The following is a 57,671-nucleotide window of genomic DNA, read 5'->3' as shown; positions in this document are numbered from 1 at the left end:
AGCATCACGACTGAAGTCGCTCCTATAAAAAAGCAAACGCCAAAAGGCCGGGAGCGACAACCAGAAGGCTCAGCGCAGCGCCCACTCGGCGATGATGCGATGGATCGCATCCAGCCCGTCGAACAGTGCCGCCGGTCCCGGCTGCAGGATGATCGGCGACTTGATCTCGTACAGATCGCCGTTGCGCACCGCCGGGATCGTGTCCCAACCGGGCCGCGCAGCCACGCGTTCGGGCCGGAAGCGCTTGCCGCACCAGGAACCGAGGATGATGTCCGGCGCACGCCGCACCACTTCGTCGCCGTTTGGCAGAATGCGCTGTTTCGCCAGAGGTTCGCGCGCCAGCTCGGGGAAGCAGTCGCCGCCGCCGGCGATGCCGATGATCTCGGCGACCCAGCGGATGCCGGTGATGATCGGCTCGTCCCATTCCTCGAAATATACCTTCGGCCGCCGCGGCAGCTGCGCGACCGCAGCGCGGATATCGGCGATGTGCTGTTCGGCGCGCTGGGCATAGGCCTCGGCTTTTTCGTGGGCGCCGACCATCGCGCCCAGCCGGCGGATATAGGCGAGGATGCCGCCGACGCTGCGGTGATTGCTGATCCACACCTCGACGCCGGCCTTGATCAGTTCGCGTGCGATGTCGGCCTGGATGTCGGAGAAACCGATCGCCAGGTCGGGTTCGAGTTTCAGGATCTCGCCGATCTTCGCGCTGGTGAACGCCGAGACCTTCGGCTTCTCCTTGCGCGCCCGCGGCGGCCGCACGGTGAAGCCGGAGATGCCGACGATGCGGCGGTCCTCGCCCAGCGCGTACAACACCTCGGTCGGCTCTTCGGTGAGGCAGACGATGCGTTGCGGAAAATGATCCGCCGAACGAGTTTCCTGCCCGTTCATGCGCTCAATGCCCCAGCACGGTCACCGTGACCTTGCGCTGGTGCGGATCGAGACGATGCTCCCACAGGTAGACGCCTTGCCACGTGCCCAGCAGCAACTTGCCGGCATGGACGGGTACCGTGAGGCTCACGCCGGTGAGGATCGAACGGACATGCGCCGGCATGTCGTCGGGACCTTCCGCATCGTGTTCGAAGATCGGATCGCCGTCGGGCACCGCGCGTGCGAACCAGCGTTCGAGGTCGTCGCGCACGCTGGGGTCGGCGTTCTCGCCGAGCAGCAGCGAGCAACTGGTATGGGCCGTGAAGATGTTCGCGATGCCGGCCTGCACATGGCTGCTGGCCACTGCGTCGGCCACCTGTGCAGTGATGTCGCTGAAGCCGCGGCCGCGCGTGTGCACGGCGAAGCCGCCCTGCGCCACGTGTTCCGCGGGCAGCGGCCTGCTCATGGATACAGCAGCCGGCTGGTCCAGGTCTGGCCGTGGCGATCCCAGCGCACCCGTTCGTGCAGGCGGAACTCGGCGCCGTACCAGAACTCCAGCATGTCCGCTTCGACCACGTAGCCACCCCAGTGCGGCGGCCGGGTCACTTCGCGGCCATCGAACTGCTGCTCGTAGCGCGCCACCCGCTGCTCGAAGGCTTCACGATCGGGCAGCGTCTGCGACTGCAGCGACGCCCACGCGCCGATCTGGCTCTGGCGCGGGCGGCTGGCGAAGTACGCGTCCGATTCCTCGTCCTGCAGTTTGCGTGCGACGCCTTCCACCCGTACCTGTACGCCGTCGCGCAGCTGCTTCCAGTGGAAACACAACGCAACCTGCGGGTGCGCCTCGATCTGGCCGCCCTTGTCGCTGTCGTAGTTGGTGTAGAAGCGGAAGCCGCGCTCGTCGGCACCCTTGAGCAGCACGATGCGCGAGGCGACCCGGCCGGAGCCGTCGACGGTGGCCACGTTCATCGCCGTCGGCTCGCGATCGCCGCTGGCCTTGGCCTCGTCCAGCAGCCGCAGGAAGGTGTCCAGAATCTCGGGTTTGAGCATGGCGTTGAAACTTTCCTTTTGCATCGTGGCTGACACGCGCCATCATGGCGCAAATGAACCCGACCGATCATAGTGCAATGCCCCACTCGCCCAGTACCACTTCCGCTTGGTGGACAGCGTCATGTCCCGCCGTGAAATGTGAAGACGGTCGCGCGCCGGCTGGCGGGACAGGCCGTCGCCGCTATCCGCCGGCGGCGGAACTACCTCCCGGAACCGGGAGGACGGCCCGCGGATGAGGATGTCTCACGCCGATATGCAGAACGAGGCCCTCGCCGGCCATCTGCTCGACCAGTACGCGGGCCGCATCGCCCGCTCGCGGCGCCCGTACATCCTCGGCCTGTCCGGGCTGCAGGGCAGCGGCAAGAGCACGCTGGCGCGGGTGATGAAAGCCCAGGCCGAGGCCCGCGGCTGGGCCACCGAAGTGCTTTCGCTCGACGATTTCTACTACGCCCGCAGCGATCGCGAAGCGCTGGCGCGCGACGTACACCCCCTGTTGCGCAGCCGCGGCGTGCCGGGCACCCACGAGATCGAACTGCTGCTGTCGGTACTTGCCGCGTTGCCGTACGCCTCGGAGAAGCTGCCGGTGACGCATCCGCGCTTCGACAAGGGCCGCGACACGCGCTTTTCGCCATCGCGCTGGCCGCGAACCACACGGCCGCCGCAGCTGGTGATCGTGGAAGGCTGGGCACTGGGTATCCGCCCGCAGCTGCAGGCCGCACTGACCAGGCCGGTCAACGAACTGGAGCGCAAGGAAGACCCCGACGGCAGCTGGCGGCACTGGGTCAACAAGCAGTTGCGCGGCTACCAGCCGCTATGGCGCAAGTTCGACGCGCTGATCGTGCTGCAGGCGCCGAGCTGGGAGATCGTGCGCCGCTGGCGCGGCGAGCAGGAACAGTATCTGCTGGCGCGACATGCGCCGCTGGCGATGGATGAGGCGGCGATGGAGCGTTTCCTGGCGCACTTCGAGCGGCTCAGCCGGCACGCGCTGGCCACCTTGCCTGCGCTGGCCGACACCTGCGTGGAGTATGACGACGATCGTCACGTGACCGGCCTCAGCCACGGCTGAATTGGGCGAACAGAAGGGGGGAGCGGTCACTCCGCAGCCCCCGCCGCTGTCAGCTCACTCGACGATGAAGTTCGCCTTCAGGTCGACGCCTCGACCTGCACCGCCGTGCCGTACGCCAGCACCTCGGTGACGCCCTGGGCCACTTCGTTGGCGTCGTAGCGCATCGCCACCACGCCGTTCGCCCCCATCGCGCCGGCGTGCTGCAGCATCAGCTCGTAGGCCTCCTCGCGTGCCTTCTCGCACAGTTCGGTATAGATCGAGATATTGCCGCCGACGATCGTCTGCAGCGCCGCGCCGAGATTGCCGACCACGCTGCGCGAGCGCACCGTGATACCCCGCACGATGCCCAGCGAACGCATGATGCGGCAGCCGGGAATCTCGTTGCCGGTGCTGACCTGGTGATGAGGAACGGTGTTGGCCATGCGGGTTCTCCCTGGTGAGTGACTGAATGATTCACTGATCGAACAAGGCGGCGTAACCATCGCGCGCATCCGGCCATTGCGGCTTGAAGCCGCTGGCGCACAGCCGCGCATTGCTGAGCCGCTTGCTGCCGATGCCGACCGGTGCCGGACCGTCGTCGGCCGGCGGCGCGCCGATCAAGCCGGTCAGGTGGTCGTACAACACATCGAGCGGCAGCGGCGTGCTGTCCACGCCAAGATACAGCGGCAACGGATCGCCCAGTTGCAGCAGGTGCGCGACCGCCGCCGCGGCGTCGTCGACATGGATGCGATTGGCCCAGTGCGGCAGCATGCGCGGCGCCACGACCTGCCCGGCGCGCAGACGCTCCAGCCATTGCATGCGCCCGGGGCCATACAGGCCGGCCAGCCGCAACACGATCGAAGCCGGCGACTGCGCGGCCAGCCACTGTTCCGCCTCCAGCAGCACCGCGCCATTGAATCCCGGCGGTGCCGGCGGCGTGTCTTCATCCACCCAGTCGCCGCCGTGCTCGCCATAGACCGCGCTGGAAGAAACCAGCAACACGCGCTGCAGGCTGTGACGCCCCAGCGCGTCGAGCAGATCGCGCAAGCCGTCCACGAAAGTGGCGCGATAAGCGGCGGCATCGCGCCGGTCCGGCGTCGGCAGATACACCAGCTGGGTGATATCCGGCGGCCACCCGTGCAGGGTTTCCGGCAAGGTCAGATCGCCGCGCAACCAGTGGATGCCATCGCCATCGTGAGTCGGCGGCCGGCGCCGCAGCGCCCATACTTCATCGCCGCGCGCCAGCAGGCGCTGCGCCACGCGCAGTCCAAGGTCGCCACAACCGGCCAACAATACCCGCTCGCTCACCACAGTCCCCGCGGCTGCCCTGTTAGCATTTGTCCATGAATCCGTCGTGCAACCTGTTCATCATCGGCCCGACCGGCGCCGGCAAGACGTCGATCGGACGCCGGCTTGCCGTGCATTATGGACTGCCGTTCGTCGATCTGGACCAGGAGATCGAGCGGCATTGCGGCGTGGACGTGAACACGGTGTTCGAGATCGAGGGCGAAGCCGGCTTCCGCCAGCGCGAAAGCGCCCTGCTCGACGAATGCAGCCGACGCCAGGGCGTGCTGCTGGCCACCGGCGCTGGCGCCGTGCTCGCCACGCAGAATCGGGACTGTCTCGGCGAACGCGGCTTTGTGATATGGCTGCAGACCACCGTCGAGCAGCAACTGGAACGGCTGGAGCACGATCATCGCCGCCCGCTGCTAGCCGTGCCGAACCGGCACGAGCAGCTGCAGGCGATGGCGCAGATCCGCGAACCGATCTACCGCGAGCTCGCCGACCTGGCCGTACCCGGCCAGCACGGCAGCGTCGCCACCGCCAGCGAGCGCTGCATCGCGCTGATCGATCACCACTGGCAGCGTCAATCCACCGCATGGCCCCGGCAGAACGCATGAACGACCCCGCATTCCAGACCATCACCGTCGCACTCGGCCAGCGCAGCTATCCGGTATGGATCGGCAGCGGCCTGCTCGCCGACCATGCGCGTTGGCGCGCCATGCTGCGCGGCCGCCACGCGCTGGTGATCAGCAACACCACGGTGGCGCCGCTGTACCTGCCGCGCATCGAACAGGGACTGCACGGCGTGAAGTGGTCGTCGTTCCTGCTCGACGACGGCGAGGCGCACAAGAGCTTCGCCAACGTCGGCCGCGCGCTGGAAGCGCTGGGCCAGCTCGGCGCCACCCGCGACGCCTGCGTCATCGCGCTCGGCGGCGGCGTGGTCGGCGACCTGGCCGGTTTCAGCGCGGCATGCTGGATGCGCGGCATCGACTTCATCCAGATGCCGACCACCTTGCTGGCGATGGTCGACTCCTCGGTCGGCGGCAAGACCGGCGTCAACCTGCCGATCGGCAAGAATCTCGCCGGCGCATTCCATCAGCCGCGCGCAGTGATCGCCGATATCGACACGCTGGCGACCCTTCCCGTGCGCGAATACCGCGCCGGCCTCGCCGAAGTGATCAAGGGCGCGGCGATCGGCGACGAGCCGTTCTTCGCCTGGCTGGAGCAGCACGCCGATGCGCTAGCCGCCCGCGACTCCGCCGCGATACTGGAGGCGATCGCACGCAAGGTTCGGTACAAGGCCGGCGTGGTCGCCCGGGACGAGACCGAGCAAGGTGAACGCGCCCTGCTCAACCTCGGCCATACCTTCGGCCACGCGCTGGAAACTGCCGGCCACTACACCACCTTGCTGCACGGCGAAGGCGTGGCGGTCGGCATGCTGCTGGCGGCGCAGTTGTCCGAACGGCTCGGCATGAGCGGCGTCGCCGATACCACCCGCCTGCGAGACCTGCTCGAAAAACTTGGCCTGCCCACCGCGATTCCGCCAGGCATGGAGGCGCAGCAACTGCTGGCACTGATGCGGCTGGACAAGAAGAACACCGCCGGCGTGCTGCGGCTGATCCTGTGGCACGGGGTCGGTCGCGCCGAGATCGTCGCGGGTGTCGCCGAAGCCGACGTGCTCGCCATACTGCAAGCCGCCACCGAATCCCGGTAGGAGCCCGCTGACGGGCTCCTACAAACCGGTGATCACTCCTATAAACTGTGTTGTCCGGCTACGCGGCCGTTCGTGCCCCACCACTGGAACCCATGCGCCTCTATCTGCAAACCGTGCCCGGCAGCGCCGAGGCACCACGCTACGTCCAGATCACGCTGGAGCAGGATCTGCTGGGCGGCTGGACGCTGTACCGCGAATCCGGCACCCAGGGTGGTCGCGCCACGATGAAGCGCGAGCAGTTCCTCGAGCGCGACGAGGCGGTCAGTGCGTTCGAGAAAGCGCGCGATGCCCAGCTCAAGCGCGGTTTCCGCCTGATGTTTGCCCAGGGCCTCGAAGGTCCGTACGGACGTTGAAATGACCGAATTGAAGAACGACCGCTTCCTGCGTGCGCTGCGCCGGGAACCCACCGACACCACACCGATTTGGGTGATGCGCCAGGCCGGCCGCTACCTGCCGGAATACCGCACCACGCGCGAGCGCGCCGGCAGCTTCATGGGCCTGGCGCAGAACCCCGAGTACGCCTGCGAGGTGACCTTGCAGCCGCTGGAACGCTTCGAGCTCGATGCGGCGATCCTGTTCTCCGACATCCTCACCATTCCCGACGCGATGGGGCTCGGCCTGTCGTTCGCGCAGGGCGAAGGCCCGCAGTTCGCACACCCGGTACGCACGGCTGCCGACATCGCGAAACTCGCCGTGCCCGACATGGACGGCGAGCTGCGCTACGTGATGGACGCGGTGCGGCTGATCCGCCGGGAACTGCATGGCCGCGTGCCGCTGATCGGGTTCTCCGGCAGCCCATGGACGCTGGCCTGCTACATGGTCGAAGGCCAGGGCTCGAAGGATTTCGCCACGCTCAAGGCGATGTGCTGGAACGAACCGAAGCTCGCCCACCAGCTGCTCGACACGCTGGCGCGCGCCGTCACCGCCTACCTGATCGCCCAGGCCGCCGCCGGCGCCCAGGCGCTGATGATCTTCGACACCTGGGGCGGCCTGCTGGGACCCGCCCCGTTCCGCGAGTTCTCGCTGCGCTACATGGCGCAGATCGTCGCCGCGCTGAAGGCCGACCCGCACGCCCGCGATCTCCCGGTGACCTTGTTCTCCAAGGGCGCCGGCCAGCACCTCGCCGACATGGCCGACTCCGGCTGCAGCGCACTCGGCGTCGACTGGACCATGGATCTGGCCGATGCCCGTCGCGCCGTCGCCGGCAAGGTCGCCGTGCAAGGCAACCTCGATCCTGCGGTGATGCGCGCCCATCCCGACGTGATCCGCCGCGAGGCCCGCGCCGTGCTGGACAGCTACGGCAACCACCCCGGCCACGTGTTCAACCTCGGCCACGGCATCACGCCGGAAGTCGATCCGGAGCATGTCAAGGTGCTGGTCGACGAGGTGCACCGCTACGGTCGCGAGCTGCGCTCGCGCTGAGTCGCCGCGCCGTCGTCGCTGGCCTTTGCCGCACGCCTCACGTAGCCTGCGCCGGGTATCCCCGAGGAGCCGCGCCATGCACGTCATGCCCCCTGCCCGCCTCATCCGCTGGACCTGCCTGATCCTGCTGTGCCTGCCCGCCCTCGCGCTGGCCGACGAACCACTGACCCTGCACACCAGCGACGGCGTGGCCGTCTACGGCACGCTCAGCCAGGCGCAGCCGCACGACCGCGGCATCGCCTTGCTGTTCCACCAGGCCCGTGCGAACCGGCACGAGTACGACAGCGTGGTGCCGACGCTGCAGAAACTGGGCTTCGACACCCTCGCGATCGACCAACGCTCCGGCGGCGACCTGTTCGGCGGCCACAACGAAACCGTGGCGAAGCTCGGCGCCTCGGCGGATTACCCGGCCGCCCTGCCCGATCTCGAAGCCGCCCTGGCCTGGGCCCGCGCGCAGCACTACGCGCGCATCGTCGCGGTGGGCAGTTCCTACAGTTCATCGCTGGTGATCGTGCTGGCCGCGAAACGCCCGCAAGGCCTGAGCGCCATTGCCAGCTTCTCGCCGGGCGAATACTTCGACGACAAGAACCAGATCAAGCAGGCAGCCGCCCAGGTGACCCTGCCGTTCTACATCACCACCGACCCGAACGAGGCCAGCAACGTCGCCGAAGTGCTGCGCGACGCCCACGGCGCCAACATCGTGCACTACCAGCCCAAGATCGGCGTACACGGCGCCTCGACCCTGGTCGCGGCGCGCGATCCCGGCGGCTGGCAAGCCAACCTGGCTAGCTTCACCGCCTTTTTGCGCAGTCTCCCCGCACCACCTGCTCACTGACGACTGGCGCCCGCCCATAGGCCTCTCCTCGCGGGGTGTTGGCGCTGCGTCAGAGTTTTCTCTCCGGCGGGATATGGGAGCGACTTCAGTCGCGATGTTCTTGCCGCTTCGCTGCCGAATCAGAACCAAGCGCCTTCACCTACCGAACGACTCCATCCCAAGACTTGTTGTAGGAGCCCGCTGGCGGGCGATGCTCTTGCTCTTGTTCTTTGGTTGGTTGATTTGAAGCAAAGAGCTTTCGTGCGTCTCGCCTCTGGCGCCCGAAAGCTCTTTGCTTCAAATCCATCAACCCAGAGCCAAGGCATCGCCCGCCAGCGGGCTCCTACAAGGATCCGGGAGACCAAATAACTTGGTGGTCGAAGACAGACGAAAAGCCCTTCGCTACAAACCGACCACCAGGCGCAAAGCATGGCGACTGAAGTCGCCTACATCGAGTTGGGACAGGGCTGGGGCGATGGCCAGCGCCAGCACCCCGCAAGCCCCGAACCCTCACCCCAACCCTCTCCCGGAGGGAGAGGGGCGAAAGCCGGCCCAGGCGGCGTCGGGCCATTTTTGGCAGCCCAGCCCCCTCCCCGTACAATGACCCGCTTTAACCCACGACAAAGCGCGCGCCCTGCGCGCGCCACCGAGCGCAATCCCGATGGAAAAGAGTTTCGAGCCCGCCCAGATCGAATCGAAGTGGTACGAGCGCTGGGAAGCCAGCGGCGCGTTCCAGCCATCGGGCCAGGGCGAGCCGTATTGCATTCTGCTGCCGCCGCCGAACGTCACCGGCACGCTGCACATGGGGCACGCGTTCCAGCAGACCGTGATGGACATGCTGGTGCGCTACCAGCGCATGCGCGGCATGAACACGCTGTGGCAGGTCGGCACCGACCACGCGGGCATCGCCACCCAGAAGATCGTGGAGAACCAGCTCGCGATCGAGGACAAGACGCGGCACGACCTGGGCCGCGATGCGTTCGTCGAGCGCGTATGGAAGTGGAAGGAGGAGTCCGGCTCCACCATCACCAACCAGATGCGCCGCATCGGCGCCGCCGCGGACTGGTCGCGCGAGCGCTTCACCATGGACGAGGGACTCTCGGCCGCGGTGCGCAAGGTGTTCATCGACTGGTATCGCGCAGGCTTGATCTACCGCGGCAACCGGCTGGTGAACTGGGACCCGGTGCTGGGTACCGCCGTTTCCGATCTGGAAGTGAACAACGTCGAGCGCGACGGGCATATGTGGTCGATCCGCTATCCCGTCATGGGCAGCGACGAAAGTGTGGTGGTCGCCACCACGCGTCCTGAAACCATGCTGGGCGACGTCGCCGTGGCGGTGCATCCGGAGGACGAGCGCTACGCGCATCTGGTCGGCAGGACGCTGAAGCTGCCGCTAACGGATCGCGAGATTCCCGTCATCGCCGACGACTACGTCGACAAGGATTTCGGCACCGGCTGCGTCAAGATCACGCCGGCGCACGACTTCAACGACTACGCGATCGGCCAGCGGCACAAGCTCAAGCCAATCACTATCTTCTCGCTCGATGCGAAGATCATCACAGCGACGTCGAACTCAAAGCGCATTCACCAGAACGCGCAATCGGACTTTGTGGTTGGTTCGGACGAAATCTTCGCAGACAAGCTCATTCCTCTGAAGTATCAGGGACTGGACCGCTACGAAGCGCGCAAAGCGATTGTTGCCGATCTGGACGCCATCGGCCTGCTGGTCGAAACCAAACCGCACAAGCTGCAGGTGCCGGTGAGCGACCGCTCGGACGCGGTGATCGAGCCGATGCTGACCGACCAGTGGTTCGTCGACCTCACCTCCGACACGCTGGCCGATGGACGTCCGGGCGGCCGCCAGGCGATCACCCGGCCGGCTCTCGACGCCGTGCGCAACGGCGACATCAAATTCGTGCCGGAGAACTGGGCCACCACCTACACGCAGTGGCTGGACAACATCCAGGACTGGTGCATCAGCCGCCAGCTGTGGTGGGGCCATCGTATTCCGGCGTGGTACGACGAGGCCGGCAACATCTTCGTGGGCGAGGACGAGGCGGACGCGCGCGCCAGCGCCACCACCGCGCCGGTCGGCACGCTGCGCCAGGACGAGGACGTGCTCGACACCTGGTTCAGCTCGGCGCTGTGGCCATTCTCCACGCTGGGCTGGCCCGCGAATGGTCCGGTGAAGAACGAGCGCGGCGGAGTCGTGGCGAATTGGGCGCAGGACAAGATTTTCCTGCCCAGCGCCGTGCTGGTCACCGGCTTCGACATCATCTTCTTCTGGGTCGCCCGCATGGTGATGGCGACCAGGTACTTCATTGGCCAGGTACCATTCCGCGAGGTCTACATCAACGCCATCGTGCGTGACGCGGAAGGCCAGAAGATGTCCAAGTCCAAGGGCAACACGCTGGATCCGCTGGACCTGATCGACGGCATCGAGCTGGAGCCGCTGGTGGCGAAGTCCATCAAGTCCTTGCTGATTCCGCAGGTGCGCGAGAAGGTCGAGAAGCGTGTCCGCAAGGATTACCCCGCCGGCATTCCGGCGATCGGCACCGATGCGCTGCGCTTCACTTTCGCCGCGCTGGCCAGCTACAGCCGCACGATCAACTTCGACATCAAGCGCGCCGAAGGCTACAAGGCGTTCTGCAACAAGCTGTGGAACGCGGCGCGGTTTGTGCTCAGCAATCTGGGCGCAGAAAACTTACAGATCACTACTGGCGACCACAACTTAAACAAGTATTGGCCTCCGTTTGAGCCATCCTCTGCCGAGCATTGGATTCTTTCGCGCCTAGTCCAAACGATTCAAGAAGCAGAGGCACACTTCGCAACATATCGCTTTGATTTGCTTGCGCAGGTTCTTTACGAGTTTGTCTGGAATGACTTCTGTGATTGGTTCTTGGAACTATGCAAGCCAACTATCCAAAACGGCAGTAAAGAAGAAAAAATTCAAGCTCGATACACGTTGCTTTACGTGCTTGAGTCTGTTCTTCGGTTGTTGCATCCGGTGATTCCGTTCATCACAGAAGAAATTTGGCAGGCTATCGCGCCGCAGCTTGGCATCACGGACAACAGCATCATGCTGCGACCATGGCCAGGAGCCAGCGGGATCATCGCGGATGAGGCAGCCGCAGCCGAAATCGAGTGGTTCAAGAGCGTGCTCAGCGGCGTCCGCAGGATCCGCTCGGAGATGAACATCTCGCCCGCCAAGACCATTCCGCTGCTGCTCGCCGACGGCGACGCCGGCGATCGCGCTCGCGTGGCGAAGTTCGCCGCCCAGATCGCCTTCCTCGCCCGCACCGAAACACCGCAGTGGATCGAGGCCGGCGCCGACGAACCGGCCGCCGCCGCGGCCGTGGTCGGTACGCTGCGCGTGATGATCCCGCTCGCCGGCCTGATCGATCTCGGCGCCGAGAAAACCCGCCTGGCCAAGGAAATCACCCGCATCGAAGTCGAGATCAGGAAGTGCGAAGGCAAACTCGGCAACGCCAACTTCGTGGCCAACGCCCCCGCCGAAGTCGTCGTCCAGGAACGCCAGCGCATCGCCGACTGGAACACCACGCTGACGGCCTTGCGCGAGCAGGCCCGGAAGCTGGGCTGACACGCGAGCGGCCCTACCGCCTCGTGTATGTGTGTATGTGTAGGAGCCCGCTAGCGGGCGATGCTCTTGCTTTGATGTTTCCTACCTGGCATCAGAGCAAGAGCATCGCCCGCTAGCGGGCTCCTACACATACACACGCACACACGCACACACATACACACGCACACACGCACACAGCGGGGCGCGCAGAACTACGACGGCAGCAAATCCAGCGCCATCACGATCGCATCCTCGCGCCCATCGTGCGCCGGGTAATAGCGCGGCCGCCGGCCGATCTCGTTGAATCCCACCGACTCGTACAGCGACTTAGCCAGCGGATTCGACGGCCGTACTTCCAGGAACACCCGTTCCGCGCCATTCCAGCGCGCGATGTCCAGCAACCGCCCGAGCAGATGGCGGCCCAGCCCGCGGCCGCGGAAATCCGGCCCGATGCAGATGTTCAGCACGTGCGCTTCGCCTGCGCCCATCGACAAGATGCCGTAGCCGGCGATGTCCGCATCCACGCACAGCACCCAGCACGGATGCCCGGCTTTCACGCAGTCGGCGAAGACGCCGGCCGACCACGGGAAGTCGTAGGAGATGTTTTCCATGGCACTGACCGTGGCCAGGTCCTCGGCGCGCATGGCGCGTACCTGGATCACCGGTTTGATGACCGCGACCATCGCGGCTAGCTTCCCGCTGTGGCCAGCGCGCGGCGCAGACTGCGCAGCGCGCTCCACAGCCGTCGCTTGGCCCCGGCGCTGGTCAGCACTAGGGCCGGCTCATCGGCCAGCACGATCTGCGCCTGATGCATCGCCACTGCCGACAAGGTGCGCCCCAGCGCATGCGCCTGCGCCTCGCCGAACACCAGATACGCCCTCGCCTCGGGCAGGTCCCCTGCGAGCTGGCCGCCCCGTACCATGACGCGCGCGGCACGGGCAAGCGCCGCGCCGCAGGCATTGAGCGCGCGGCCCAGCAGGTCGAGTTCGCGCGTGCTGCAACCCTCCGGCAGCACTATCACGCAGGCGACCCCGGCGGCCGTATCGGCCATCGGCGGATTCGGCTCGATGGCACCGACCTGCAGCTCCCGCGCGGTTCGCCGCACCCACGGCGTCACGCCCAGCGCGCGCAACACGCGGTCGCGATGGCCGGCAACTGCGTGCTGGCGCGGGCTTGCGTTCATGCCGGATTGCGCCGGGTGCGGCGCCGATGCGTGGTCAGGCCCCAGATCGTCCATACCGGTCCGGACAGCAGATAAACCGCGAAACCGGCAAACAGCACCCGCGGCGTATCCAGGATCAGCAGCGCGATCAGCAGCACGGCCCCGACCATCCAGCCGAACGGCACGCGCTGGCGTTCGCCCAGCGGCAGCGACTTGAAGCTGAAATAACGGAACCGGCTGACCATCAGCAGGCCCACCACCACCGCGATCACCGGCGTGATGAAGCAGAACTCGCTGCCGGACAGGCCGAACTTGTCCACGCTCCACACGAATGACATGCACACCGCCGCCGCCGCCGGACTGGCCAGCCCCTGGAAATAGCGCTTGTCGGCCACGCCGACCTGGGTGTTGAAGCGGGCCAGCCGCAACGCGGCGCAGGCGGCATAGATGAACGCCGCAGCCCAGCCCAGCTTGCCCCACAGCGGGCCGAAATCGCGCAACGCCGACAGCGACCATGTATACATCACCAGCGCCGGTGCCAGCCCGAAGCTGACCAGGTCGGACAGCGAGTCGTACTGCACGCCGAACTCGGTCTGGGTGCCGGTCATGCGCGCGACGCGCCCGTCCATGCCGTCCAGCACGGCGGCAATGAATACCGCCACCGCCGCCTCGGTGTAACGACCGCCGATACTGGCGATAATCGCGTAGAAACCCGCGAACATCGCCCCGGTAGTGAACAGGTTCGGCAGCAGGTAAATGCCCCGGTGGCGGGGCGGGCGTATGGGTGCGGTCTCGCTCATGAATCAATCCGTGACAGGATGCGCGCAGTGTAAACCATCGGCTGCTTGAGTCCGGGCCGCCACAGTGATAACAAGGCAGTTGCGATTTTCTCATGAAATTGCGACTTCCCATGATTATGGAGAACAACATGCACCGTTCGCTGATCGCCGTGGCGCTGCTGTTGCTGGCTCCGCTGGCCACCGCCCAGGTCTACAAGTGGACAGACGCCGGCGGCACCGTGCATTACTCGGAAACGCCACCACCGCAGGGCACGAAGTTCTCCAAGGTGACCACCACCGGCACGGTGCAGCCGCTGGCCGCGCCGGCGGCGGCCGCAAGCACGGCCGGCAGCAGCGAGCCCGCCGCCGCACCGGCCCAGCCGGTGGCGGACAACCCGCAAAACCGCGCCAAGCTGTGCAATTCGCTGAAAACCAACATCGCCGCGTTGCAGGGAAGCGCCCCGGTGGTCATGCAGCAGAACGGCAAGACCGTGGCGCTCGACGCCGACCAGCGCAAACAGCAGACCACGGCCGCCCAGAGCCAATACGACTTGTATTGCCAATCCAGGTAATTGCCCGATTCGCGGCGACGATGGCGGCAGCCCGCTACAATGGGCGTCTTCATTCACGCCGGAATGCCTCGCATGCGCCTCAGCCAATTCCATCTGGCCACCGTCAAGGAAGTCCCCGCCGACGCCGAAATCGCCAGCCATCGGCTGATGCTGCGAGCCGGCATGATCCGTCGGCTCGCGTCGGGGCTGTACACCTGGAGTCCGCTGGGCCTGCGCGTGCTGCGCAAGGTGGAACACATCGTGCGCGAGGAAATGAACCGCGCCGGCGCGATCGAAATGCTGATGCCGTCGATTCAGCCGAAGGAACTTTGGGAAGAAACCGGCCGCTGGGAAAAATTCGGTGGCCAGCTGCTGAAAATCAAGGACCGCAAGCAGCAGGAATACTGCTACGGCCCGACCCATGAGGAAGTGATTACCGACTTCGCCCGCAACGAGCTGAAAAGCTACAAGCAGCTGCCGGTCAACTTCTACCAGATCCAGACCAAGTTCCGCGATGAAATCCGCCCGCGTTTCGGTGTGATGCGCGCGCGCGAATTCCTGATGAAGGACGCGTATTCGTTTCACCTGACCCAGGAGTCGCTGGCCGAAACGTATGCCGTGATGTACCAGGCTTATGTGCGCATTTTCACCCGGCTCGGACTGACCTTCCGCGCGGTGCAGGCCGATACCGGTGCGATCGGCGGCAATGCCAGCCATGAATTCCAGGTCCTGGCCGATTCCGGTGAAGATGCGATCGCGTTTTCCGACGGTTCCGATTACGCCGCGAATCTGGAGAAAGCCGAGGCACTGGCGCCGACCGGCGCGCGTCCGGCTCCGTCGGCGCCGCTGCAGCGGGTCGATACCCCGACCCGGAAGACCATCGCCGAGGTCAGCAGCTTCCTCAAGGTATCGCCGCAGCAATGCATCAAGACCTTGCTGGTGCGCGGCCGCGACGGTCTGGTCGCACTGTGCCTGCGCGGCGACCACGAGATCAACGAGGTCAAGGCCGGCAAGCTGGCCGAATTGCCGGATCAGTCGGTGCTTGCCGGCGAGGAGGAAATCTTCGCCGCCACCGGCGCCCGCCCCGGCTTCATCGGCCCGGTCGGCCTGCCCGACTCGATTCCCGTCATCGTCGACCGCGATGCGGCCGTGCTCGCCGATTTCGTCTGCGGCGGCATGGCCGACGCGAGCCATTACACCGGCGCGAACTGGGAACGCGATGCGCGCATCACGCGCATCGCCGATCTGCGCAACGTGGTCGAGGGCGACCTCTCGCCCGACGGCCATGGCGTGCTGCATATCGCCCGCGGCATCGAGGTCGGCCATGTGTTCCAGCTAGGCCAGAAATATGCCGAGGTACTCAAGGCCAGCGTGATCGACGAGACCGGCAGACCCCAGGTGATGACCATGGGCTGCTATGGCATTGGCGTCAGCCGCATCGTCGCCGCCGCGATCGAGCAGCGCCACGATGACGCCGGCATCCTGTGGCCCGAGGCGATGGCGCCGTGGCGGGTGGCGGTGTGCGTGATCAATCCGAAGAACCTGCCCGAAGTGGCTGCGGCCGCCGAGGCGTTGTACCAGTCGCTGGTCCAGCATGGCATCGAGACGGTGCTGGACGATCGCGGCCTGCGTCCGGGCGGCATGTTCGCCGACATGGAGCTGATCGGCATTCCGCATCGCGTGGTGGTCAGCGAACGCGGGCTGGCCGCCGGCACGCTGGAATATCGGGCCCGCGGCGAGAGCGAGAGTCGCGCACTCGGGCAGGATGAGCTGTTTGCCCTGCTCGCCTGAATGTCGAGGCTGAATTCGGGTGATAACCCGGAATTAACCAAAAAAACGGCCGCTCTGAACGGCCGTTTGCGCATTCGACACAACGAAATCCCGAATATCGGTTATTCAAATCGACAGTGGCGCCATTAATCGGGATTAATGTGAATAAGTGCTTCCCGGGATGAATGGCGCTTTACAACTATTCCGCCAATCAGCGACAATCCGGACTGCTTCAACTTTCCAAGCGTCCGGCTCCGTCCCCGATAATAATCAGACACCGGCCAGTACGCTAATTGTCGACACTCACCCCCGGAGTTCACCATGGCCGTCGATATCAAGAATCTCAATCACACCCAGCTGAATGATCTGATCAGCAAGGCGCAGGTTCGCCAGAACGAATTGCGCAAGGAAAAAGTCGTCAAGCTGCGCGAGAAGGTGCACGCGCTGATCAAGGCCGAGGGATATACCTTCGAAGACATTTTCGGCAGTACCCGCGGCAAGGCCAAGCGCACCACCGGCACGGTCGCCCCGAAATACCGCAATCCCGCTAATCCGGCACAGACCTGGTCCGGTCGCGGCAAGCGCCCGCACTGGTACAGCGACGCGCTGAAGGCCGGCAAGAAGGAAAAGGATCTGGCGATCTGATCGTCTTCCTGATCAGGATCGCCGCATCGGGAATACCGTATCGGTAAATCCGCGCGCGATCCCCATGAATGATCCCGATGAAAGCGCCGGCCTGAAAGCCGGCGTTTTTGTTTTCGCTTCAAAGCGACCGGCGCGGCGACACCAGCAGATCGCCGAACATCAGTCCGGCCACCAGCGATACCAGCAAGGTCAGCAGCAGCAGACCGGTATCCAGGCCCAGCGAAGTATCGCGCTCGAGCAGAAACGACATGCTGCGGAAACCGACGCTGCCCGGCACCAGCAACAGAATGCCGGGCTCGCGGACGACCGCACCGGGCCGACGTGCGAATCGCGCGTAGATATTCGACATGGCGCCGAGCAGAAATCCGCCGAGGAAGACGCCAAACGGCGCTCCCGGCAAGGAGCCGGAAATCGCGCCGCCCCAGCGCGTGGCCAGGTAACCCACGATCACCGCCACGATCACCACCGGCCAGTCGCGCCTGGCCGCGCGGAACAGGATGGCGAACGCGATCGCCGCCACCAGCAACGCCGGGTAATCGGTCCAGGTCGGCAACGCGGGCAGGGCGAAATCGCGGGCGGCGATGCCCAGCGCGCCGCACAGCTGGGTCGCCGCCAGCGTGCCGAAGGTGAGCTTGAGCAGGGTCGACATCGCCCCGCCCATGCGCGCCATGCCGGAGACCAGATGCTGGCTGGAGATCTCGCGCACCGCGGTGGTCAGCGACATGCCCGGGATCAGGATGATCAGGCTGGCCAGCACCACCGACTTGATTGCCAGCGGCACCACGAATGCGCTCACCACGATCGTCACCGCCGTGGCCACCAGCGCGCAGATCGCATCGCTGGCCACCGCCAGTCGCGGCCGGCTGGCCGCCAGCATGCTGATGCCGCCGATGATCACGCCGATCACGCCGGCCACCAGCAGATCCACCCACGAGCTGTGCAGGAACAGCGCCGCAATGCTGGCGGCGGACAGGCCATAACTGGCGATCAGGCCGATTTTGTCGCGACGCGTGTCCGGCCGGCCCAGCGCGCGCAGCAGGCGAAAGCCCTCGCGCAGATCCAGCTCGCCGGCGATCGCGCGGTCGGCGATGTCGTCGGCCTCGCACAGGCGCTCCAGATTCACTTCGCCCGGCGCCAGCCGCATCACCTGGGTGGTCTGCGCCACGCCGTCCTCGCCCTGCGCCATGTCGGCGAAGGAGATGATGATCGCGGTGGGACTGGACCACACATCGGCGGCCAGTCCCAGCCGCTGCGCCGCGCCTCCCACCGCCATTTCCAGCCGCGGCGCCGTGGTGCCGTACTGGTGCAGCCGCCGCGCCAGCTCCAGCACAAACGCGATCCGCGTGGCCGGCGCCGTGGTGGCGAACTGCTGATGGGCCATGGTGTCGCCTGCGCTCATACCGCCGCGCGCACCTGCAAGGTGGTGCCTTCGACGGCCACCACTTCCACCGTGCTGCCAAGCGGCAGGTCCGGCCCGCTGACCAGCCACTGGCCATCGCCGACACGAGCTTTGCCGCGGCCGTTGACGATGGGCTCGACCAGCACGTAGCGCTGGCCGATCATCTGCTCGCCACGACGGTTGAGGCGCTCGTCGCCCGGCGCGCGGCGCTCCAGCCGAGGCCGCAGCCAGCGCGCATAACCGACGCAGAAGGCGAACGCCAGCAACGCGAACAGCACGGCCTGCGCGAGCAGGCCCAGCGTGGGCACAGCCCACAACACCACACCCATCGCGGCCGCGGCCAGACCGATCCATAGCATGAAATAACCCGGCAGCAACACTTCGCCGGCAATCAGCAGCAACGCGAGAATCCACCACAGGTAATGCGCGGAAAGCTCCCACATGGCATCCACCTCAGCGCAGCGGCGGCTGGGCCGCCACCGCCTTCTGCTGCTGGCCCAGCGATTCCTTGGCCAACTCGGCGATACCCGCCAGCGAACCAAGGATGCCGGTGGCCTCGATCGGCAGCAGCAGCATCTTCTGGTTCGGCGACTTCGCCATTTCCTTCAGCGCCTCGACGTAGTTGTTGGCGACGAAGTAGTTCAAGGCGTTGACGTTGCCACCGGAGATCGCGTCGGAGACCATCGTGGTCGCCTTCGCCTCGGCCTCGGCCGAACGCTCGCGCGCCTCGGCAGCGCGGAACGCGGCTTCCTTCTCGCCCTCGGCGGCGAGGATCACCGACTGCTTCTCGCCTTCGGCCTTGAGGATCGCGGCCTGACGGAAGCCCTCGGCATCGAGGATGTTCGCGCGCTTCTCGCGTTCGGCCTTCATCTGCCGCGCCATCGCGTCGATCAGGTCGCGGGGCGGCGCGATGTCCTTGATCTCGATGCGGTTGACCTTGACGCCCCACGGATGGGTCGCCTCGTCGACCACCTTGAGCAGTTTCGCGTTGATCGCATCGCGCTGGCTCAGCGATTCATCCAGGTCCATCGAGCCGAGCACGGTACGGATGTTGGTCATCACCAGCGCCAGCGATGCCTGTTCCAGGTTGGACACCTCATAAGCGGCCTTGGACGCGTCCAGCACCTGGTAGAACACCACGCCGTCGACCCGCACCACCGCGTTGTCCTTGGTGATCACGTCCTGCGAAGGCACGTCCAGCACCTGCTCCATCATGTTGATCTTGCGCCCGACCGCCTGGTAGATCGGGATCAGGAAATGCAGGCCGGGACTGAGCGTGCGGGTGTACTTGCCGAATGTTTCCACCGTCCATTCGAAACCTTGCGGCACGATGCGCACCAGTTTGGCCACACCGACCACCACGACGAACACGATCACCAGCGCGAGAATCTGTCCCAGTCCCATTGCCTGCCCCTTTATCCCTGAAGAAGCCTTGAGTATAGGCGAGCCGGCGCCTGTCACGCCGCGATGGGGGTGCCGTGCTCGCGTGGCCCCGAAATGCCCATCGAGGTCTCCTTTGCGGCGGCCACCTTATGCAACCGCCGCAGCGTTATGCACTGACATCGGGAAAGACCGCCGGGAGCGAGCCCAACCATCGAAGGAAGGGCGCCATAATCAGGGGCGGCGCCGTACGCCGCCCTGCCTTCATTCGCGCGCAAGGCCCCATATCAGACGGGCGTCGACGAGCAGCCGGTAGTAGGAGCGGAGTGCAGCGGTACGTGCGTCCAGGGCCGATTGCATGGCGTCCACCGATTGGCGCCGGGCCAGCAGAAGCGCCTGCAGATCGGCCTCGCCAAGGGCATAGGCGCGCTGTGTCAACTGGGCATTCCGGCGGGTTCTCGACGCCCCCTCTTCCGCTAGTTTCCAGCGGTCGTAGTTGCTCGTCGCATCGGTATAGCTGTCCGCGATTTCCGATTCGAGCTCACGCTGCCGACGATCGCGCGCCGCACGCGCGGCATCCACTTCCGTCAGCGCTTGCCCCAGCCGCTCGGTCCGGTAGCTACCTGGCAAGGGCATCGAGACATTGAAACCAACGATACGCTCGCGGCTGAATGCTTCCGATGCGGCATACAGACCGATCGTGGGATCCGGCAACCGGTCCGCGCGTGCGCGCGAGGCCGTGAGTTCCGCCTGCTCCATGCGCAGTTGTGCCATCCGAAGCGGATCGCTGGCTGCCAGCACCCGATCCTTCCAGACCACCTCGGACTCCTCCAGCTTGACCGGCTGGCCGAGCATGGGCGGCTCGGCATCGGCGGCGCCGGGAAACCGGACGTTGAGTCGTGCCTGTGCCTTGGTTTCGCTGGCCAGTGCCTCGCTCATGCCCTGCTCGACCTCGGCGAGGTCGGCCGCAGCCACATTCACGTCGAGCGCCGCCGCATCGCCTGCCTTGTGGCGCTTCTGCACCGATTGAAGGTTGCTCCTCGCCAGTTGCACCTGCTCCGTCATGAAGGCGCGCGCCTGACGTGCGCTCAGGCGTCCCATCCAGAGATCGACCAACCCACGCGCGGCCTCTTGAATGGCTTCACCGAGTTGCGCGTCAGCCAGCGCGATACCGGTATCGCCTAGCTGTCGGTCCAGCCTCTTCTTGCCAGGCAGCCGCACGGTGCGCTCGAATCCCGCCGTCCATTCCCGCGAGGCTGGACCGCTGGTGTAATTCCTGCGCTGTGCGGAGCCTTTCACGATCCACTCATTGGGAGAAGCTGCAAGCATCCCCGCCGCATGCCCCGCACCCATCCGCGCACTCTGCGCCTCGACCACCGCCGGATCCTGTGCGATCCAGGTTTTCGCCGCGATGGCCGACGGCAGGTCCGCTGGCGCGGGAACTTCCTCCGTGGCGTGGCCCACCGTGCAAAGCCCCATCAGCAATACGAACAGGATGGTCCTCATGCGACTTCTCCTTCGAGGGTAAGCGGTATAGCCCAGTAGCGGATGCCCGTACCCGCGAAGTCATCCGCCAGCAGAGTCAGCAGTGTCTGCATTTCAGGATCGCTCACCAGGATCTGCACCAGAACCGAACGGCTGCGCCCCATGACCTGCTCGGCAGGGCTCAGCCGCCCCATCGCGGTGCCATGGCTGCAGGTGGGCGTGCTGGTGAAGACCTCCTCGTTGAAAGCGGCCAACAGGGCGTCCAGAAGTTTTTCCTCCACGTCTGGCACGCAGACCAGCGAGAAACAGTACTTATCCATGGCGCACCTCCACGCGTGCGTGCGCGAAGCGCAGATAGAGAATGGGCAAAAGGAAGAGTGTCAGCGCAGTCGCCGTGACCAGGCCACCGATAACCACGATCGCCAGAGGCCGCTGCACCTCCGATCCCGGCCCGCTGGCAAACAGCAACGGGACCGGGCCGAAGGCGGTGATCGAGGCAGTCATCAGCACCGGTCGCAAGCGGCGATGGGCACCCTGCATCACGCAGGCGACCGGGTCGAAGCCTTCGGCGTGGAGCTTGTTGAAATAACTCACCAGCACCACGCCGTTGAGCACCGCGATGCCGAGCAAGGCGATGAAGCCCGCCGAGGCCGGTACGGAGAGGTATTCGCCGGTGATCCACAGCGCGACGATGCCACCGACGAGCGCGAAGGGAATATTGCTGAGGACCAGCAGCGACTGGCGCACCGAGCCGAAGGTGGAGAACAGGATCAGGAAGATCAGTCCCAGCGCCAGCGGAACCACCAGCGAGAGCCTTGCCGCGGCCCGTTGCTGATTCTCGAACTGTCCACCCCAGCTGATCCGATAGCCTGTCGGCAGCTTCACGGCCTGGGCGATCTTCGCCTTCGCCTCGGTCACGAAACCGACCAGATCGCGACCGGCGACGTTGGCGATGACGACGCTGTAGCGACTACCCATCTCGCGTTCGATCTTTACCGGACCGCTGTCGCGCTGCAGGTGCGCGACGGTTTCCAGCGGCACGCTGGCACCGTCGGCGGTGGTGATGCGCAGCGCGGCGAACTCGGCGGGGGATACCTTCACGCTGTCCGGACCGCGCACGATGATCGGTACGCGCTTGTTCCCTTCGATCACCGTACCCACGCGCAGGCCCTCGATCTGTGCGCGCAGCGCATCCTGCACGTCTTCCACCGACAGGCCGAAGCGTCCGCTGGCCAGGCGATCGACGATGACCCGCAGGTACTGCACGCCGTCGTTCTGGACGGTATAGACGTCCTGGTTGCCTGGTACGGTTTTCACCAACGCCTCGATCCGACCGGCGAGCTGGTTGAGGATCGCCAGATCCGGCCCGAAGACCTTGATCGCCAGATCGCCGCGCACCCCGATGATCATCTCCTGCACACGCATGTCGATCGGCTGGGTAAAGCTGTACTTGATGCCTGGCAGCTGATCGAGCACGCCCCGGATTCTGTCGATCAGCGCGTCCTTGTTCTTTACGGCCCAGTCCGCCCGCGGCTTCAGCACCAGAAACGTATCCGTCTGGTTCAGACCCATCGGATCCAGTCCGATCTCATCCGAACCGGCGCGGGCCACAACGCCGGTGATCTCCGGAATCTGTGCCATCAGTGCCTGCTGGATCTTCAGATCCAGCGCGGCGGTCTCCTCCAGGCTGACCGAGGGCAGCTTCTCGATACCGACGATGATGTCGCCCTCATCCATGGTCGGCATGAAGGTCTTGCCGACCATGGCGTACACGCCACCGGCGAACACCAGCATGACGACCGCCGCGATGATCACGATGCGCTGGTGGGCCATTGTCCATGCCAGTGCCGGCTGGTATCGACGCAGCAGCTGGCGCGGCAACCACGGCTCCTGGTGAGGCACTTTCTGCAGCAGGAACGATGCGAGGACCGGAATGACCGTCAGCGAAAGCACCAGCGAACTGGCCAGCGCGAACACGATGGTCAGTGCGACGGGCACGAACAGCTTGCCTTCCAGACCTTCCAGGGTAAGCAACGGCAGAAAGACCGTGATGATGATCAGCACGCCGGCGGCAACCGGCACGGCAACCTCACGCAGTGCGCGAAACACGATGTGCAGTCGGGGCAGCTTGCTGCGGACCTGATCGCGCCCCAGATGCTGCACCACGTTCTCGACGACCACGATCGCCGCGTCCACCAGCATGCCGATCGCAATGGCGAGTCCACCGAGGCTCATCAGGTTGGCCGACATTCCCGCGACGCGCATCAGGATGAAGGTGGCCAGCGCCGATAGCGGCAACACGACCGCCACCGTGACGGCCGCGCGAAGATTGCCCAGAAACGCACCCAGCAGGATCAGCACCAGCACGGTGGCTTCGATCAGGGCTTTCGCCACCGTTCCCACGGCGTTGTCGACGAGCTGGGCGCGATTGTAGAAGACCTTCAACGCGACGCCGGGAGGAAGGCTGGGCTTGAGCTCATCGAGTTTCGTGGTGACGCCTTCCACGACGTCACGGGCGTTCGCGCCGGCCAGGCCAAGCACCAGCCCTTCGACGGCTTCGCCGCGCCCGTCCTTGGTCACCACGCCGTAGCGCGTCAGCGCACCCATGCCCACTTGCGCCACATCGCCCAGGCGAATCGGTGCAGTGCCTTTGCGCCCCAGCACGATGGCGCGCAAGTCATCCATGGTTTGCACGTTGCCCTCGCTGCGCACCAGCAGCACCTCGCCGCCTTCGCCGAGCCGACCGGCACCATCGTTGCGATTGTTCGCCTCGATGGCGCGCTGGATGTCCGCCGTGGACAACCCCACGGCCGCCAGCCGGGTGGCATCGGGAACGACTTCGAAACTGCGCACCGCGCCGCCGAGCGCATTGACATCGGCCACACCGGGAACCGCGCGCAGCGCGGGCCGGATCACCCAGTCGAGCAGGCTGCGACGTTCGTCCAGCGAAAGCCCGCCGCCCTCCACGGTGAACATGAACATTTCGCCGAGCGGCGTGGTGACCGGTGCCATGCCGCCGCTGATGCCGGGCGGCAGATCGCCGGCAATCCCGCCCAGACGCTCGGCGACTTGCTGGCGTGCCCAGTAGATGTCCGTGCCATCCAGGAAGTCGATAGTGACGTCGACCAGGCCGTACTTGGAGACCGAGCGCAGTATCCGCTGGTGCGGAATGCCGAGCATCTCCACTTCGATCGGCAGGGCGATCCGGCTCTCGACCTCTTCCGGCGTCATGCCGGGAGCCTTCATGATGATCTTGACCTGCGTGCTGGATACGTCGGGGAAGGCATCGATCGGCAAATGGCGGAAGGCATACCAACCTGCGCCAGCGAGCAACACGGCCGACAAAAGGATGAAGAGGCGCTGCGCCAGCGCGAATTGAATCAGGCGATCAAGCATCTCATTCGCCTCCGCTTTCGCCGAGCCAGGCCGCTTTCAGCGCAATCACGCTGCTGATCGCGATCTGGTCGCCGGCCTTCAGCGGCCCCGCCACGCTGACCAATGGCCCCGAGCTGGCAACCACCTCGACCGGCTGTGCCACAAACCCCTGCGCGGTGCGAACGAATACGTGGGCCTGCTCACCTTGGCGCGCCACCGCCGCAAGCGGCAGCGTCCATGCACCCTGGGTGCCGGCGAGCGGCACCTGCGCCTGCACGAATTCGCCGGGCCGCAATTGATCGGCGCCGGCAGTCACCTCGGCCCGCAAGGTGAGAACCTGGCCTTCGCCGACTACCGCACCCAGGCTCAGCGGTTTGGCCGTTGCCCTGCGGCCGACCACGACGATCTGCCCATTCCTGGCCCATGCGTTCGCACGCTCGGCCGGGATCTGGATGTCCAGCCAGAGCCGACTCATGTCCGCCACCCGTATGAGTGGATCCGCAGCAGCTACCCGTTGGCCCGGCTTGGCCTCGATGCTGACCACCACGCCGGCGCCCTTGCTGTGCAGTACCAGGGCGTCCTTGAGCACCCCGCTCTGGATCAGCTGGGTTATGGCAGCGCCGTCCACGCCAGCCAGCCGCAACGCCCCGCTGGCCTGCCGCAATCTGGCCTGCGCATCGCTGGCGGCCGCTTCGGCCTCGAACACCCGTCGCTGCGGAATGATGCCCTCGGCAAACAGCTTGCGCTCGCGCACCACGGCCGCTTGTGCGAGCCGACTCTTGCTGGCTGCCTCCAGCGCACTGAGCTGCTGTTCTCCATACTCGGGGCTATTCAGGTGCAGCAGCGGCTGGCCGCGGGAAATGGTCTGGTGTTCGTCCACCAGCAGCTGATCGACCAGGCCTGCCATCGGTGCACTGATGACCTGCTCCTGCTGCAACGGCAGCACCACGCGCGCCGGATAGATCGGGCCGCGGATGTCGACGGGACGGTCCAGGCGCTGCACGGTTATCCCGAGCGCTTTCATCTGCGCGGCGGTGACCGGAAAGGTATCAGCCGCATATACGGCTGAACCTGAGGCAAGACAAAGCAGGGCAAACGCGCCGAGCGCGCGCCGGATAGAAAAATTCATGAAAAAGCTCCCGGAAAAAGGCTCAGCTTCGTGATGCATCGATTGACATCAGCGCTCCCCGTAGACACGGAGATGCGCATAGAGCCGGAATCAGCCTGGATGGCCCGCATGTCTGGGCTGGCTTCCCGGATGCGGCGCAGCGCGTCCCGCAACGGGGACGATGCGGGTAGCGCAATTGCCGTTGGCGATGGATCGGAAGGAGGTACGGCGGTGGGCACCGTCGCATACAGCAGACACACGGCGCCGATCGGCACCGAACATGGAACAGACATGAAGCCATCTCCTGAAAAACGGTCACGAGGCGACGAACCGCACCGGCGGTTTCATCGCGGAACGGAGCGGTTTCAGGCGATAGGAGGGCGCAGCAACGAGCCGATCGTCGCCCGGATCATGCCCGCGGAGAGGCGGAAAGATTCCGTACCCGTCTCGATGGGCGCGACGGAGAGCGTCACGCTGGTCGCCAAGGTCAGCGCATGGGCACACGCGCAATGGCAGCCACCGGCTTCACCCAGCAGGCATGCGTTGTCGTCCGGCGTAGCGGAGGTCGCCGAGTCCATGGTGGCGAGCACGCTGGTGGTCGCCTGCGCATCGGCCAGCGCCGCTGCGGCGGGGCTGTCGCCCAGGCAGATCGAGCCCGCGGCAAGCTTGATCAGCAACACCGCGACAGCCAGCAACCACAGGCCGCGGTGGCGGCGCAGACGGGTCAGCAGGAGCGGTGTGGCACGGATCATTCAATCATCGTAAGCAAACATCGAAGTGTTAGACAATTGCATTGCCGGCCGGAGCTACCCATCGGCCGCGTAAGATGCGCTCATGAAACTCGCGAATCCCGACCACGCCCACGGCATTCTCCAGGCGCTCGCTGCGGCAGCGCTGTTTGGCATCAGCACGCCGCTTGCCAAGATGCTGCTGGGCAGCATGCCGCCGCTGCCGCTGGCGGGTTTGCTCTACGCAGGATCGGGCATCGGTTTGTCAGTGTGGATGCTGCTGCGCCGCCTGCGCGGACAGGCGATCACCGAGGCGGCATTGACGCGACGGGATGCGCCATGGCTGGCCGGTGCCGTGCTGTTCGGCGGTGTGCTCGGCCCCATCCTGCTGATGCTGGGCCTGGCGTACACCGCGGCCTCGACGGCAACGCTGTTGCTCAATCTGGAAAGCGTGCTCACCGCCGTGCTGGCCTGGGTGGTGTTTCGCGAAAATGTGGATCGGCGCGTGTTCCTGGGCATGCTGGCGATTGTCGCCGGCGCCGTGCTGCTGTCGTGGCAGCGGCAGAGTGCGCACACCGTGCCGTGGGGAACGCTGGCGATAGCGGGCGCCTGCCTGTGCTGGGCGATCGACAACAATCTGACCCGCCCGGTGGCCGGCGGCGACCCGGTGCAGATCGCGGCGATCAAGGGCGGCGTGGCCGGCACGATCAACATCGCCATCGCGCTCGCCATCGGCTACCGTTTTCCCCACGTCGGGCCCTTGCTGGCCACCGGCGTGCTCGGCTTTTTCGGTTACGGCCTGAGTCTGGTGCTGTTCGTGCTGGCCTTGCGCAATCTGGGTACGGCGCGAACCGGCGCCTACTTTTCCACGGCGCCTTTTCTGGGTGCCGCGCTCTCGCTGATGTTGTTTGCCGAACACGCCGGCCCTGCCTTCTGGCTGGCGGGCGTCTTGATGGCCATCGGGGTATGGCTGCACGTGAGCGAGCGCCACGAGCATGAGCACGCGCATGAAGCGCTGGCGCACGACCATCGCCATCGCCACGACGCCCATCATCAGCACACGCACGATTTTCCATGGGACGGCGAGGAGCCGCACACGCATCCCCATGTCCACGAGCCCCTGATCCACAGTCATCCGCACTATCCGGACATGCATCACCGCCATGGGCACTGAGGAGGGCGTCGCATGAATCGCCAACAACACTGGGAAACCGTCTACACGACCAAGGCCGCCGACGCGGTCAGCTGGTACCGACCGCACCTGGACAGGTCGCTGGCCTTGATCGAGCGTGTCGCTCCCGATCATGGCGCCGCGGTGCTCGATGTCGGCGGCGGCGCGTCGACCCTGGTCGATGATCTGCTCGCACGCGGCTATCGCGACCTCAGCGTCCTCGATATTTCCGCGGAGGCCTTGAGTGTTGCCCGGAAGCGCCTCGGCGAATCGGCGCATGCGGCGACCTGGCTTGCGGTCGATCTTCTCGATGCGCCGCTGCAAGAGGCCCGCTACGACGTATGGCACGACCGCGCCGTCTTCCACTTTCTGACCGGGACCGCACAGCGCGCGAACTACGTGCGGCACCTGACCCATGCGCTCAAGCCGGGTGGCCATGCCGTGCTGGCCACGTTCGGACCGGACGGCCCGATGAAGTGCAGCGGACTGGATACGATGCGTTATGACGCCGAGGGCCTGGCGCGCGCGCTCGGCGATGGCTTCACGCTGATCGACAGCACGCTGGAAATGCATGCAACGCCGGCCGGCGCCACTCAGCAATTTCTTCAGGCCTTGTTCCGGCAGACTGGATGACCAAGCCAGGCAGGCTAGTCGTGGCCCGAGAACGGGTACGAGCGCGTGCTACAGGATCGCCATCTGCGGCAGGCGCAGGCTCACCCGCAAACCGCCGCCTTCGCGATTGGCCAGCAGCACGCGACCGCCGTGCGCCTCGGTGATCTCGCGTGCCAGTGCCAGGCCAAGGCCGGTGCCGGAACGCTTGGTCGAATAGAACGGCAGCAGCGCCTGGGCCAGCACCGTCTCGCTCATGCCGGGACCGCGGTCGGCCACCTCGATGCGCAGCTCGTTGCCGACCTCCAGGATCGACAAGGTGACTTCTTCTTCGTCGCCGCCCGCCTCATGCGCGTTCTTGATCAGGTTGATCAACACCTGCTCGATCTGTACCGCGTCGAACACGCCCGGCTGTTCCGGCGGCGGTACCGCCAGCCGGTAGCGGCAGTGCAGCGCCAGCCCCTCGAGGAACCGCGGCCATTCGATCCGCACCGGCTGCGGCGTAGGCAGCTTGGCGAAACTCGCGTAACCGGAGATGAAACCGTGGAGGTGCAGCGCCCGCTCACTGATGGTGGCGAACACGCCGGGCAGCCGGTCGAGCTGGCCACGCCGCGCCAGCTCGGCGCCGGAATGCGCCAGCGAGGAGATCGGCGCCAGCGAATTGTTGAGCTCGTGGCTGATCACCCGGATCACCCGCTTCCAGGTCGCCACTTCCTGCCGCGACAGCTCGCGCGTCATGCGCCGGAACAGCTGCAGCCGATGCGGCCGACCCTGTAGGCGGAAGGCGCGTTGCGACAGGTGGAAGGTTTCCTCGCTGCCGTCCATCTCCACACTGAGCAGCGCGTCCTCGCCGCTTTCCACCGCCTTGCGCAACGCCTCGGGCGCATCGGCCAGCAGCTCGGCGAAATCCAGTCCAACCAGGTTGCGCCCTTCGTTGAACAGATGGCGCGAGGCGATGTTGGCGTACGCGACGCGGCCGATCGCGTCGGTCAGCACCAGCGCCACCGGCGTGTTCTGCACCACCGTGTCGAGCAGCAGCTCGCGCTGCACCAGATGCTGGCGCTGCTCGCGCAAGGTCTGCCCCAGCGCGTTGTGCATGCGGATCAGCTCGCCCAGCTCGTCACGCCGGTTGATCGCGATCGAGAAACTGAAATCGCCGTCGCGGTAGCTTGCTACCGCACCCTCGAGCGCACGCAGCAGACGGCTGACCGGCGACATCGCGCGGCCGGCCAGCCAGAACGCCAGCAGCAACAGCAGCACGGCGCAGACGCCCAGGCCGCCGTAGACGCCCAGATGAAGCTCGGGCTGCGCCTCGATCGCCGCCGTCGCCGTCGCGGGCTTCGGCGTCAGCGCGGTTTGCAGCCACAACAACAGCTGCGGCAGCGGCCACTGCGTGACACCGGCATAGATCAGTGCGCCGGCGACACTGGCAAAACCCAGCAGCAGCGTCAGCCGACCCTGCAGGGAATTCAAACGATGCCACATCGGCCGCACTCCACGACGGGGGAAACTCGCCTCGACGGCACCTGCAGTTCATCGATGTCCATGAATGCGGCCATCTTTCGACGCCATCCGGATATCGGCAAGCACCGCAGTCCGATCCGGATCAAGCTGGCGCCGCCAGGCCGTAGCGCTCCATTCTCCGATACAGCGCCTGCCGCGACAGGCCCAGATGCTGCGCCGCGCGGCTGACTACGCCATCGGCCTTGTGCAGCGCCGCCTCCACCGCTTCACGGCTGGGCTCATCGAGATTGCGCGCCGCGGTTGCCGCATGCTGCGGCAGGTTGAGCAGTTCAGGGGTGATCGGCCCCTCGCCGGCCAGCAGCGCGGCGCGCTCGATCGCATTCTTCAATTCGCGCACATTGCCCGGCCACGGATAACCCAGCAAGGCCTCGCGCGCGGCATCGCCGAGTTCGGCGCGGCCGTCCAGGAAGAATTCGGCCAGCGGCAGGATGTCGTCGCTGCGCTCGGTCAGCGGCGGCAGGTTCACTTCGATCACGTTGAGGCGGTAGTACAGGTCCTCGCGGAACGTGCCGGTACGGATCATCGCCTTCAGGTCGGCATTGGTGGCGCTCAGCACGCGCACCTTGACCTGGCGCGTGCGGCCGGAACCGAGCCGTTCGAACTGGCCGGTCTCCAGCACCCGCAGCAGTTTCATCTGGCCCGGCAATGGCAGGTTGCCGATCTCGTCCAGGAACAAGGTACCGCCGTCGGCCAGCTCGAAACGGCCCTCGCGCGCCTTGTTCGCGCCAGTGTAGGCGCCGGCGTCCGCACCGAACAGTTCGGCTTCGATCAACTCGCCCGGCAGCGCACCGCAGTTCACCGCAATGAACGGGCCGCGCTTCACCGAAGAATTCGCATGCATGATCGAGGCGATGCGTTCCTTGCCGGTTCCGTTGGGTCCGGTGATCAGCACCGAGACATCCGAGCGGGCGATCTGGCAGGCCAGGTCCAGCGTGCGCGCCATCGCCTCGGAAGCGAACACCAGCCCGTCCAGGTCGTATTTCTTCTGCAGCTGCTCGCGCCGCTGGCGCCGCTCGCGCCGGCTGCGTGTCATCTCGCGGGTGGATTCGGACAGCTCCAGCAGGTTCTCCACCGTGGTCAGCAGCTTGTTGTCGTCCCACGGCTTGGCCAGGTAATCCGACGCGCCGGCCTTGACCAGCTCCACCGCGGTCTCCAGGTGCGTCCACGCGGTGAGCAGAATGACCGGCAAGTCCGCATGGCGCTCGCGGATCGCCCGAAACAGCGCCACGCCCTCCTCGCCCGAGGTGGTATCGGTGGTGAAGTTCATGTCCTGGATCACCACGTCGACCGCTTCGTGCTCCAGCGACGCCATGCCTTCCTCGGGCGTCAGCGCGGTGAGCGGGCGGATCTCGTGCAACGACAGCGCCAGCGAGAGCGCCTCGCCCACGGCCGGGTTGTCGTCGATGATCAGTACGGTTCGCATCTTTCTTCTGCACATGCGGCAATGGATGCCGCTCCGGACGCAAAGGTTGCCATGACTGATGGCAGGCGTACACCGCCGCGTCGCAGAACCGCCGATTCGGTGGGAGCGACCTCGGCCGCGATGCCCCTGGCGCCATGGTGGCGAAAGCAGAAGCATCGCGACCGAGGTCGCTCCTACCAAAGGCGGCGGCCGCCCGGCAATTTACTCCGCCACCGGATGCACCGGCGCCTTGCCGGCCTTCACCGCGGCAATCCAGTCGTTGACGCGGGTATCCAGCACGTCCAGCGGCAGTGCGCCGCCGCTGAGGATCTCGTCATGAAACGCACGGATATCGAACCGGTCACCCAGCTCATTCTTCGCGCGCGCGCGCAGCTCGAGAATCTTCAGCTCGCCCATCTTGTAAGCCAGCGCCTGGCCCGGCCAGGTGACGTAGCGGTCGGTCTCGGCCTGCACATCCGGCTCGTCCTCGCTGGAATGTGCGTGGAAGAAGTCCACCATCTGCTGGCGCGTCCAGTGCTTGTAATGCACGCCGGTATCGAGCACCAGGCGGTCGGCGCGCAGCAGCTCGTCGCTGAGATGGCCGTAGTAGGACAGCGGATCCTTGTAGAAACCGATTTCCCTGCCCAGCTGCTCGGCATACAGCGCCCAGCCCTCGATGTAGGCGGTGTAGCCGGCCTGCTGGCGGAACGGCGGCAGCAAGGGCAGCGTCTGTGCGATCGAGATCTGCATGTGATGGCCGGGAATGCCCTCGTGGTACGCGGTCGATTCGATGTCCAGCACATTGCGGTGCGCGAAGTCGCCGGTGTTGACGAAGATCTGTCCCGGGCGCGAGCCGTCCGGCGTGCCCTGATGGTATTCGGCGCCGGGTGCCTCCTTCTCGCGGAACGGTTCCACCGGCATCACCACCACCCTGGTCTTCGGCAGCAGGCCGAACAGCTTGGGCAGCTCCGGCTGCATCTGCGCCAGATAGCCGCGATAGCGGTTGAGGATGTCCTCGCGCGAGGTGGCGAAGACCTTCGGATTCTTCTTCAGCGCTGCGCGGAAACTGGCCAGGTCGGGATAGCCCTGCGTCTTGGCGATCCGGGTCATCTCGCCCTCGATGCGCTTGACCTCGGCCAGCCCCAGCTGGTGGATCTGCTCGGGCGTCTGGTCGGTGGTGGTCATCTGCTCCACGTCGAAACGGTAGATCGCGTCGCCGTTCGGCAGCGCCCAGATGCCCGGCTCGGCTCGCCCGTGCGGCGCGTAGTCCTTCGCCACGAATTCGCCCAGCTTGCGGTAGGCCGGCCGCACGTCCTGGTCGATCGCGGCGAGGATCGCGTCACGCAGGCGCTTCTGGTCCGCCGGCGACACCGACTTCGGGAAATGCTTCAGCGGTTCGGCGAACACGCTGTCCAGGCCGGCCGGCTTCTCTATGCTGGCGATCTGTGTGACGACTTTTTCCAGCAGGTATTTCGGCGGCATCATCTTGTCCGCCATGCCCTGCCGCGCCACGCCGATGACCTGGTCGAAACTTTTCGGCACCGCCTTCAGACGTGCGAGGTAATCCTCGTACTCCTTCGTGTTGTCGAACGGGATCGAGCTGACGAAACCGGCCAGCTGCAGGTGGATGCCGCTCATCTGGTCCAGCGGCATCTCGTTCAGCTTAAGGTCGTAAGCCTTCAGGCTGTCCTTCAGCTGGCGCACCATCAGCTGCTGGTTGAGCTTGTCGGTGTCGGAGAACCCGCGGGTATCGATCGCCTCGAAACGCTTCAGGAAATCCGCCGTCACCTTGTTCTCGGCCGCCGCATGCGCCAGCGAGAAGTCGCTCCAGCGATCGTTGTAACGCAGGTCGCCCAGAATCGTGGCGAACTCGGGACTGTTCTGCAGCGTGTGCTGCCATTGCTCGGCCAGCAGCGCATTGAGCGCCTTCACCCGGCTCGCCACGTCCGTCTGCGCGGCCTGCGCCGCCGGGGCCGCGGCCTGCACAGGCGAAGCCATGGTCGATGAAATCACGGTCACCGAGCCCAGCAGGCTCGCACAGATCAGCAACGGCAAGGTCTTCATCAGGATCATTCTCCGAGGCATGTTCAAGGGCTAATGAACGTTCATTGTGGCTTGTATGAAACGCGATATCCCGTGCCGGATAGCATGGTTCTCACACCGACCGCGTCGCCACCACCGGCGGCACGGCCGCGGCGCGCAGCGCCGGACCGAGTACGGCGAGCTGGCCGAGCAGCCATAGCGCGATCGCGCTGCAAGGCAGGTAATACCAGGGCATGCGGCTCATCTCGTAATGCGTCATCAAGTACAAGTTGATGCCGAACGCCAACGCCATGCCCGCGAGCACACCGGCCGTGCTGAGCAGGAAATTCTCGGTGCGGAAGTAGCTGAGGATATGACCCCGCGTGGCACCCACGGCACGGCGTATGCCGATCTGGCGGCGCCGCTGCTGAACCCAGAAACTGGTCAGGCCGACGATGCCGAAAACAGTCACCGCCAGCATCACCACGCACACCAGCACCAGCATCCACACCATGCTGCTGGTATCGGCGAAATAGTCTTCGCGCATCGCCGTGTAGGTTTTCCCTCCCACCACGCCACTCGGCTCCAGCTTGCCCAGCACTTGCACCGCTTCGCGCACGATCCGATCGCGATCCCGCGGCGCGCTGCGCAATACGTAGTCGTTCAGCGCAACCTGTGGGCGCAGCGGAAAGAAAACGCTGGAGTAGCGACCGTCACCGCCACTGAACGCGGGTTCCTGTGCCAGCACGTCGGCTACCACACCGACTACGGTCCAGCTGGCGTTGTCGCTGTAAAGCAGCTTGCCCAGCGCGCTCTGTCCTGGCCATAACCGCTGCGCATCGCTCAGGGTGATCAGCATCGCGTGACCGGTGGACTGGAAGCCCTTCAGATCGCTGTTCGCGTATTCGTCGGTGTTGAAATAGCGCCCCTGCAACAGATGCAGTCCCAGTGCCTGTTCGCCACCGCTCCCGAGGAAATACTCCGCTGTGTTAACGTTGCTTTTCCCTTCCGACGTGGTCGTAAAGCCCATCAGCGCCGCATTCGTGTCCAGCGGCATACCGGTGGTCACCGCCACCGCCGTAACGCCCGCGACGCCGCGCAGTGCTGCAAGATTGCGCGGAATGTCGCTGCCGGCGCGTGCCGGATCGGCGCCGTTCAGGCTGATCACCGAAATGCCCTGCTCGTCGATGGCATTGCGCATGTGGATGTCGGCCACACGCTGGCCGATCATGAACACCGCATTGCACAGGACCGCACAGGCCAGCGCGATCTCCAGCACGATCAGCAGGGCGGGAATGCGGTGCCTGCGCAGGCTGGCGAGTATCGGTCGGATTTCCATGGTCGTTCCTCTCAGGCCGCTTTCAGTTGGGGAGCGGGCGCCAGCACGCTGGCGCGCCAGGCAGGCAACAAGCCAGCTATGAGACTGGCCACCAGCGCCACGACGAAGGTGAACAGGAACATCCCGATATCAAGATGCGCGAGGCTGGCGTACTCGGCCGGCTGGTGGCGGATGCCCCACAGACCCATTTCGGCGAAGAACAGGCCGAGCATCCCGCCCGCGAGGCCGACGATCCCGGCCTCGATCATGAACTGCGCGAAGATCGCCCCGCGCGAGGCGCCCAGTGCGCGGCGCACTCCGATCTCGCGCGATCTGCGCAGGCACTTGGCCAGCAGCAGGCCCACGGTATTGACCACACAGATCAGCAGGAAACCGAACGCCAGCCCGACCTGCAAACGCACGTCGTCGGGCACCACCCGTTGGTCGCCCAGCCATTGCATCAGGCCGGACAAGGCCACTCTGGATCGCTGAAATCGTCCCAGCACTACCTGCTGCTCCGCGTAATGAGTCAGGAACGTCCGGTAGGCCGAGGCATCGGCAACACCAGACAGTTGCACCCATACGCCCAGCCATGTGCTTGGCGCGATTTCCAGATTCACTCCGCCGGACGGCCCAAAGGAAAGGCTGATCTGCGGCGTCATGCCATCGGCGCGTGCTGTCTGCAACGGCATGAACACCGCATCGCCACTACCGTAATCGTGACCGCCCAGGCGCAGTCCGTAGAAGCGCGGCTGCGGCGCCCAATGCCTGAGCACACCGATGATGCGAAAGTCATGCTCGTTGATGCGGATGCTGCGTCCCACGCTGTTGGTACCGGCGAACAATTTGTCGTTGAGGAAATCGGCGATCACCACCACCGACGCGCGGCTGTCATCGTCCGCCGCACCCCAGCCTGCGCCATACCGGAAAGGCGCATCGAACATCGCGAAAAAATCCGAGGTTGTCATCACGCCGTCGCTGAAGAACGGCTTCTGGCCGTGCTCAGGTGTCACCTTGGTTTGCGTCATGGCCATCGCCGTCTGCCGCTCGGCCTTGCGCGCACGCACCAAGTTCATCGCGTCGACGTAGGTCATCAGCCACGGCATTTTCCCGCTGCGCGAGAAAGGCTGGTCCCTCGGATAGGGATCAAGCTGCGGATAGAACAGCTGCGCGCTCCTCTGCGGCAACGGATCGCCCGACAGCAGCCGGAACACGGTCAGCGTCGTGATGCTGGCGCCGATGCCCAGCGCCAGCGACAGCACCATCAGCGCGGTCAGCACCTTGTTGCGCTTCAGGCTGCGCAGTGCCAGATCAAGGTAGTAGCCGAACATCCCGTCACTCCATTCACGCCAAATTACGATGCCGCCCGTAGGAGCCCGCTGGCGGGCGATGCTCTTGTTCTGATCTTTCCTGGCCCGCCATCAAGGCAAGAGCATCGCCCGCCAGCGGGCTCCTACACGATTTCATTATTTTCGAGTCATGTTCATCACGCCGACCTCGTCGCTACCACCGGCGGCACCGCGGCCGCACGCAGCGCCGGACCAAGTACCGCCAGCTGGCCCAGGACCCACAAAACCAGTGCGCCGATCGGCAGGTAGTACAGCGGCAACCGCGGCAATTCGTAGTGCGTCATCAACACGAGGTTCAGCGCGAACGCCAGCACCATGCCAAGCACGATGCCGCCGCTGACGATCAGGAAGTTCTCGATCTGGAAATAGTGCAGGATGTCGCTGCGCGTGGCGCCAAGCGCACGGCGCACACCGATCTGCTTGCGCCGCTGGCCGACCCAGAAACTGGTCAGCCCGGCAATGCCGGCGGCAGTCACCACCACCAGGATGAGGCAGACGACGCCCATCACCAGCGCCATACCGCGATCGGCGCGGTAGATCTTGTCGCGTATCTGGGACAGCGACTGGACGCCCCAGGTATCCGGCATCACGCGCAACGGATCGACCGCGAGCAAAGCCTTGCGCGCTTCGCGCATCGCCGCCGCCTCGCGGCCCGGCCGCGCGCGCACCGCGTAGCTGGCCGAAGCGCCGTCCACGCGCACCGGCTCCAGCACCGAGTTGTAGTCCCAGGCACTGCCCCACTTCGCGGTGGTCGGCGTCTGCAGGCGCTCGACGATGCCGACGATGGTCGCCGGCTTGCCGTCCTGGTACACCGTCTTGCCCAGCGCGCCGCCATCGGGAAACAGCCGGTCGGCCACCGGTTTGCTGACGATGACGACCGGCGAAGCGGCATCGCTGGCGAGCGTGTGATGGAGGATTTCGTCGGCCTTGAAATCGCGGCCGGCAATCAGGCGCAGGCCCAGCGTGGAGCGCAGACGCTCATCGCCGTAGTAGTAAGCGGCGCTCGCCGCCACGCCTGTCTGCTGCGGGTTCAACGTGAGCGTTCCGCTGTAGATCATGCCTTGCAGCGGCATGCTGGTGGAGGCGGCCACGTCCAGCACGTCGGGCAAGTTGCGCAGCGTGGCCAGATCCGTGCGCTGCAGCGCGTCGAGCTTTTCCACGGTCGCGGCATCGCCGCCGGCCGGCGCGCCGAACCAGGTCTGCGATATGCGGATCAGGCCATCCTCGACGGCACCGGTGGGGCGGCCCACTCGCTCGATGCGCTGGCCGATCACGAAGATGGCGTTGCACACGATCGCCAGGGTCAGCGCGATCTGCAGCACGATCAACGACACGCCGGCCTTGTGCTGTCGCAGGGCTGCCAGGATGGGATGCGGTTTCATCGATGCATCCTCAGTTCGTCTTCAATTGCCATGCGGGCTGCACACGCGCTGCACGAAAGGCGGGATAAGCGCCGGCCAGCACGCTGGCGACGATCGCCGCCGCCACGGTGAGCAGAAGCAACGCCGGATCGATGCGCGCCAGATCGGCCAGCCGCGGCGGCAGCACCCGGTCGACGGCCAGTACGCCGACGGCGGTCAGCAGCAGGCCCATCGCGCCACCGCCGGCACCAATGACCGCGGCCTCGGTGAGGAACTGTGCGTGGATGGCGCGGCGCGACGCACCCAGCGCCCGGCGCACGCCGATCTCGCCGCTGCGGCGCAGGAACTTGGCCAGCATCAGACCCACCGTATTCACCAGGCACACCAGCAGCAGGCCCAGCGCCACCAGCAGCGACATGTGAGTGTCGTCGGGCACCACATGCTCGTAATCCAGAAACGCGCGCATGTCGCGCAGGCGATTGTTCGGCGGCCAGTCGAAGCGGCCGATCTTCTGCTGGGCGCGCGCGTAGTTGTCCAGGTACTGGCGATAGCTCTGCACCGCCGGTGCATCGTTCAGCTCGACCATGTAGGCGAGCCATACACAGTTCGACAGCTGCAGGCCGGCGTAGCCCGCACCCGGCTGCACGCCCTTGGGGCAATTGACCGCGCCGGCGTTCTCCATGCCGCTGGCGATGGCGCGCTGCAACGGCACGAACACCTGCGGACCTTCGCCGCCGAAACCGCCGGTATCGACGACGTCGAAGAACATCGGCTGCGGGTTCCACGGCTTCATCACACCGATCACGCGGTAGTCCTTGCCATCCAGATCGATATTCCGGCCGGTGCTGTCTCCCCCGCCAAATACCTGCCGGTTGAGCGCATCGCTGATCACGATGGCGGGCGCGCCGTCGCTGTCGTCACTGGCCTGCCAACCGCCGCCGTACTGAAACGGCACATCCAGCATCGGAAAGAATTCACTGTAGACGCCGAACCCGAACACCGGAATCGGGCTGCGCCCCACCCCCGCCGGCAACACCGTCGGCGCGACCGCGTAGATTGCCGACTGCAGGGCGGCACGATGATCGCGCATCAGCGCCATCGCGTCGGCGTAGTCCAGCGCATCCGGCGGCTCGCGGACGTCGCTACGCGCACCCGGACCGGACGCCTGCAACGGGCCCCACATGTCGATCTGCGGCACGAACAACTTCGACGACTTCCACGGAATCGGATCGCCGGATACGCCACGGAACACCGACCAGGTAATCATCGACGCAGCCACGCCGAAACCGATCGTCAGCATCATCAGCGCGGTAAGGCCGGGGCTGCGCTTCAGACTGCGCATGGCGAGCTCAAGGTAGTAGCCGAACATCCCGTCACTCCATTCACGCCGAATTTCGATGCCGCCCGTAGGAGCCCGCTGGCGGGCGATGCTCTTGTTCTGATCTTTCCTGGCCCGCCATCAAGGCAAGAGCATCGCCCGCCAGCGGGCTCCTACACGATTTCATTATTTTCGAGTCATGTTCATCACGCCGACCTCGTCGCTACCACCGGCGGCACCGCGGCCGCACGCAGCGCCGGACCAAGTACCGCCAGCTGGCCCAGGACCCACAAAACCAGTGCGCCGATCGGCAGGTAGTACAGCGGCAACCGCGGCAATTCGTAGTGCGTCATCAACACGAGGTTCAGCGCGAACGCCAGCACCATGCCAAGCACGATGCCGCCGCTGACGATCAGGAAGTTCTCGATCTGGAAATAGTGCAGGATGTCGCTGCGCGTGGCGCCAAGCGCACGGCGCACGCCGATCTGCCGGCGACGCTGCGCGACCCAGAAACTGGCCAGGCCCACGATGCCCAGTGCCGTGACCAGCAGCAGCGAGGCGATCACGCCGACAAGGATGCCAGCCATGACCCGATCCTGTCGAAAATACTTCTCGCGCAGATTGCCGATGGTCTGGCTCGCCTTGCTGTCGACTACCGCATCGGGCGCGATGGTGGCCATCGCGGCCCGCGCGTCGCGCAGCACCTGCGGCAACTGGGCGGGATCGGCGCGCAACAGGTATACGGCCGCAAGCCGGGCGCCCGGCTGCGCCGGCACAAACACCGACCATTCGATCGTGCTTGGGCCGCCCTCGCCACCATAGGGACGTGCCAGGTGCGCCAGCACGCCGGCTACCCGAAAGTGGAATTTGCCAGTCCAGAATTCCTTGCCTAGCGGCTCGGCTCCAGGCCACAGATGCTCGGCCAGCGCGCGGGTTACCCATACGGCGGAGTCATCAGGCACGAAAAAGTCGACGGGTTGGTAATCGCCAGGCTGCGGCAAGCGGCCAGCGACCAACTGCACGCCCAGCGCCTCGAAACTGCCCGGACCACCGACAAAGAAATCCACCACGCCGGCGAAACGCTTGCCCTCGGGATCGGTGGTGATGCCGGCGGTACCGGCGTGGTCGCCGAACGGCACCTGGTTGATCGCGCTGACCGACTGCACGCCGGGAAGCTTGGCGAGGCCGCTGAGTACGCGCGCGTTGAGGTCGACGCCCCTCGCCGGGTCATAACCGGTCAATTTCAGGGCAGCCAGCGCGTTCTCGTCGACACCGCTGACGACCCGGGTCTGCTGCACGCGGTTGACGATCAGGAAACAGGCATTGCACAGCACCGCGCAGGCCAGCGCGATCTCCAGCGCGATCAGGATGCTGGCCAGACGATGGCGACGCAGGGCGGCGAGAATGGGCTTCATCTGCATGATGGCGGATCCCGTTACAACGTCTTCAATTGCAGTGCCGGTGCGATGCGGCTGGCACGCAGGGCGGGCAACGCACCGGCGATCAGGCTGACCAGGATGGCCAGTGCGAACGTGGCCAGGAACATCGGCGTGTCCAGATGCACCAGATCGGCATATTCGACCGGCTGGCTGCGTACCAGCCACAGGCCGAACGAAGTCAGCAGCAGACCTCCCATGCCGCCAAGCAGGCCTATCGCGCCGGCTTCGACCAGACATTGCGCAAACACCGCCGCACGGCTCGCACCCAGCGCGCGGCGCACGCCGATCTCGCCCGCACGGCGCAGGAACTTCGCCAGCAGCAGGCCCACCGTGTTGAACAGGCAGATCAGCAGAAAGGCGAACGCCAGCCAGGTCTGCAGGCGTACATCGCTGGGCACCACCTGGTTGAAGTCGAGCCATCCCATCAGGCTGCGCAACTGCGTATTGTCGGCATGCACGAAGCGGCCCAGGGCTTTCTGCTGGGCAGCATAGTCGGCCACAAAGCGCCGGTAGCTGCCGACCTTCACCGCACTATCCAGTTGCACCCACAACGCCACCCACACGCAGGGCGCGTTCTGCATGTGCACCGGATCGGGCATGCTCCAGCAGGTGAACGGCTGGAAGCCACCGGCATTGATTTCCAGCCCGCTCTGGAACGGCAGGAATACATCCTCCGGCTTGCTGTAGAAGCCTGCCGTATCGCCGTTGGAGAACCTCCCGCCCGCCACGTCGTAGAACTGCGGCGACGGCCGCCATGGCGCCAGCACACCGATGATGCGCACATCGGTGTCCTTCAGCCGCAGCGTGCGCCCCACGCTGTTGGCGCCGTTGAACAGCTTGCCGTTGAGATCCGACGAGATCACCGCGACCCGTGCATGTTTCTCGTCATCCTGCGGCGTCCAGCCGCCGCCGTAACGGAACGGCACGTCGAACATCGGGAAGAAATCGCTGGTGGTCGACAGCATCTGGGCCATCAGCGGCGGCAGGTTCACCTGCGGCGCGGTCAGCCGCAGCTGGCTGCCAGCCATCATCGCCTGGCGGTCCGCACGATGCGCGCTCCACAGATCCAGCGCGGAACGGTAATCCATCACGTCGTAGGGCTGTTTCTGCCCCGGACTGGGATCCGGATCGACTTGCGGATAGAACAGCGTGCCGCTGCGCGTGGGCAACGGATCGCCGGACAGCAGATGCATCACCGTCAGCGTAGTCATGCTGGCGCCGATACCCACGGCGATCGCCAGCACCATCAGTGCGGTGAGCATCTTGTTGCGCTTCAGGCTGCGCAACGCGAGATCAAGGTAGTAACCGAACATTCCGTCGCTCCATTCACAGCCAAATTCCGATGCCACCCGTAGGAGCCCGCTGGCGGGCGAAGCTCTTGTTTTGATTTTTCCTAGTCGACCATCGGAGCAAGAGCATCGCCCGCCAGCGGGCTCCTACCAGTTTCCATTTCTGTTCATCACACCGATCTCGTCGCCACCACCGGCGGCACCGCCGCCGCGCGCAGCGCAGGACCGAGCACGGCTGCCTGTCCGATCAGCCACAGCACGATGGCGCCAACCGGAAAATAGACGACCGGAAGTCTGGGCAGCTCGTAATGCGTCATCAGGAACAGGTTGATGCCATAGGCGAAGCCCATGCCGAGCGCGATGCCGATGGTGGCGAGCAGGAAATTCTCGGTCTGGAAGTAATGCAGGATGTTGGCGCGGGTGGCGCCCAGCGCGCGGCGCACGCCGATGGTGCGGCGGCGCTGCGCGACCCAGAAGCTGGCCAGCCCGACGATGCCCAGCGCGGTGACGATCAGCAGCGCCGCGATCACGCCGACCAACATGCCGGCCATCGCGCGGTCGTCCTGGAAAAACTTCCGGCGCACTTCGTCGAAGCTGCGCTGGGTAGTCACCACACGCTGCGGGTCTGCCTTCTTCAGCGCCGCCAGCGCAGCGGCCAGCACGTTCGCGCGATCTTCCGGGCGGGTGCGGATCAGGTAGCTCTGGTCCTTGCTCGCTCCCATGCGCAGCGGCACTACCATGGTGAACTGTGCCTTGGCCGCGTCGTAGGCATTCGGCCGCGCCAGGCTATCCAGCACACCGACCACGCGCAGGCCCACGACGGGCGTGAGGTAGATGATGCGGCCCAGCGGATTCTGTCCCGGCCACAGCCGCTCGGCCAGGGTCTGGGTGATCAGCGTCACGTGCGGCAGGCTCTTGCTGTCGCCCGTACCGAGCGCCTTCATCGCCGTCTCCACGTCGACGAAGTCATCGGACTGCAGATCGCGCCCGGACACCAGCCGCGTGCCCAGTGTCTGCGGCAGGTTTTCGCCGAAGTAGGTGGTGGCGTTGAGCGTGCGATCGGGCTGCGCCGGGTCGAGCCGGAGATTGGCGTTCGACGATGAGTTGCCGAACGGCACCTGATTGGAGGAAGCCACCGACAGCACACCCGGCACCTGCCTGAGCACCGCCACATCCTCCGCCAGACGGGCATACGGATTGGACGGTGTCGTCACGTCGGCCACCTGGATCTGCAGCAGCTCGTGTTCGGCGACGCCGCTGGGCATGTCCATGCGCTGAAGGCGCTGGCCGATCAGGAACACCGCATTGCAGACGATGGCGCAGGTCAGCGCGATCTCCAGGATCAGCAGCCAGGAGGTGAGCTTGTGCCGGCGCAGCGTGGAAAGGATGGGAAGAATGTCCATGGTCGCCTCAGTTGCTTTTCAGCTGCAGGGCCGGCGTGATCTGGCAGGCCCGCCAGGCGGGCAGCAAACCTGCCAGCACGGCGGCGCACAGCGCGAGCACGAACGTGGTGAACAGCATGCTGATGTCCAGGTGCGCGAGTGCGGCATAGGCGGACGGCCGCTGCCGCACCAGCCATAGCCCGAACAGCGCCAGCAGCAGTCCTCCGGCGCCGCCGGCCAGGCCGATCACCCCGGACTCGACCAGCAGCTGCGCGAACAACGCGCCCCGCGACGCGCCCAGCGCGCGGCGCACGCCCAGCTCGCCCGCGCGGCGCATGAACTTGGCCAGCATCAGCCCCACCGTGTTGACCAGGCATACCAGCAGGAAGCCGAACGCCATCCCGGTCTGCAGGCGTACGTCGTCGGGCACCACTTGCTGGTAGTCCAGCCACTGCATCACGTTGCGCAGGCGCACGTTGGGCGCGCGCTGGAAGCGGCCCAGCGCCTTCTGGTCCTGCGAGTAGTGCACCAGAAACTCCTTGTACGCAGCCGCTTTGGCCGGGCTGTCCAGCTGGACCCAGAGCTGCAGCCACACGCAGTCATCCGAGGGCAGGATGTTGCCGACGCCACCGCCGCCATTGCCCCAGCAGTCGGTCGATCCGTTGCGATCCAGCCGCAGCTCCAGCATGGTCTGCAACGGCAGGAACACCTGCTCGCCATAGGCGTAGGAGCCGGTGTTGAGATCGTAGAAATGCGGATTCGGCTGCCAGCTTTCCAGCACGCCCACGACACGGAAGGAGGTGCCGGCCATGCGCAGCGTGCGGCCCACGCTGTTGGCCCCGGCAAACAGCTTGTCGTTGAGCGACTTCGCGAGCACCACCTCGCGCGCCTTGGCCTCGCCTTCCGCATCGGTCCAGCTGTGGCCGTACAGGAATGGCGCGTCGAACATCGCAAAAAAATCCGCCGTGGTGTAACGCGCCTCCACATAGAACGGGTCGAGCGAGGACTGTTCGGGCTGGACCGGCACCGAGCCGCCGCTCATCAAGGCCTGGTGGTCCGCGCGCCCGGCACGCAGCAGGTTCAGGCCGTCGATCAGGGTGACCTGATCCGGCGGCTCCTTGTTCGGCTGCATGCCCTTGATGTCCTGCGGATCGACCTGCGGGTAGTAAAGCGTCGCGCTTTTGCCCGGCACGGGATCACCGGACAACACATGCAGCACGGTCAGCATGGTCATGCTGGCGCCGATGCCCAGTGCGATCGCCAGGACCATCAGTGCGGTGAGCGCCTTGTTGCGCCGGAGGCTGCGCAGGGCCAGATCCATGTAGTAGCCGAACATCGGTGTTCCCCCGGGTTTCGCAAAATGAATGGATCAAACCGAACGCGTGGCTTCCACCGGCGATACGCGCGAGGCGCGCAGCGCCGGCGCCAGCACCGCGCACTGGCCAAGCAGCAGCAGCGCGATCACGCCGACGCCCACGTAGACCATCGACATGCGGCTCATCTCGAAATGGGTCACCGTCCACAGATTGAAGGCGATCGCCAGCACGGTGCCCAGCACCGCGCCCATCGCGCTGATGAGGAAGTTTTCGGTGAGGAAGTAGGCAAGGATGTCGCGTTGCCTCGCACCCAGCGCACGGCGCACGCCGATCTGCCGGCGACGCTGGCCGACCCAGAAGCTGGTAAGACCCACGATGCCCGCAGCGGTGATCGCCAGCAGCACGGCGCAGATGATGCCCATCAGGATGGCCATGCCGCGGTCGCTGTCGTACACCTTGTGACGGATGGTGGCGTAGTCCTGGATGCCGTCTTTCGAGTCGATGATGCGCATGCGGCTTTGCGCGAACAGAGCCTTGGGCGCTTCACGCATCGCATCGGCAAGCTGGCCGGGCTTGGCGCGCACGATGTAATAGATCGCGCGCGAATCATCCTGCCGTATCGGCCAGATCAGCGCCTGCCCGGCATAGCCGTTGCTCCATTGATCCACGCCCTGCCGGTGCAGTGGATCGACGATGCCGACGATGGTGCTTGGCGTGGCACTCATGGCGTAGAAGCTCTTGCCCAGCGCGTTGCCGTCGGGGAACAAACGGTCGGCCAGCGCCTTGCTCACGATCGCGGCCGGTGGGGTGATCGTCTGCTGAGTGCCCATCGCCACCACCTCGTCGGGGCGAAAATTGCGCCCTGCGACCAGCTTCAAGCCCAGCGTGTCGATGAAATGTTCGTCGCCGGTATACACCGCCGCATCAGTGGTCGGCTCGGTCTGGTCGGGCGTCATGGTGACGAAGTTGTCCCAGCCGCCGCCCCTCAGTGGATAACCGCTGGCGGGCGTGGCATCGAGTACGGCAGGCAGTTGCCGCAGTGCGAGCAGGTCGGCCCGTACCTGCGCGTCGACCTGCGACGTCGATTGACCAGCGTCGGCCCACATGTTGGCGATGACGAACACATTGGCCTCGTCCACGCCGCTGGTTTGGGACAGGTTGGCCATTCGCTGCTGGATGATGAACAGCGCGTTGCACACGATGGCCAGCGTCAACGCGATTTGCAGCGCGATCAGCAAGGTGCCTGCCTTGTGTCGGCGCAGCGCGGTGAGGATGGGCCTGATCTGGATATTCATGGCGATCTCCTCAATTCGACTTCAACTGCCAGGCGGGCTGCACATGCGCCGCGCGCCAGGCCGGGTAGAACGCCGACAGCACGGTGGCGGCGATGGCAACGACAAGGGTCAGGCCCACCAGCGAGAAATCGAGCTGTGCCAGCTTGGCGATCTCCGGCCGGAACAGAATGCCCACGCCGGACACGCCCACCGCAGTGAGCAGCAGACCCAGCGTGCCGCCCGCAAGGCCCACCGTGCCGGCCTCGACCAGGTATTGCATGTAAATCTCGCCCCGCGTTGCGCCCAAAGCGCGGCGCACGCCGATCTCGCCGGCGCGGCGCATGAATTTCGCCAACAGCAGGCCGATGGTGTTGACCAGGCAGATCAGGAAGAAGCCCAGCGCCACCACCAGCGATATGCGGCTTTCTGGCGGCACTACGTGCTCCTGATCGAGCCACTGCATCACGTCACGCAGGCGCACGTTGGGCGCCCAGTTGAAGCGGCCAGCGTGTTGCTGGTTGGCGGCGTAGTGGGTGAGGAAGCTGCGGTAGCCGGCGACTTCGGCGGGACTGTCCAGTTCCACCCACGGCGTGATCCATACGCAGTTGCTTTGCAGATAGCCCTGCCAGGTAGTGTAGGTGAGCGAACCGCGGCAACTGTTGCGACCGCCGGTGCGCATATGCAAATCCAGCGCACGATTGAACACCATGTAAATATCCGGCTCGTCGGCGAAGCCGCTGGTACTGAACAGGTCGTAGAAGCGCGGGCGCGGATTCCAGTGACTGGTGATGCCCACCACGCGGAAGTCGTGCCCGCCAAGATTGATCGTGCGCCCTACGCTGTTCGCGCCACCGAATATCTTCTGGTTGAGCTGGCTGCTGATGACTACATCGCTGGCTCGCGCGTCATCGTCCTGCGCACTCCAGCCGCTGCCGTGGCGGAACGGCACCTCGAACATGGCGAAGAAGTCGCCGGTGACGGCGTAACCGTTGGCGTTCAAAGGCATGTCGTGGCTGCCATCCGGCATCACCGAAAGCAGCACCGGATACAGCACGGTCTGGCGCTTCGCCGCATGCGCCCTAGTCAGCGCCATCGCATCGGTGTAATCCAGCGCCTCTGCGGGTTCACCCTTGAGGTTCTGCTGCGGCCCCCAACTGTCGATCTGCGGCGTGAACAGCTGCGCCGACTTGTCCGGGATCGGATTGCCCGACACTGCGCGGAACACCGAGTACGTGATCATCGACGCGGCCACGCCGAAACCGATCGCCATCACCATCAACGTCGTCAGCGCCGGATTGCGGCGCAGGCTGCGAAGACCAAGAGTCAGGTAATGGACGAACATCGATCGATCACTCCCGTGCAATGTGTGGAAAATCAGACCGCCCGCGTCGCCGACACCGGCGACACGTTGGAGGCACGACGGGCCGGAACGAATACTGCAGCCTGTCCCAGCACGAGCATCGCCAGTACGCCGGTCAGCACGTACAGCACCGGTATGCGCGTCATTTCGTAATGCACCATCAGCCACATGTTCAGACCCACCGCCAGCAGCACACCGATCAGCGCGCCGACACCGGCGATCAGCAGGTTTTCGATCTGGAAGTAGTGCAGGATGTCGGCCTTGCGCGCGCCCAGGGCGCGGCGCACGCCGATCTGCCGGTGCCGCTGGCCGACCCAGAAACTGGTGAGGCCGACGATGCCGGCCGCGGTGACGGCGATCAGGATCACGCAGATCACGCCCATCAGTACCGCCATGCCCACGTCCGCACGGTAAGCCTTGGCGCGGACATCGGCGAACGACTTGACGCTGTCGTCGTCGAGCACGCGCAGCGGATTCACCTTGTACAGCGTCGGCGTCACCGCACGCATCGCCGCCTCCAGCCGTCCCGGCTTGGCGCGCACGGCATAGCGCGCGAAGTTCGCGTCCAGCCGGGTCGGCACCAGCGTCGAATTCCACGCGAAGTCGTTGCCCCAGCTGGTGGTGCTGGGCGTCTGCATGCGCGCCACCACGCCGATGATGGTGGTCGGCACGCTGCTGCCGTCGCAATACATCACCTTGCCGACCGCGTTGCCCTGCGGATACAGCTTGTCCGCCAACTCCTGGGTGACGATGGCGACCGGGCGATCGCGCTGGTCGCGGAAACCCTGGTGCTGCACGTCGCCGGCGTTGAAGGCGCGGCCGGCGGCCAGCTTCAGGCCCAGCGTGGCCAACGCCTGCTGGTCGGTGAAGTAATACGCGGTGCGCGTGATGCCCTTGGTGCTGAACTTGGCATCCGGCTTGAGCGAGACTGCACCGGTCCAGGAGGAGTTGAGCAGCGGCACCGAGTTGATCGGCGCCACCGACGCCACATCCGGCAGGTTGCGCAGCGCGGCGAGATCCTCGCGCTGCATGACGTCTAGCTTCTCCACGCCGTCGGCGCTGTCTGCACTGGGTGCGCCCACCCATTGCTGATTGACCACGAACAGGTCGTTCTCGTCCAGCCCGGTGGGCCGGTTCACCCGCTCGATGCGATGGCCGATGATGAAGATCGCGTTGCAGACGATGGCCAGGGTCAGCGCGATCTGCAGCGCGATCAATACTGTGCCGGCCTTGTGCTTGCGCAATGCTGCGAGGATGGGATGCAAGGTCATGTTCGTGTTCCTCAATTGGACTTCAACTGCCACGCGGGTTGCACGCGCGAGGCACGGAAGGTGGGATACAGCCCCGCCAGCATCGTGGCGACCACCGCCACCAGCAGGGTGAGCGCGAGCAGCGACACATCCAGCCGCGCCAGCGCGGCGATATCCTTCGGCAGCACCCAGCCCACGCTGGCGACGCCCGCCCCCGTAAGCAGCAGGCCCAGCACGCCGCCGGCCATGCCGACCATGCCCGCCTCGGTGAGGAACTGCGCATAGATCGCCGCCCGCGGCGCACCCAGCGCACGCCGCACGCCGATCTCGCTGCTGCGGCGCAGGAACTTCGCCAGCAGCAGGCCCACCGTGTTCACCAGGCACACCAGCAGCAGACCCAGCGCGACCAGCAGCGAGACCTTGGTGTCGCTGGGCACCACATGCTGGTTGTCCAGCCACGTCGGCAGGTTGCGCAGGCGGTTGTTCGACGCCCAGCCGAAGCGGCCGGCCTGCTGCTGATCGCGCGCATAGCCGTCGAGGTACCCGCGAAACGCCGTCACCGCCGCCGCATCGTCCAGCTCGGCCATGTAGGCGATCCACACGCAGGCGGAATGCTGCAGGCCGACGAAGCCCGACTCCTTGGGCACCGCATTGCAATTGGTGTTGCCGTCGTTGGACATGCCCACCTGGATGGCCGTCTGGAACGGCAGGAACACGTCGTCGCCCGTGGTGGAGAACCCGCCGCTGTTGACCACGTCGTAGTAGCGAGGCTGTGGGTTCCAGTCGTCCAGCACGCCGACCACGCGGTAATCCTTGCCCTCGATGTTGACGGTCTTGCCCACGCTGTTGGCGCCGCCGAACAACTTTTGATCGAGCTTGCTGCTGATCACCGCCACCATCGCGCGGTTGGCGTCATCGCTCGAGCTCCAGCCGCTGCCGTACTTGAACGGCACGTCCAGCATCGGAAAGAACTCGCCATACACCGCATGCCCGCTGACGTTGAGCGGATGCTTTCCGGCATCCGCGGGCACGATCGACGGCGAGATCTGGTACAGCGCCGACTGCAGCTTCGCGCGATGCTCGCGCATCAGCGCCGTCGCGTCGGTGTAGTCCATCGCGTTCGGCGGCTCGCCGTCGGGACTGCGGCCGTTCGGCCCCCAGTTGTCGATCTGCGGCACGAACAGCTGCGAGGACTTCCACGGGATCGGATCACCCGACACCGCGCGGAACACGGACCACGACGTCATCGACGCGGCGACGCCGAAGCCTATCGCCAGCACCATCAACGCGGTGAGGCCGGGGCTGCGCTTCAGGCTGCGCAGGGCTAGTTCAAGGTAGTAGGCAAACATGGATCAAGCCTCCGCGTGGGTACCGGTGTTCCGTGCGCAGCGCGCGACAGGGCGGTGGGGATTCATAGGAGCAACCGGTTGATGTCTTCCAGGTCGTGGACGTCCACGGTGCCTGCGACCTGCTTGAGCAGGAGTTTGTTGAGGATGAACTGGTGGCGCACGACGGTGTATTCGGTCTGCACGTTGGCCAGCTGCTCGATCGCGAACACCACGTTCGTCAGGCTCTGCGTGCCGATCTCGTAGCCGGCGCGCATCGATGCCAGCGATTTGCGCGCCGCCTCCACCGAGGTGCGCGCAGCGTCGACCTGATCGATGCCGTCCACCACCAGGTTGTAGTAGTTGTTGGCATCGCGTGCCGCCTGGCGGCGCTGGCTCTCCAGCAAACCTGCATCCTCGTCGCGCCGGGCGATCGCCTGGCGCACCTGCGACTGGGTGAGGCCGCCGCTGAAGATCGGCACGCTCAGCGTCAGGCCGATGGTGGTCACGCCGGGACCGTAGGCCGCAGCGCCCGGCACCGCGCTGGACCAGCTGCCGAACTTTCCGTATTGCACGCTGGCGCTCAGCGTGGGCAGGTGCCCGGCACGCGCCGCCGAAACCCGGTGCTCGTCGGCCGTCACCGTGTAGCGCGCAGCGAGAATGACCGGGTTGCTCTGCATGGCCGCATCCACCCAGGCCTGCGCCCTGGCCGGTGTGGGCGCCTGCATCGGCAGGTCTTCGCGCAGCTTCTTCAGCGTACCGGTGGGCTTGCCGGTGATCTGCTCCAGTGCGCGCTGCGCGTCCTTCAGGGCGTCCTGCGCCGTGATCCGCCGGGACTTGATGTACAGGTAGTAGGCCTGCGACTGGCTCACGTCCGACGCCATCGCCAGGCCATTCTTGAACCGCGTGCTGGCCTGGTTGAACTCCTGCTTGTACGCGTCTTCGTACGAACGGAAGACGTCCAGATCGTCCTGTGCGACCAGCACGTTGAAGTAGGCGGCTGCAACGCGCACGTACAGGTTCTGCAACGCTGCCCGATAAGTCTGCTCGCCGGAGTCCCGGCCGGCATTTGCGGCACGGAGGTTGGCGATGGCGGCCAGGTTGACGATGGGTTGGTTGAGCGTAGTGCTGAGATCGCGCTCGCGCGTATGGCCGGCCGAGCCGGTGGACACGATGTTGCCGTTGGGACCGGTGACGGAACCGGTACCGCCATGGATCTGTTCGAAGCCCAGCCCCACCGACAACTGCGGCAGCAGGGCCGAGCGTGCCTGAGGCACGTTCTCGGCCACGACCAGGTGTGCGGCGTCGGCGGTGCTGAGCACCGCGTCATTGGCGATGGCCTGCCGGTAGGCATCCATCAAGTCCTCGGCATGGCCCGGCAACGGCGCCAGGGCCATGCAAAGCAACAGGGGCAGCAACTTCACACGCATGAAAGGTTCTCGCAGTCGATGAAGGACCTGGTGCACATGGACGGCATCAGACCGAATGCACTTCGCTGCGCAGCTGCGCACCGGCGTGGAAGCGCGGATCCTCCGACAGGTCCACCACCTGGCCATCGATGATGTGCACGTTGCGCTGCGCCCGAGCGGCCAGCTCCGGATCGTGCGTGACCATCACGATGGTGGCGCCTTCGCGATGGATGTCCTCGAGCAGTTCGAGCACGCCGCGCGCCATCTGCGTGTCCAGGTTGCCGGTCGGCTCATCCGCCAGCAGCAGGCGCGGCGAGCCGGCCAATGCACGGGCGATCGCCACGCGCTGCTGCTGACCGCCGGACAGTTCAGCCGGATAGTGCTTGGCGCGCGAGGCCAGTCCGACCCGCTCGAGCGATTCCATGATGCGCTGCTTGCGCTCGGCCGACTTCATGCCGCGGTAGCGCAGCGGCACTTCGATGTTGTCGAACACGTTGAGGTCGGGGATCAGGTTGAACGCCTGGAAGATGAAGCCGATCTTCTCGTTGCGGATCTTCGAGCGGGCGTTGTCGTTGAGGTTGCTCACCTCGATGCCGTCGAGGTGGTACTCGCCGCCGCTGAAGGTTTCCAGCAGGCCGGCGATGGTCAGGAAGGTGGTCTTGCCGGAACCGGACGGGCCGGTGACGGCGACGAACTCGCCCTCTTTCACGTCGATGTTGAAATCGCGCAGCGCATAGGTCTCCACCACTTCGGTGCGGTAGACCTTGGACAGGTGGGTCATCTTCAGCATGGTTGTTCCTCGGTGGTTGGAGCAGTGAATGGAGAGTGGGGAGTCGGGAATCGATCGGGAGCGGGCTTTGATTCCCGATGCTCCATTCCCGATTCCCCGCACTCAGTTGCTGATCGCGACGCGAGCCGCGTTCTTGAAGCTGTCGGTGCCGGAGATCACGATGCGGTCGCCTTCCTTCAGGCCATCGAGGATCTCCACCTTGTCGATGCTCGAAGCACCGACGCGGATCGGGGTTTTCGTGGCGATGCCATCGCGCACCACATAAGCGTAGCTGCCGCCGGATTCGTCGACGAACGAGCCGCGCTGCACGGTCAGCACGTTGTCGCGCTTGTCCAGCAACACGCGCACCGACAGGCGCTGGTTCTGCCGCAATTGCTTCGGCGTCTCGCCGGCGAAGCGCAGCCGCGCGGAGACTTCGCCATTCACCACTTCGGGCGAGATCGCGCTGACCAGGCCCTTCCAGGTATTGCCGTTGCCGCTGATTTCGCCGGACATGCCGATGCCCAGATCCCGGGCGAAGCTTTCCGGCACCTGCATTTCCACCTGCAGTGCGGACAGGTCGATCACGCTGAGCAGCTGGGCGTCCTTGGCCACCGTGGCGCGCTCGGCGATGAACAGCTGGCCGACCTGGCCGTCGACCGGGGACTTCACGTTGAGGTCGTCCACCTGCCGCTGCAGGTCCTGCACCACCAGCAGCTGGTTGTCGTGGGCCAGCTTCTTGGCCTGGATGTTGAATTTCAGGCTGTCGTTGTTCATGCCCATATCGGACTTGGCGTGGGCCAGCGTGATGCGCGCCTTTTCCAGCAGGTCCTTGGACTGGTCGACTTCCACGCCGGTGGCGGCGCCGGCGGCGAACGCCTTCTGCGTACGGTCCAGCGTGGTTTCGGCGCTCTTCTCGTCGATCTGCGCGTTGTCGAGAGCTTTCTGCAGGTCGCTGCGCTTGGTGCGCGCATCCACCTGCGCCTGCAGATAGTCGACCTGCATGGCATCGGCCTTTGACTGCTCCTGCGCCAGCTTGTTGCGCAGCTCCGGGCTGTCGATCACGGCAAGCACCTGCTGCTTCTTCACCGTGTCGCCCGCATGCACCTGCAGCGTCACCGCGCCGCCATAGGTGGCATACAAGGTCGGGCTGACCGCGGCGACCACCTTGCCCTCGGCGGCAATGTCGCGCACGAACGGGCCGCGTTCGACGGTGGCGAACGCCAGCCGTGAACTGCTGACCGAGGCAGAGGCGGAGAACAGCCGGCCAATGCCCGGAGCCAGCCATGCCAGCAAAGCCAGCACGACTACGCCGCCGCCCAGCAGGATCAGCCGGCGCCTGGGGTTGGGTTTGACCTCGACCATGCGGTCTTGAGCGGAAGTGTCGCGAATCATCGGTGCCTTTCCTGACCGCGGACAGCGCGGTTGCACAGCGGTGGCTGCAATCCGCGTGCCACTCGGAAAATTCACGAAAATTTCCTGTTTTTCAACAGCCTGGTCGGCGCACTCGGCAGCGGAAGGGTGTCCGCGGACACCGCACGGACAGCCGGACGAACACGCTACGGGCAGCCGCCGCCGCTGTTCCGGAAACAAGAAGGGCCCCGGTTCGCACCGGGGCCCTTTTCGTTCCAGACGGACAAGCGCCCGCCTAGAAGTCCTGCTTGAAGCGGATGCCGAACGTGCGCGGCTGGCTGAAGCCGGTATAGACCTGCCCGTTCGGATACTGCGCCACGACATTGTGGGCGCCGCAAACCGTCACGCCGCACTCGGTGAACTTGTACATCGCTCCCCGCGTGTCGAACACGTTGTCGACATACGTGTCCACCGACCAGCTGCCGTGCTGGATACCCGCGGAGAGGTCGACGGAGTTGTACGCCGGCAGGTCGCCGAGCAGGCTGCGTTCGAGCAGCCGCAAGTCGGTCGTGCGCCTCCCCACGTGCACGAACGCCGCCTGTACGAAGGCATCGCTGCCGCCCACGGTGAAGGTATAGCGCGCGATCAGGTTGCCCTTGAAGCGGGGCGTGATCGGCAACTGGGTGCCCTTTGGGGCCAGCGGCCCGGCCACGACGGCGCCGGTGGACTGGTTGATCGTGCCGGCGGGGCAATAGGTGACCGCATTGCCGTTGGCGTCGGTGAATCCGCAATAGTTCGCGGTCAGCTTGGCGTCGTAGAACGCGATGCCCGTACTGAGATTCAGGTTGTAGGTGGCCTGCCAGTTCAGCTGCGACTCGAGTCCGTCGATGCGGGCCGAGTTGGCGTTCTTGATCTGGGTAAGACCGTTCGCGCCGAGGATGTTGAACTGGAAGTCGTTCCATTTCTCGCGGAACACCGCGCCGTTGAACGACAGCCGGTTGTCGAACCAGGAGGTCTTCCAGCCCAGCTCGAGATTGGTCAGGAAATCCGCCTGGTAAGGCGGCAGCTGGCCGGCGCGGTTGACGCCGCCCGGCCGGAAGCCCTCGGAGCGGGTCAGATAGACCATCTTGGTGGGTGTGATGTTCCAGGTCAGATTGAATTTGCTCAGCGAGCCGCTTTCCTTCACGTGTTTGTTGAAGTCCAGACACGGGGCGCCGGCGAACGGGTCGGGCGAGATGCAGCCGGCCTCGCCGTAACTCGAATTCGGCGAGAAACCCTTGCTGAACCCGTAGAAGCCGTACAGGTTGTTGCTGGTGCGAAAATAACGCTCGCCGACAGTGGCGGTCAGCGTGTCGGGAACGATGTCGTAGGACAGTTCGCCGAACACGGACTTGTCGCGGTCGTAGCGCATCTGCCGGGTCAGCCAGATCGTGTTGGGCCAGCCGGCGACCGACAGCGAGGTGGCCAGGTTGTTGATCTGGTAGTCCTGCATGATGTCGTGCTTCTGCTTCTGCCAGAACGCGCCGGCGACCAGGCGCAGGCGATCGTCGTTCGGCGAGGCGATGCGCAGCTCATGACTGCTGTTGGTGTAGCGGTCGCGATCGTTGATGAACTCGGACGGATTGATCAGGTTGCCGCTGTTGTCGTTGATGTAGGCGCCGTAGGAAAGCAAGGTGTCGTACCAGAACGAATAATCGTTGTAGTCGGTCGCCTCTTCCTGGTTGCGTTTGAGATGCGCATACGCATAGGTCAGGTCGAAATTGCCGATCTTGCCCTGCACCGTCAGCGCCCCCTGCCACCAGCGGTCGTCGACGCGCTCGGGGTAGAAATGGGTCACCGCCAGATCGCCCACGGCGGGATCGCTGGCGAAACTGCCGTGCGAGATCGTCTGCTGCCCCATCACGGTCGGGGTGATCGACCAGCTGTCGTTGAGATCGACTTTCAGCGCGGCGCGGGCACCGTTGGTGTTGGCGTCGTTGTAATGCTTCCTGGCGTGCCCGAAGCACTCCAGCATCGCGCCCGGCGTGCAGTTGTCGGCGTTGCTGACGGTGATGCCGGAAACCGGGAAGGTGCGCGAGCCGGCCTGGTTGTCGATGTAGCCCGCATCGTGTTCGTGCCAGCCGACGATGCGTACCGCCGCACTCTTGCTGACCGGGATATTGAGCATGCCTTCGGCGGTGGAGCCGATGCCGCCGTGCGCCACCTTGTCGACGCCGAGCGCGTAACTCGCCGCAAAGCCGCTGGGATCGGGCTTGTTGGTGATGATGCGCAAGGCGCCCGCTTCGGCGCTGGCGCCGTACAGCGTGCCCTGTGGACCGGCCAGCACTTCGATGCGGGCGATGTCGTACATGTGGATGTCGAGCGGGCCCTGGATCGTGGTGACCGGCTGGTCGTCCAGGTACACGCCGACGCTTGGCTGCGATCCGGAATGGTTGGTGTTGCCGCCGCTGGCCACGCCGCGCATGTAGATGGTGGCGAAGCCGGGACCGGTGGCGATGCCGCCGCCGCCCTGCTGGAAGGTGACGCTGGGCAGATACTTCACATAGTCGTTGAAGTTCTGCACATGCAGCGCCTCGAGCTGGTCCGTCTCCAGCACGTTGATGCTGATCGGCACCTTCTGCAGATTCTCGGTGCGTTTCTGCGCGGTCACGTTCACCACGCTCAGCGTCGTGGTCTTCGATTTCGTCGCCGGTGCCGCGGTCGACGCTCCGGCCTGCCCCGCATCCTGCGCCAAGGCCGGCGCGGCCATGGCCAGACAGATCGCCGCCGCGAGCGGCAACCTGGCCAGCCTGACCCGTTGCGCCCCCGTGATCTGCTTGAATCTATTCGTGTGCATAAGCCCTCCCCTCTAAAGTCCACGACAATCCATCGGATTCCGCCATCACTCCAATACCGGCACCTCCGGGTAGCTCTCCAGCACGGTCCCCAACGCCGATGCCAGAGGTCCAAGCCATGGTGCGTAATGGCGCCAGTGATCCACCCCCTCGCGGTAGATCGGCTGGCGCACCTGTTCCGAACTGGCCGTGCGTACCGGCCGCGGATTCCGGAAGAACCGCAGGCACGACTCCTCGAACGGCAGGCCGCAATACTCGAGCAGGCGGCGCACCTCGCCCTCGGTGTCGTCGACCATGCGCTCATACACGACACGGTGGATGCGCCCGGGCAGCACGCTATCGAAATGCGCCATCAGCGCCACGTAATCGCGGTAATAGCGTCCGACATCCTGCAAGTCGTAGCTGAAGCTCTGTCCCCGCGCGAAATGCTGCTTGAAGGCCGAGAAGCAGCAGGCCAGCGGGTGCCTGCGCGCATCGATGATCTTCGCATTCGGCAGCATCAGGTGGATCAGGCCGACGTGCATGAAGTTGTTCGGCATCTTGTCGATGAACAGCGGTGCCGTGGTCTTGCGCTGGATGCGGGTGTGCGCGAGGTAGCGCTCGCCCAGCGCGCGCAGGGCATCGGCATCGAGTGCCGCCAATGCGCCGTGGTAGGGCATGGCGCCGTCGGCGTCGCCCTGCATGCGCAGCAGGCGCGTGATCGAGGTGACCTCGGGCAGCTCCATCGTGCCTTCCACCTGGCTGTGGCTGGACAGGATCTGCTCGATCAGGGTGGAGCCGGCACGAGGCAGCCCGACCACGAAAACCGGATCGGGCGCCGGACTGCCGGCGCCTGCACGCGCGGCGAAGAAGTCGGATGTGTAGTGCGCGCGGATGTAGCGCACCCGCTCGCTGGTGTCGTCGGCGCTGTAGTGCAGTTGCGCGCGGCGGATCGCATTGCCCTGCGCGTAATGCCGGAAGGACGGCTCGTACTCGCCGGCGTCTTCCAGCGCCTTGCCGATGGCGAACTCCAGATGCAGGCGGTCATCCTCTGCAAGATCCGCCTCTGCAAGATCCGCCTCTGCAAGATCCGCACGCGCCAGCTGCCTGCGCATCGCGGCAAGCTCGTCAGCGCTGAAGCGGAAGGTCTTCAGGTTGGCCAGGCTCCACCAGACTTCGCCGAACGAGGGCTCGAGCTCCAGGCTGCTGCGATAGGCGGCGATGGCGCGGTCGACGTGCCCGGCGGTTTTCAGCGCATGGCCATAACTCACCCACACTTTCGCATTGCGCGGGTAGTGTTCCAGCAAGTCGGCATAGATGCGGATGGCGGGCTCGTAGTCGCCGATCCGGCACAGCACCACCGCCTTGAGATTGCGGCAGCCCTGATGCCCCGGATCGGCCGCCAGCAGTTGCTCGATCTGGACCAGCGCCTGTTCCGGCCGGTTACTGCGATGCAGGACCAGCGCGTAATTCTGGCGCGCTTCCTGGAAACTGGGAGCCAGCTCCAGGCAGCGCTCGAGCAGATGCAGCGCGTCCTCGTTGCGGCCCAGCCGGGCGGCGACCTCGGCGAACATGCGGATGGCCGCCACGTCGGTCGGCGCCTGCTTCAGGTGTTCGCGCAACAAGGCCTCGGCCGCGGGGATGCGGTTCTCGACCAGGGCGACGGCGGCCGTCAAAAGGCGCGGATCGCGCGTGGAGTAACGCACGTGGCTGGCGTACGCCGCGTCTGCCGCTTCCTGGTCGCCGGCCGCCATCAGATGGTCGCCGAGCGCGCGCCAGGCTTGCGGCAGATCGGGCTTCAGCGCCACCGCACGGCGCAACGCCTGGATCGCTTCCTGCCCGCGCCCCCGACGGCCCAGGGCCAGCCCCAGGTCGAAATGGATCATGGCCCAGTTCGGCTGGGCCTGCGCCAGGGGAATCAGGAGGTCGAGCGCAGCCCGCACATCCCCCTGCAGCGAGCGCGCGGCGGCCAGCAACTGCAGCGCGGCCGGATGACCCGGGGCCACCTGCAGAATCTCGTCGAGCTGTTCGACGGCCAGTGCCGGATCCCGCTCCAGCAGGCGTGCCGCATGGGTCAGAGCCTGTTCCAGCGTGCCGCTGGCCGACATTCCCGTCACGGCCGACCTCGCCGTGACAATGCGCCCTGCCCGTAGGGATCGAGGCTGGTGCGGCACAACCGGGACACAGCGCGTTGCATGGACGGCGGCAGCTCCTCGCGAGGTATCGTCGCAATCTACAACTGAATCCCACCGGGAGATAGTAGGAGTGGTCGAAAGTGTCGGGCGCCGGCGGCCCGCCCATGGCAAACCGGAACGATTGCCCCCGGTTCGAAAGAGTAAAAAGAGACTTCCTCCCCTTTCGGCCTCGAGGGCCATGATGGTGATGCTGGTCAACCGTCACTCGAAGAGGAAGTCTCCATGAGCACTATAACCATTGGCGTGGATTTGGCGAAGAGCGTGT

48 protein-coding genes are annotated in these 57,671 nt (G+C 65.5%); 12 read left to right on the top strand and 36 right to left on the bottom strand.

The annotated features are described in order from the left end of the window. Positions 1-69: 69 nt before the first annotated feature. Genes ACFPPB_RS00240 through pdxH form a run of 3 tightly spaced genes read right to left on the bottom strand, consistent with a single transcriptional unit; the run spans position 70 to position 1,917 of the window. A complete protein-coding gene (locus ACFPPB_RS00240; RefSeq protein WP_377323222.1) occupies positions 70-888 on the bottom strand; it encodes a cobalamin-binding protein in 819 nt (272 codons plus the stop codon). 4 nt (positions 889-892) lie between these two features. Beyond that, the gene (locus tag ACFPPB_RS00235; protein ID WP_377323220.1) at positions 893-1,333 is read right to left on the bottom strand and encodes a secondary thiamine-phosphate synthase enzyme YjbQ; all 441 of its coding nucleotides are present in this window, start codon (positions 1,331-1,333) and stop codon (positions 893-895) included. Next, the gene (gene pdxH, locus ACFPPB_RS00230) at positions 1,330-1,917 is read right to left on the bottom strand and encodes a pyridoxamine 5'-phosphate oxidase (RefSeq protein ID WP_377323218.1); all 588 of its coding nucleotides are present in this window, start codon (positions 1,915-1,917) and stop codon (positions 1,330-1,332) included. Before pdxH ends, ACFPPB_RS00235 begins: the two co-directional genes overlap by 4 nt. 232 nt (positions 1,918-2,149) lie before the next feature. Between pdxH and ACFPPB_RS00225 the strand changes: the two genes are divergently transcribed. After that, positions 2,150-2,983 (top strand): kinase, encoded by an 834-nt coding sequence (locus tag ACFPPB_RS00225; RefSeq protein WP_377323216.1) that lies wholly within the window; start codon positions 2,150-2,152, stop codon positions 2,981-2,983. Positions 2,984-3,060: 77 nt separating this feature from the next. On the opposite strand, the gene ACFPPB_RS00220 is transcribed toward ACFPPB_RS00225, so the two are convergent. Next, the gene (locus tag ACFPPB_RS00220) at positions 3,061-3,405 is read right to left on the bottom strand and encodes a YbjQ family protein (RefSeq protein ID WP_377323214.1); all 345 of its coding nucleotides are present in this window, start codon (positions 3,403-3,405) and stop codon (positions 3,061-3,063) included. A 31-nt stretch (positions 3,406-3,436) separates the two neighbouring features. Then, entirely contained in the window at positions 3,437-4,270 is an 834-nt protein-coding gene (locus ACFPPB_RS00215) for an NAD-dependent epimerase/dehydratase family protein (protein WP_377323212.1), read from the bottom strand. A 35-nt stretch (positions 4,271-4,305) separates the two neighbouring features. Between ACFPPB_RS00215 and ACFPPB_RS00210 the strand changes: the two genes are divergently transcribed. From ACFPPB_RS00210 to ACFPPB_RS00185, 6 genes are all read left to right on the top strand, one after another. Continuing rightward, entirely contained in the window at positions 4,306-4,863 is a 558-nt protein-coding gene (locus tag ACFPPB_RS00210) for a shikimate kinase (protein WP_377323210.1), read from the top strand. Continuing rightward, a complete protein-coding gene (gene aroB, locus ACFPPB_RS00205) occupies positions 4,860-5,960 on the top strand; it encodes a 3-dehydroquinate synthase (protein WP_377323208.1) in 1,101 nt (366 codons plus the stop codon). Before ACFPPB_RS00210 ends, aroB begins: the two co-directional genes overlap by 4 nt. A gap of 92 nt (positions 5,961-6,052) precedes the next feature. Further along, on the top strand, positions 6,053-6,313 hold the full coding sequence (locus tag ACFPPB_RS00200; RefSeq protein ID WP_072761712.1) for a WGR domain-containing protein: 261 nt from the start codon (positions 6,053-6,055) through the stop codon (positions 6,311-6,313). Between the two features lies 1 nt (position 6,314). Continuing rightward, positions 6,315-7,382 (top strand): uroporphyrinogen decarboxylase, encoded by a 1,068-nt coding sequence (gene hemE / locus ACFPPB_RS00195; RefSeq protein WP_377323206.1) that lies wholly within the window; start codon positions 6,315-6,317, stop codon positions 7,380-7,382. 76 nt (positions 7,383-7,458) lie between these two features. Continuing rightward, the gene (locus ACFPPB_RS00190; RefSeq protein ID WP_377323204.1) at positions 7,459-8,217 is read left to right on the top strand and encodes an alpha/beta hydrolase; all 759 of its coding nucleotides are present in this window, start codon (positions 7,459-7,461) and stop codon (positions 8,215-8,217) included. Positions 8,218-8,857: 640 nt separating this feature from the next. Then, positions 8,858-11,797, top strand: coding sequence for a valine--tRNA ligase (locus tag ACFPPB_RS00185; RefSeq protein WP_377323202.1), 2,940 nt, complete (start codon positions 8,858-8,860; stop codon positions 11,795-11,797). Between the two features lie 191 nt (positions 11,798-11,988). On the opposite strand, the gene rimI is transcribed toward ACFPPB_RS00185, so the two are convergent. Genes rimI through ACFPPB_RS00170 form a run of 3 tightly spaced genes read right to left on the bottom strand, consistent with a single transcriptional unit; the run spans position 11,989 to position 13,738 of the window. Further along, on the bottom strand, positions 11,989-12,459 hold the full coding sequence (rimI, locus tag ACFPPB_RS00180) for a ribosomal protein S18-alanine N-acetyltransferase (RefSeq protein ID WP_377323200.1): 471 nt from the start codon (positions 12,457-12,459) through the stop codon (positions 11,989-11,991). 5 nt (positions 12,460-12,464) lie between these two features. Further along, positions 12,465-12,959: a hypothetical protein gene (locus tag ACFPPB_RS00175; RefSeq protein WP_377323198.1), complete on the bottom strand. Its 495-nt coding sequence runs from the start codon at positions 12,957-12,959 to the stop codon at positions 12,465-12,467. Continuing rightward, a complete protein-coding gene (locus ACFPPB_RS00170) occupies positions 12,956-13,738 on the bottom strand; it encodes a CDP-alcohol phosphatidyltransferase family protein (protein WP_377323196.1) in 783 nt (260 codons plus the stop codon). The genes ACFPPB_RS00175 and ACFPPB_RS00170 overlap by 4 nt, the downstream gene beginning before the upstream one ends. Positions 13,739-13,866: 128 nt before the next feature. On the opposite strand from ACFPPB_RS00170, the gene ACFPPB_RS00165 reads away from it, so the two are divergent. The 3 genes from ACFPPB_RS00165 (at position 13,867) to ACFPPB_RS00155 (ending at position 16,683) form a co-directional block, all read left to right on the top strand. Further along, positions 13,867-14,289 carry a DUF4124 domain-containing protein gene (locus ACFPPB_RS00165; protein ID WP_377323194.1) on the top strand — a complete coding sequence of 141 codons (423 nt, stop codon included), beginning with the start codon at positions 13,867-13,869 and terminating at the stop codon, positions 14,287-14,289. A 72-nt stretch (positions 14,290-14,361) separates the two neighbouring features. Then, positions 14,362-16,059, top strand: a complete 1,698-nt coding sequence (locus ACFPPB_RS00160; protein WP_377323192.1) for a proline--tRNA ligase — start codon at positions 14,362-14,364, stop codon at positions 16,057-16,059. 300 nt (positions 16,060-16,359) lie between these two features. After that, positions 16,360-16,683 (top strand): H-NS histone family protein, encoded by a 324-nt coding sequence (locus ACFPPB_RS00155; RefSeq protein ID WP_377323190.1) that lies wholly within the window; start codon positions 16,360-16,362, stop codon positions 16,681-16,683. 118 nt (positions 16,684-16,801) lie between these two features. Here the strand turns inward: ACFPPB_RS00155 and ACFPPB_RS00150 are convergent, their stop codons facing one another. The 8 genes from ACFPPB_RS00150 to ACFPPB_RS00115 all read right to left on the bottom strand — a co-directional run bounded on the left by ACFPPB_RS00150 (position 16,802) and on the right by ACFPPB_RS00115 (position 26,182). After that, entirely contained in the window at positions 16,802-18,082 is a 1,281-nt protein-coding gene (locus ACFPPB_RS00150; protein WP_377323188.1) for a threonine/serine exporter family protein, read from the bottom strand. Next, a complete protein-coding gene (locus ACFPPB_RS00145; RefSeq protein ID WP_377323186.1) occupies positions 18,079-18,525 on the bottom strand; it encodes an NfeD family protein in 447 nt (148 codons plus the stop codon). Before ACFPPB_RS00145 ends, ACFPPB_RS00150 begins: the two co-directional genes overlap by 4 nt. A 10-nt stretch (positions 18,526-18,535) precedes the next feature. Continuing rightward, complete coding sequence (locus ACFPPB_RS00140; RefSeq protein WP_377323184.1) at positions 18,536-19,486, bottom strand: SPFH domain-containing protein; 951 nt, start codon at positions 19,484-19,486, stop codon at positions 18,536-18,538. A gap of 240 nt (positions 19,487-19,726) precedes the next feature. After that, the gene (locus ACFPPB_RS00135) at positions 19,727-20,968 is read right to left on the bottom strand and encodes a TolC family protein (RefSeq protein ID WP_377323182.1); all 1,242 of its coding nucleotides are present in this window, start codon (positions 20,966-20,968) and stop codon (positions 19,727-19,729) included. Next, positions 20,965-21,267 (bottom strand): DUF3240 family protein, encoded by a 303-nt coding sequence (locus ACFPPB_RS00130; RefSeq protein ID WP_377323180.1) that lies wholly within the window; start codon positions 21,265-21,267, stop codon positions 20,965-20,967. Before ACFPPB_RS00130 ends, ACFPPB_RS00135 begins: the two co-directional genes overlap by 4 nt. After that, complete coding sequence (locus ACFPPB_RS00125; RefSeq protein ID WP_377323178.1) at positions 21,260-24,343, bottom strand: efflux RND transporter permease subunit; 3,084 nt, start codon at positions 24,341-24,343, stop codon at positions 21,260-21,262. Before ACFPPB_RS00125 ends, ACFPPB_RS00130 begins: the two co-directional genes overlap by 8 nt. 1 nt (position 24,344) lies before the next feature. Next, positions 24,345-25,451 carry an efflux RND transporter periplasmic adaptor subunit gene (locus ACFPPB_RS00120; RefSeq protein ID WP_377323177.1) on the bottom strand — a complete coding sequence of 369 codons (1,107 nt, stop codon included), beginning with the start codon at positions 25,449-25,451 and terminating at the stop codon, positions 24,345-24,347. Positions 25,452-25,795: 344 nt separating this feature from the next. Then, a complete protein-coding gene (locus ACFPPB_RS00115; protein WP_377323175.1) occupies positions 25,796-26,182 on the bottom strand; it encodes a hypothetical protein in 387 nt (128 codons plus the stop codon). Between the two features lie 82 nt (positions 26,183-26,264). Here ACFPPB_RS00115 and ACFPPB_RS00110 point away from each other — a divergent pair, with 82 nt between their 5' ends. Together ACFPPB_RS00110 and ACFPPB_RS00105 are read left to right on the top strand one after the other, a co-directional pair. Continuing rightward, positions 26,265-27,332, top strand: coding sequence for a DMT family transporter (locus ACFPPB_RS00110; protein ID WP_377323173.1), 1,068 nt, complete (start codon positions 26,265-26,267; stop codon positions 27,330-27,332). A 12-nt stretch (positions 27,333-27,344) separates the two neighbouring features. After that, positions 27,345-27,962: a class I SAM-dependent methyltransferase gene (locus ACFPPB_RS00105; RefSeq protein WP_377323171.1), complete on the top strand. Its 618-nt coding sequence runs from the start codon at positions 27,345-27,347 to the stop codon at positions 27,960-27,962. Positions 27,963-28,010: 48 nt separating this feature from the next. Here ACFPPB_RS00105 and ACFPPB_RS00100 read toward each other — a convergent pair whose 3' ends face one another. The 20 genes from ACFPPB_RS00100 to ACFPPB_RS00005 all read right to left on the bottom strand — a co-directional run bounded on the left by ACFPPB_RS00100 (position 28,011) and on the right by ACFPPB_RS00005 (position 57,319). Beyond that, positions 28,011-29,423, bottom strand: a complete 1,413-nt coding sequence (locus ACFPPB_RS00100; RefSeq protein WP_377323169.1) for a sensor histidine kinase — start codon at positions 29,421-29,423, stop codon at positions 28,011-28,013. 121 nt (positions 29,424-29,544) lie between these two features. Next, positions 29,545-30,885, bottom strand: a complete 1,341-nt coding sequence (locus ACFPPB_RS00095; protein WP_377323167.1) for a sigma-54-dependent transcriptional regulator — start codon at positions 30,883-30,885, stop codon at positions 29,545-29,547. 201 nt (positions 30,886-31,086) lie between these two features. Beyond that, positions 31,087-32,928 (bottom strand): DUF885 domain-containing protein, encoded by a 1,842-nt coding sequence (locus tag ACFPPB_RS00090; RefSeq protein ID WP_377323165.1) that lies wholly within the window; start codon positions 32,926-32,928, stop codon positions 31,087-31,089. Between the two features lie 91 nt (positions 32,929-33,019). Next, the gene (locus tag ACFPPB_RS00085; protein WP_377323163.1) at positions 33,020-34,225 is read right to left on the bottom strand and encodes an ABC transporter permease; all 1,206 of its coding nucleotides are present in this window, start codon (positions 34,223-34,225) and stop codon (positions 33,020-33,022) included. Positions 34,226-34,236: 11 nt separating this feature from the next. Then, the gene (locus ACFPPB_RS00080) at positions 34,237-35,535 is read right to left on the bottom strand and encodes an ABC transporter permease (RefSeq protein ID WP_377323161.1); all 1,299 of its coding nucleotides are present in this window, start codon (positions 35,533-35,535) and stop codon (positions 34,237-34,239) included. Between the two features lie 155 nt (positions 35,536-35,690). Further along, on the bottom strand, positions 35,691-36,935 hold the full coding sequence (locus tag ACFPPB_RS00075; RefSeq protein ID WP_377323159.1) for an ABC transporter permease: 1,245 nt from the start codon (positions 36,933-36,935) through the stop codon (positions 35,691-35,693). A gap of 10 nt (positions 36,936-36,945) precedes the next feature. Beyond that, positions 36,946-38,283, bottom strand: a complete 1,338-nt coding sequence (locus tag ACFPPB_RS00070) for an ABC transporter permease (RefSeq protein WP_377323157.1) — start codon at positions 38,281-38,283, stop codon at positions 36,946-36,948. A gap of 155 nt (positions 38,284-38,438) precedes the next feature. After that, positions 38,439-39,653, bottom strand: a complete 1,215-nt coding sequence (locus tag ACFPPB_RS00065; RefSeq protein ID WP_377323155.1) for an ABC transporter permease — start codon at positions 39,651-39,653, stop codon at positions 38,439-38,441. Positions 39,654-39,667: 14 nt separating this feature from the next. Further along, a complete protein-coding gene (locus tag ACFPPB_RS00060; RefSeq protein ID WP_377323153.1) occupies positions 39,668-40,984 on the bottom strand; it encodes an ABC transporter permease in 1,317 nt (438 codons plus the stop codon). 146 nt (positions 40,985-41,130) lie between these two features. After that, positions 41,131-42,363 carry an ABC transporter permease gene (locus ACFPPB_RS00055; RefSeq protein ID WP_377323151.1) on the bottom strand — a complete coding sequence of 411 codons (1,233 nt, stop codon included), beginning with the start codon at positions 42,361-42,363 and terminating at the stop codon, positions 41,131-41,133. A gap of 7 nt (positions 42,364-42,370) precedes the next feature. Then, on the bottom strand, positions 42,371-43,678 hold the full coding sequence (locus ACFPPB_RS00050) for an ABC transporter permease (protein ID WP_377323149.1): 1,308 nt from the start codon (positions 43,676-43,678) through the stop codon (positions 42,371-42,373). A gap of 33 nt (positions 43,679-43,711) precedes the next feature. Then, positions 43,712-44,953, bottom strand: a complete 1,242-nt coding sequence (locus tag ACFPPB_RS00045; RefSeq protein WP_377323147.1) for an ABC transporter permease — start codon at positions 44,951-44,953, stop codon at positions 43,712-43,714. Between the two features lie 10 nt (positions 44,954-44,963). Further along, positions 44,964-46,274: an ABC transporter permease gene (locus ACFPPB_RS00040; protein WP_377323145.1), complete on the bottom strand. Its 1,311-nt coding sequence runs from the start codon at positions 46,272-46,274 to the stop codon at positions 44,964-44,966. Between the two features lie 32 nt (positions 46,275-46,306). Next, on the bottom strand, positions 46,307-47,563 hold the full coding sequence (locus ACFPPB_RS00035) for an ABC transporter permease (RefSeq protein WP_377323143.1): 1,257 nt from the start codon (positions 47,561-47,563) through the stop codon (positions 46,307-46,309). A gap of 11 nt (positions 47,564-47,574) precedes the next feature. Then, positions 47,575-48,891 (bottom strand): ABC transporter permease, encoded by a 1,317-nt coding sequence (locus tag ACFPPB_RS00030; RefSeq protein ID WP_377323141.1) that lies wholly within the window; start codon positions 48,889-48,891, stop codon positions 47,575-47,577. 62 nt (positions 48,892-48,953) lie between these two features. Continuing rightward, complete coding sequence (locus tag ACFPPB_RS00025; protein WP_377323139.1) at positions 48,954-50,297, bottom strand: TolC family outer membrane protein; 1,344 nt, start codon at positions 50,295-50,297, stop codon at positions 48,954-48,956. Positions 50,298-50,343: 46 nt separating this feature from the next. Next, positions 50,344-51,066 (bottom strand): ABC transporter ATP-binding protein, encoded by a 723-nt coding sequence (locus ACFPPB_RS00020; protein WP_377323137.1) that lies wholly within the window; start codon positions 51,064-51,066, stop codon positions 50,344-50,346. A 102-nt stretch (positions 51,067-51,168) separates the two neighbouring features. After that, on the bottom strand, positions 51,169-52,440 hold the full coding sequence (locus tag ACFPPB_RS00015) for an efflux RND transporter periplasmic adaptor subunit (protein ID WP_377323135.1): 1,272 nt from the start codon (positions 52,438-52,440) through the stop codon (positions 51,169-51,171). A gap of 253 nt (positions 52,441-52,693) precedes the next feature. Next, positions 52,694-55,234, bottom strand: coding sequence for a TonB-dependent receptor (locus tag ACFPPB_RS00010; protein ID WP_377323133.1), 2,541 nt, complete (start codon positions 55,232-55,234; stop codon positions 52,694-52,696). A 45-nt stretch (positions 55,235-55,279) separates the two neighbouring features. Next, a complete protein-coding gene (locus ACFPPB_RS00005) occupies positions 55,280-57,319 on the bottom strand; it encodes a tetratricopeptide repeat-containing sulfotransferase family protein (RefSeq protein ID WP_377323815.1) in 2,040 nt (679 codons plus the stop codon). Between the last annotated feature and the right edge of the window lie 352 nt (positions 57,320-57,671).

Origin of the sequence: Rhodanobacter terrae, assembly GCF_042657005.1 — a bacterium.
Classification (GTDB): domain Bacteria; phylum Pseudomonadota; class Gammaproteobacteria; order Xanthomonadales; family Rhodanobacteraceae; genus Rhodanobacter; species Rhodanobacter terrae.
The sequence above is the reverse complement of the archived record's forward strand: the minus strand, read 5'-3'. Positions and strand labels throughout refer to the sequence as shown.

Excerpts from the sequence above, each read along its gene's own strand:
- ACFPPB_RS00090 (WP_377323165.1), bottom strand. The coding sequence starts at position 32,928 with ATGAAGACCTTGCCGTTGCTGATCTGTGCGAGCCTGCTGGGCTCGGTG.
- ACFPPB_RS00020 (WP_377323137.1), bottom strand. The coding sequence starts at position 51,066 with ATGCTGAAGATGACCCACCTGTCCAAGGTCTACCGCACCGAAGTGGTG.
- ACFPPB_RS00085 (WP_377323163.1), bottom strand. The coding sequence starts at position 34,225 with ATGGAAATCCGACCGATACTCGCCAGCCTGCGCAGGCACCGCATTCCC.
- ACFPPB_RS00025 (WP_377323139.1), bottom strand. The coding sequence starts at position 50,297 with ATGCGTGTGAAGTTGCTGCCCCTGTTGCTTTGCATGGCCCTGGCGCCG.
- ACFPPB_RS00220 (WP_377323214.1), bottom strand. The coding sequence starts at position 3,405 with ATGGCCAACACCGTTCCTCATCACCAGGTCAGCACCGGCAACGAGATT.
- ACFPPB_RS00015 (WP_377323135.1), bottom strand. The coding sequence starts at position 52,440 with ATGATTCGCGACACTTCCGCTCAAGACCGCATGGTCGAGGTCAAACCC.
- ACFPPB_RS00175 (WP_377323198.1), bottom strand. The coding sequence starts at position 12,959 with ATGAACGCAAGCCCGCGCCAGCACGCAGTTGCCGGCCATCGCGACCGC.
- ACFPPB_RS00100 (WP_377323169.1), bottom strand. The coding sequence starts at position 29,423 with ATGTGGCATCGTTTGAATTCCCTGCAGGGTCGGCTGACGCTGCTGCTG.
- ACFPPB_RS00235 (WP_377323220.1), bottom strand. The coding sequence starts at position 1,333 with ATGAGCAGGCCGCTGCCCGCGGAACACGTGGCGCAGGGCGGCTTCGCC.
- rimI (WP_377323200.1), bottom strand. The coding sequence starts at position 12,459 with ATGGTCGCGGTCATCAAACCGGTGATCCAGGTACGCGCCATGCGCGCC.
- ACFPPB_RS00040 (WP_377323145.1), bottom strand. The coding sequence starts at position 46,274 with ATGTTCGTCCATTACCTGACTCTTGGTCTTCGCAGCCTGCGCCGCAAT.
- ACFPPB_RS00165 (WP_377323194.1), top strand. The coding sequence starts at position 13,867 with ATGCACCGTTCGCTGATCGCCGTGGCGCTGCTGTTGCTGGCTCCGCTG.
- aroB (WP_377323208.1), top strand. The coding sequence starts at position 4,860 with ATGAACGACCCCGCATTCCAGACCATCACCGTCGCACTCGGCCAGCGC.
- ACFPPB_RS00060 (WP_377323153.1), bottom strand. The coding sequence starts at position 40,984 with ATGTTCGGTTACTACCTTGATCTCGCGTTGCGCAGCCTGAAGCGCAAC.
- ACFPPB_RS00240 (WP_377323222.1), bottom strand. The coding sequence starts at position 888 with ATGAACGGGCAGGAAACTCGTTCGGCGGATCATTTTCCGCAACGCATC.
- ACFPPB_RS00065 (WP_377323155.1), bottom strand. The coding sequence starts at position 39,653 with ATGCAGATGAAGCCCATTCTCGCCGCCCTGCGTCGCCATCGTCTGGCC.
- ACFPPB_RS00160 (WP_377323192.1), top strand. The coding sequence starts at position 14,362 with ATGCGCCTCAGCCAATTCCATCTGGCCACCGTCAAGGAAGTCCCCGCC.
- ACFPPB_RS00010 (WP_377323133.1), bottom strand. The coding sequence starts at position 55,234 with ATGCACACGAATAGATTCAAGCAGATCACGGGGGCGCAACGGGTCAGG.
- ACFPPB_RS00055 (WP_377323151.1), bottom strand. The coding sequence starts at position 42,363 with ATGGACATTCTTCCCATCCTTTCCACGCTGCGCCGGCACAAGCTCACC.
- ACFPPB_RS00030 (WP_377323141.1), bottom strand. The coding sequence starts at position 48,891 with ATGTTTGCCTACTACCTTGAACTAGCCCTGCGCAGCCTGAAGCGCAGC.
- ACFPPB_RS00035 (WP_377323143.1), bottom strand. The coding sequence starts at position 47,563 with ATGACCTTGCATCCCATCCTCGCAGCATTGCGCAAGCACAAGGCCGGC.
- ACFPPB_RS00080 (WP_377323161.1), bottom strand. The coding sequence starts at position 35,535 with ATGTTCGGCTACTACCTTGATCTGGCACTGCGCAGCCTGAAGCGCAAC.
- pdxH (WP_377323218.1), bottom strand. The coding sequence starts at position 1,917 with ATGCTCAAACCCGAGATTCTGGACACCTTCCTGCGGCTGCTGGACGAG.
- ACFPPB_RS00185 (WP_377323202.1), top strand. The coding sequence starts at position 8,858 with ATGGAAAAGAGTTTCGAGCCCGCCCAGATCGAATCGAAGTGGTACGAG.
- ACFPPB_RS00005 (WP_377323815.1), bottom strand. The coding sequence starts at position 57,319 with ATGTCGGCCAGCGGCACGCTGGAACAGGCTCTGACCCATGCGGCACGC.
- ACFPPB_RS00125 (WP_377323178.1), bottom strand. The coding sequence starts at position 24,343 with ATGCTTGATCGCCTGATTCAATTCGCGCTGGCGCAGCGCCTCTTCATC.
- ACFPPB_RS00150 (WP_377323188.1), bottom strand. The coding sequence starts at position 18,082 with ATGAGCGCAGGCGACACCATGGCCCATCAGCAGTTCGCCACCACGGCG.
- ACFPPB_RS00140 (WP_377323184.1), bottom strand. The coding sequence starts at position 19,486 with ATGGGACTGGGACAGATTCTCGCGCTGGTGATCGTGTTCGTCGTGGTG.
- ACFPPB_RS00170 (WP_377323196.1), bottom strand. The coding sequence starts at position 13,738 with ATGAGCGAGACCGCACCCATACGCCCGCCCCGCCACCGGGGCATTTAC.
- ACFPPB_RS00210 (WP_377323210.1), top strand. The coding sequence starts at position 4,306 with ATGAATCCGTCGTGCAACCTGTTCATCATCGGCCCGACCGGCGCCGGC.
- ACFPPB_RS00190 (WP_377323204.1), top strand. The coding sequence starts at position 7,459 with ATGCACGTCATGCCCCCTGCCCGCCTCATCCGCTGGACCTGCCTGATC.
- ACFPPB_RS00105 (WP_377323171.1), top strand. The coding sequence starts at position 27,345 with ATGAATCGCCAACAACACTGGGAAACCGTCTACACGACCAAGGCCGCC.
- ACFPPB_RS00130 (WP_377323180.1), bottom strand. The coding sequence starts at position 21,267 with ATGGATAAGTACTGTTTCTCGCTGGTCTGCGTGCCAGACGTGGAGGAA.
- ACFPPB_RS00155 (WP_377323190.1), top strand. The coding sequence starts at position 16,360 with ATGGCCGTCGATATCAAGAATCTCAATCACACCCAGCTGAATGATCTG.
- ACFPPB_RS00095 (WP_377323167.1), bottom strand. The coding sequence starts at position 30,885 with ATGCGAACCGTACTGATCATCGACGACAACCCGGCCGTGGGCGAGGCG.
- ACFPPB_RS00225 (WP_377323216.1), top strand. The coding sequence starts at position 2,150 with ATGAGGATGTCTCACGCCGATATGCAGAACGAGGCCCTCGCCGGCCAT.
- ACFPPB_RS00110 (WP_377323173.1), top strand. The coding sequence starts at position 26,265 with ATGAAACTCGCGAATCCCGACCACGCCCACGGCATTCTCCAGGCGCTC.
- ACFPPB_RS00050 (WP_377323149.1), bottom strand. The coding sequence starts at position 43,678 with ATGTTCGGCTACTACATGGATCTGGCCCTGCGCAGCCTCCGGCGCAAC.
- ACFPPB_RS00075 (WP_377323159.1), bottom strand. The coding sequence starts at position 36,935 with ATGAAACCGCATCCCATCCTGGCAGCCCTGCGACAGCACAAGGCCGGC.
- ACFPPB_RS00200 (WP_072761712.1), top strand. The coding sequence starts at position 6,053 with ATGCGCCTCTATCTGCAAACCGTGCCCGGCAGCGCCGAGGCACCACGC.
- ACFPPB_RS00135 (WP_377323182.1), bottom strand. The coding sequence starts at position 20,968 with ATGAGGACCATCCTGTTCGTATTGCTGATGGGGCTTTGCACGGTGGGC.
- hemE (WP_377323206.1), top strand. The coding sequence starts at position 6,315 with ATGACCGAATTGAAGAACGACCGCTTCCTGCGTGCGCTGCGCCGGGAA.
- ACFPPB_RS00115 (WP_377323175.1), bottom strand. The coding sequence starts at position 26,182 with ATGATCCGTGCCACACCGCTCCTGCTGACCCGTCTGCGCCGCCACCGC.
- ACFPPB_RS00145 (WP_377323186.1), bottom strand. The coding sequence starts at position 18,525 with ATGTGGGAGCTTTCCGCGCATTACCTGTGGTGGATTCTCGCGTTGCTG.
- ACFPPB_RS00045 (WP_377323147.1), bottom strand. The coding sequence starts at position 44,953 with ATGAATATCCAGATCAGGCCCATCCTCACCGCGCTGCGCCGACACAAG.
- ACFPPB_RS00070 (WP_377323157.1), bottom strand. The coding sequence starts at position 38,283 with ATGTTCGGCTACTACCTTGAGCTCGCCATGCGCAGTCTGAAGCGCAGC.
- ACFPPB_RS00120 (WP_377323177.1), bottom strand. The coding sequence starts at position 25,451 with ATGAATTTTTCTATCCGGCGCGCGCTCGGCGCGTTTGCCCTGCTTTGT.